The organism is Lederbergia lenta NBRC 16444, from assembly GCF_001591545.1.
GTDB classification, from domain to species: Bacteria; Bacillota; Bacilli; order Bacillales; family Bacillaceae_C; genus Lederbergia; species Lederbergia lenta.
On record NZ_BCVC01000008.1, the window covers coordinates 56656 to 99295 of the forward strand.

General features: G+C 34.1%; 36 protein-coding genes (1 of these 36 cut by a window edge). 28 read left to right on the plus strand and 8 right to left on the minus strand.

What is annotated here, in order from left to right; genetic code table 11:
- Positions 1-263 carry the 5' portion of a hypothetical protein gene (locus BLE01S_RS17485; RefSeq protein WP_066145317.1) on the minus strand. It extends 124 nt beyond the left edge of the window, so only the first 263 of its 387 coding nucleotides appear in the window; its start codon is at positions 261-263; the stop codon falls past the left edge of the window.
- Positions 264-485: 222 nt separating this feature from the next.
- Here BLE01S_RS17485 and BLE01S_RS17490 point away from each other — a divergent pair, with 222 nt between their 5' ends.
- The 9 genes from BLE01S_RS17490 to BLE01S_RS17530 all read left to right on the plus strand — a co-directional run bounded on the left by BLE01S_RS17490 (position 486) and on the right by BLE01S_RS17530 (position 13347).
- The gene (locus BLE01S_RS17490; RefSeq protein WP_066145319.1) at positions 486-1499 is read left to right on the plus strand and encodes a helix-turn-helix domain-containing protein; all 1014 of its coding nucleotides are present in this window, start codon (positions 486-488) and stop codon (positions 1497-1499) included.
- A gap of 443 nt (positions 1500-1942) precedes the next feature.
- Positions 1943-2386, plus strand: coding sequence for a JAB domain-containing protein (locus tag BLE01S_RS17495; protein ID WP_174521745.1), 444 nt, complete (start codon positions 1943-1945; stop codon positions 2384-2386).
- Between the two features lie 177 nt (positions 2387-2563).
- Complete coding sequence (locus tag BLE01S_RS17500) at positions 2564-4252, plus strand: class I SAM-dependent DNA methyltransferase (RefSeq protein ID WP_066145321.1); 1689 nt, start codon at positions 2564-2566, stop codon at positions 4250-4252.
- A complete protein-coding gene (locus BLE01S_RS17505; protein WP_066145324.1) occupies positions 4245-5432 on the plus strand; it encodes a restriction endonuclease subunit S in 1188 nt (395 codons plus the stop codon). The genes BLE01S_RS17500 and BLE01S_RS17505 overlap by 8 nt, the downstream gene beginning before the upstream one ends.
- 14 nt (positions 5433-5446) lie before the next feature.
- The gene (locus BLE01S_RS17510) at positions 5447-8665 is read left to right on the plus strand and encodes a type I restriction endonuclease subunit R (protein WP_111703362.1); all 3219 of its coding nucleotides are present in this window, start codon (positions 5447-5449) and stop codon (positions 8663-8665) included.
- A 228-nt stretch (positions 8666-8893) separates the two neighbouring features.
- The gene (locus tag BLE01S_RS17515; protein ID WP_066145327.1) at positions 8894-9898 is read left to right on the plus strand and encodes an SIR2 family protein; all 1005 of its coding nucleotides are present in this window, start codon (positions 8894-8896) and stop codon (positions 9896-9898) included.
- The gene (locus BLE01S_RS17520) at positions 9885-11780 is read left to right on the plus strand and encodes an ATP-binding protein (protein ID WP_066145329.1); all 1896 of its coding nucleotides are present in this window, start codon (positions 9885-9887) and stop codon (positions 11778-11780) included. Before BLE01S_RS17515 ends, BLE01S_RS17520 begins: the two co-directional genes overlap by 14 nt.
- 40 nt (positions 11781-11820) lie before the next feature.
- Positions 11821-12279: a hypothetical protein gene (locus BLE01S_RS17525; RefSeq protein ID WP_066145332.1), complete on the plus strand. Its 459-nt coding sequence runs from the start codon at positions 11821-11823 to the stop codon at positions 12277-12279.
- 69 nt (positions 12280-12348) lie between these two features.
- Positions 12349-13347: a DUF3800 domain-containing protein gene (locus BLE01S_RS17530; protein WP_476703235.1), complete on the plus strand. Its 999-nt coding sequence runs from the start codon at positions 12349-12351 to the stop codon at positions 13345-13347.
- Positions 13348-13921: 574 nt separating this feature from the next.
- On the opposite strand, the gene BLE01S_RS17535 is transcribed toward BLE01S_RS17530, so the two are convergent.
- The 3 genes from BLE01S_RS17535 to BLE01S_RS17545 form a co-directional block, all read right to left on the minus strand.
- Entirely contained in the window at positions 13922-14227 is a 306-nt protein-coding gene (locus tag BLE01S_RS17535) for a monooxygenase (protein ID WP_066145338.1), read from the minus strand.
- Between the two features lie 16 nt (positions 14228-14243).
- Positions 14244-15155 (minus strand): DsbA family protein, encoded by a 912-nt coding sequence (locus tag BLE01S_RS17540; RefSeq protein WP_066145426.1) that lies wholly within the window; start codon positions 15153-15155, stop codon positions 14244-14246.
- Positions 15156-15253: 98 nt separating this feature from the next.
- On the minus strand, positions 15254-15811 hold the full coding sequence (locus tag BLE01S_RS17545) for an NADPH-dependent FMN reductase (RefSeq protein WP_066145341.1): 558 nt from the start codon (positions 15809-15811) through the stop codon (positions 15254-15256).
- 181 nt (positions 15812-15992) lie between these two features.
- On the opposite strand from BLE01S_RS17545, the gene BLE01S_RS17550 reads away from it, so the two are divergent.
- A complete protein-coding gene (locus tag BLE01S_RS17550) occupies positions 15993-16574 on the plus strand; it encodes a TetR/AcrR family transcriptional regulator (RefSeq protein ID WP_066145344.1) in 582 nt (193 codons plus the stop codon).
- Between the two features lie 557 nt (positions 16575-17131).
- Here BLE01S_RS17550 and BLE01S_RS17555 read toward each other — a convergent pair.
- Positions 17132-17410 carry a hypothetical protein gene (locus BLE01S_RS17555; protein WP_066145346.1) on the minus strand — a complete coding sequence of 93 codons (279 nt, stop codon included), beginning with the start codon at positions 17408-17410 and terminating at the stop codon, positions 17132-17134.
- A 300-nt stretch (positions 17411-17710) separates the two neighbouring features.
- Between BLE01S_RS17555 and BLE01S_RS17560 the strand changes: the two genes are divergently transcribed.
- From BLE01S_RS17560 to BLE01S_RS17620, 13 genes are all read left to right on the plus strand, one after another.
- A complete protein-coding gene (locus BLE01S_RS17560; RefSeq protein ID WP_066145349.1) occupies positions 17711-19159 on the plus strand; it encodes a vWA domain-containing protein in 1449 nt (482 codons plus the stop codon).
- A 139-nt stretch (positions 19160-19298) separates the two neighbouring features.
- Complete coding sequence (locus tag BLE01S_RS17565; protein WP_066145351.1) at positions 19299-20738, plus strand: vWA domain-containing protein; 1440 nt, start codon at positions 19299-19301, stop codon at positions 20736-20738.
- Positions 20739-21114: 376 nt separating this feature from the next.
- Positions 21115-21834 carry an ABC transporter ATP-binding protein gene (locus BLE01S_RS17570; RefSeq protein ID WP_066145353.1) on the plus strand — a complete coding sequence of 240 codons (720 nt, stop codon included), beginning with the start codon at positions 21115-21117 and terminating at the stop codon, positions 21832-21834.
- Positions 21835-21846: 12 nt separating this feature from the next.
- Positions 21847-22590 carry an ABC transporter permease gene (locus tag BLE01S_RS17575; protein ID WP_066145356.1) on the plus strand — a complete coding sequence of 248 codons (744 nt, stop codon included), beginning with the start codon at positions 21847-21849 and terminating at the stop codon, positions 22588-22590.
- Between the two features lie 51 nt (positions 22591-22641).
- Entirely contained in the window at positions 22642-23100 is a 459-nt protein-coding gene (locus BLE01S_RS17580) for a LytTR family DNA-binding domain-containing protein (protein WP_066145360.1), read from the plus strand.
- The gene (locus tag BLE01S_RS17585; RefSeq protein ID WP_066145363.1) at positions 23097-23507 is read left to right on the plus strand and encodes a DUF3021 domain-containing protein; all 411 of its coding nucleotides are present in this window, start codon (positions 23097-23099) and stop codon (positions 23505-23507) included. Before BLE01S_RS17580 ends, BLE01S_RS17585 begins: the two co-directional genes overlap by 4 nt.
- A gap of 652 nt (positions 23508-24159) precedes the next feature.
- Positions 24160-25251, plus strand: coding sequence for an N-acetylmuramoyl-L-alanine amidase family protein (locus BLE01S_RS17590; RefSeq protein WP_066145366.1), 1092 nt, complete (start codon positions 24160-24162; stop codon positions 25249-25251).
- Positions 25252-25476: 225 nt separating this feature from the next.
- Entirely contained in the window at positions 25477-27309 is a 1833-nt protein-coding gene (locus BLE01S_RS17595) for a methyl-accepting chemotaxis protein (protein WP_066145369.1), read from the plus strand.
- Positions 27310-27413: 104 nt separating this feature from the next.
- Positions 27414-28700, plus strand: coding sequence for an ABC transporter substrate-binding protein (locus tag BLE01S_RS17600; protein ID WP_066145372.1), 1287 nt, complete (start codon positions 27414-27416; stop codon positions 28698-28700).
- 100 nt (positions 28701-28800) lie between these two features.
- Complete coding sequence (locus tag BLE01S_RS17605; protein ID WP_066145375.1) at positions 28801-29664, plus strand: carbohydrate ABC transporter permease; 864 nt, start codon at positions 28801-28803, stop codon at positions 29662-29664.
- Between the two features lie 40 nt (positions 29665-29704).
- Positions 29705-30586: a carbohydrate ABC transporter permease gene (locus BLE01S_RS17610; RefSeq protein WP_082788805.1), complete on the plus strand. Its 882-nt coding sequence runs from the start codon at positions 29705-29707 to the stop codon at positions 30584-30586.
- 41 nt (positions 30587-30627) lie between these two features.
- Positions 30628-32535, plus strand: a complete 1908-nt coding sequence (locus tag BLE01S_RS17615) for a beta-N-acetylhexosaminidase (protein ID WP_066145380.1) — start codon at positions 30628-30630, stop codon at positions 32533-32535.
- A 38-nt stretch (positions 32536-32573) separates the two neighbouring features.
- Positions 32574-33626 (plus strand): lactonase family protein, encoded by a 1053-nt coding sequence (locus BLE01S_RS17620; RefSeq protein WP_066145385.1) that lies wholly within the window; start codon positions 32574-32576, stop codon positions 33624-33626.
- A 149-nt stretch (positions 33627-33775) separates the two neighbouring features.
- On the opposite strand, the gene BLE01S_RS17625 is transcribed toward BLE01S_RS17620, so the two are convergent.
- The gene (locus BLE01S_RS17625; RefSeq protein WP_066145389.1) at positions 33776-34768 is read right to left on the minus strand and encodes a hypothetical protein; all 993 of its coding nucleotides are present in this window, start codon (positions 34766-34768) and stop codon (positions 33776-33778) included.
- Between the two features lie 145 nt (positions 34769-34913).
- A complete protein-coding gene (locus tag BLE01S_RS17630; RefSeq protein ID WP_066145393.1) occupies positions 34914-35888 on the minus strand; it encodes a lytic polysaccharide monooxygenase in 975 nt (324 codons plus the stop codon).
- Positions 35889-36305: 417 nt separating this feature from the next.
- On the opposite strand from BLE01S_RS17630, the gene BLE01S_RS17635 reads away from it, so the two are divergent.
- From BLE01S_RS17635 to murQ, 5 genes are all read left to right on the plus strand, one after another.
- Complete coding sequence (locus BLE01S_RS17635) at positions 36306-37268, plus strand: ABC transporter permease (protein WP_066145396.1); 963 nt, start codon at positions 36306-36308, stop codon at positions 37266-37268.
- Between the two features lie 28 nt (positions 37269-37296).
- The gene (locus BLE01S_RS17640; protein ID WP_066145399.1) at positions 37297-38193 is read left to right on the plus strand and encodes a carbohydrate ABC transporter permease; all 897 of its coding nucleotides are present in this window, start codon (positions 37297-37299) and stop codon (positions 38191-38193) included.
- Between the two features lie 103 nt (positions 38194-38296).
- The gene (locus tag BLE01S_RS17645; protein ID WP_066145433.1) at positions 38297-39913 is read left to right on the plus strand and encodes an extracellular solute-binding protein; all 1617 of its coding nucleotides are present in this window, start codon (positions 38297-38299) and stop codon (positions 39911-39913) included.
- Between the two features lie 609 nt (positions 39914-40522).
- Positions 40523-41248 carry a GntR family transcriptional regulator gene (locus BLE01S_RS17650; RefSeq protein ID WP_066145402.1) on the plus strand — a complete coding sequence of 242 codons (726 nt, stop codon included), beginning with the start codon at positions 40523-40525 and terminating at the stop codon, positions 41246-41248.
- A gap of 17 nt (positions 41249-41265) precedes the next feature.
- Positions 41266-42168 (plus strand): N-acetylmuramic acid 6-phosphate etherase, encoded by a 903-nt coding sequence (gene murQ, locus BLE01S_RS17655; protein ID WP_066145404.1) that lies wholly within the window; start codon positions 41266-41268, stop codon positions 42166-42168.
- Positions 42169-42448: 280 nt separating this feature from the next.
- Here the strand turns inward: murQ and BLE01S_RS17660 are convergent.
- A partial coding sequence (locus tag BLE01S_RS17660; RefSeq protein ID WP_157419509.1) for an LPxTATN C-terminal sorting signal domain occupies positions 42449-42640 on the minus strand: 192 nt, incomplete at its 5' end.

The following is a 42640-nucleotide window of genomic DNA, read 5'->3' on the forward strand; positions in this document are numbered from 1 at the left end:
ATTGACGTTTTATTATTTAGAACTGTTACATCAAATGTGTTTAAAGTGTTATTGTCTCTTTTCAAACCGCTTTTTTTATCGATTCCATATTCAGTATCATCTTTTGTAATTAACAATGTTAAAGTTACTCCACTTTCATTAAGATCTTTCTTACTTGTAAACGGTCGTTGTGATACTAATCGATAAAGATTATGTGTGTTTGTTAAAAATTCATCTGCTTTGAATTTGGTTTCTGTAAAAACCCAAGTGTTAGCGATTGGCATTCTGATTCCTCCTATTAAATGAGCTTGTAACAACAATTAGTGAGAACATAGCTTTTTGTCTTAACACCTCCAGGACTAAATGATAATAATAGATCATGCGTTTTTTATCGCCCTCTTTCTTTACGTTATGACTCTATTTTATTTGTTTTTTTATTATTAGAGGTGGTACATTTGAGGTGGCAACTAAGCTGAGTTTGCTACCACAAAAAAGGGGTGCGAGTATTGTTAAATTTTGAAACCTTTTTATATAAAAATATAGGAGCAAAAATAAAAAAGTATAGGGATAGCTTAGATATGACCCAAGATCAATTTGCTGCTAAATTAAATTCAGATTATTATATAAGTCTTGACAGATATAGATTGTCTTCTATTGAGAATGGAAGAGCTAATAAAAAGAAAAACCCTTACTTACTAACAGCTGAACTAATAAAAGTATTTTCAAACTGTATGAAATGTGAAACGAAAGAATTAATATTTGGAAATTATATTGAAAGGGAAGAAAACGTAAGACTATTTTTATTAGCAATAATAATGAATAGTGAAAAAGATGAGGAAGAAGAATATATTATCCCTTTTATGGACTTTTTATTTAGGAACAAAAATAGAACGATAACTTTAAAAGAAAATGAAGAAAGGTATATAAGTGCTTCGGGGATTATGAAGGGATTAAATAAAGTTGAAGAAAAATATCCATTTTTTACCAGTGGAAAAATATATAAAAAGTATCAAAATCTTTTAGGAGTGCCTAGTTTAAGAATAGAGTTAATATCTAATTTATTAATTAAATTGTTGATGGGTGATTTTGAATTTGCAAATTATTATATTTTGAGGATGAGTAGTCTATGTAAAATAAATGGATCTAATGAAATCGTATATTCTTTCATTGAAAATAAAGGGATGATTGGTGGGGCGTTAATAGAAAATAAACACAACTTTTATGTCTTTGCAAATGCGTTTGAAAAAATGTGGAAACGGCATAAAGGATTATTTATGGAATATTTTGAAGGGTATTTATTCAACAAAAGAATAAAGCCCGAACTTAAATATAAAGAGATAAATAACAAATTATTTTATGATATAATCATAGATCCTGAATTTTCAAGACTTATATTTTCAGTTATAGAAAAAGATAGATTTTCTATAAAGACAATGGATGGACATTATCTATTTTATCAACATTTGCTTAATAGGTATGTGGATAAGGAAATTGAGAATTCTATTGAACATCCTTATTGAATATAAACTAATTATTCATTGGTATGTACAATCTATAAATGATTAAAATCGTTTTATATATGAAATGAAAAATGGAGATTTTTCTGAGTTTACACATTAAAGCATTAACAGTATTTGTATCATGTCATAATTATTCTTGGCTATTTTTATAATTCCTTTCAGCTCCCCTAATTGTAATCTCCTAATGTGTCCATAAAGCAAGGACTCATTATCGATTATATAAAGGGTCTTTGTTCTTCGGATGTTATGAGTCAGCCAAGTAGGATAAGTGTGCGTAAGAAAGCATTTAGCGCTTTTAACGCACACTAATTCATTGGGCTTCCCCAAAACATATACGAATCACTCGATAGCTTTGCTACTTACGCCACTTGACATTAATCGATGCAAAGATTCTCTCTATGGTGACCAAAAAGTCATAAAAAATTATAGAGAGGTTGATCTAAATGGAAATCATTTTAGAAGTAGTTCGCATTGAACAAATTATTCGAGAGGCAGAACCAGGTGTTTATTATATCATTCGTAGTCCGGAAGACGGAGCGAAGATAGCGTCTCGCTTTATTAGTCGTGATGATCGTGAAGTGTTTTTTGTTATGTGTTTAAATACGAAAAATAATGTTATCGCGGTACATCGTTGTCATGTTGGTTCATTGAATGCCTCACTCGTTCATCCACGCGAGGTGTTTAAATCAGCAATACTTAATAACGCAGCAAGTGTAATTGTTGCGCATCAGCATCCAAGTGGTGACATAACATCATCGATGGAAGACATTAACGTTACAAAGAGATTAGTCGATGCTGGAAAGCTACTAGGCATCGAACTACTCGATCACCTAGTAGTAAATAGTGACAACAGTTTTACTAGCCTTAAAGAAAGAGGCTATATTTAAAAGGGAGAAATAGCTTTCTTTTTTTCTTCAAGATGCTACATGTAATAGCTAATGAATGAAAATGATGAGCTGTTTTATGGTAGAATATAGGGAGAAAGTATGAGAATAAAGGATCTAAACTATAAATAATTCAAAAGATAAATGAGATATTAGAATAAACTGTAGGGAGAGTTTTCATTGAATCAGGAATTGAATGACTTAAAGAAAAATTTATGGGAAGTAGCCGATGAATTACGTGCAAATTCAGGTTTAAAAGCATCTGCATATTCGACTCCTATATTGGGGTTAATATTTTTAAAGTTCGCGGATGCTAAATACGGACAATTCAAAGATGAGATTGTAAAAGAATATGAAGCATTAAAAGGTGGAAGACGTGAAAAGAAAATAGAAGAAATTGCAATTGAAAAATGTGGGTTTTATTTACCAGAACAGTCGCGTTACTCCTATTTACTAAATTTAAGTGAAGAAGAGGATATTGCTAATAAAATAAAAGAAGCAATGGAAGGTATAGAAAAGTTTTCGCCCGAATTTGCTGGCGTATTACCAAAGGATAATTACCATGATTTAGGTGCCGATGTTAATAATAAAATTTTAAATAGACTATTGAGAAACTTTAACGATATTCCGACAGATTTAAAAAACGATATTTTTGGTGAAGTATATGAATACTTTTTAGGGAATTTCGCATTAGCCGAAGGTCAAGGTGGAGGAGAGTTCTACACACCAAGAACGGTTGTACGCTATATGGTTGAAGTATTGCAACCATCAGAAGGTAAAGTTTTAGATCCTGCTTGCGGATCTGGAGGAATGTTCGTTCAAACAGCACATTATGCACAAGCACATAAAGAGAAAAATGGTGGACAACCTTTAAATTTAAGAGCTTACGGTGTCGAAAGAACTGGTGAGACTGTTAAATTAGCAAAAATGAACTTATTTTTAAACAATATACGTGGTGAAATAACAGAGGCAAACTCATATTATACTGACCCGTATGATTCCTATGGAAATTTTGATTATGTGTTAGCAAACCCACCTTTTAATGTAGATAATGTGGAATTAGATTTGGTGAAGGATCAGAAGAGGTTTAATAAATACGGTGTACCACAAACAAAAGGAAAAAAGTCCAAAGTACCAAATGCAAACTATTTATGGATTAACCAATTTGCGACTGCTTTAAATAAAACAGGAAAAGCAGCACTTGTTATGGCAAACTCGGCTTCAGACGCAGGGCATAGCGAAAAAGAAATCCGTAAAGCATTAATAGAAGATGGTATTGTTTCGCAAATGGTTGCACTTCCTTCAAATATGTTCAGTACAGTTACATTACCGGCAACACTATGGTTCTTTGATAAGCAAAAGAAAAAGGAAGATGAAATACTATTTATAGATGCACGAACTATATTTACGCAAGTAGATCGCACTTTAAGAAAGTTTTCTGATGAACAAATAAAAAACTTAGCAATTATTAATCGCTTATATGAAGAAGATAGCGAAAGTTTCTATGCACTTATTAAAGATTATGAGGGAAATAGAGATATTGCAACTTCAGAAAAGGATAAAAAGTACTTCCAAAAACAAATTGATTGGTTATTGGAACGTTTTCCAGATGGTAAATATCAAGATGTAATTGGCTTGTGTAAGGTAGCTACACTTGATGGTGAAGCTGGCATTATTGAACAAGATTATTCATTAAACCCTGGAAGGTATGTTGGAGTTGTTATAGAAGATGATGGCATGACAGCAGAGCAATTTAAACAAAATTTATCTAGTTTAAATGATGAGTTTAAACAATTAAATGAAGAAGTAAAAGAACTGGAAGTGCAAATCCAAAAGAATTTATCTAGTTTGGTGATTGAGTATGAATAAATGGGAAACTATCAAATTCAAAGACTTTGTCGCCTTGAAAAGGGGATATGATTTACCACACCATAAAAGTAAAGATGGAAATTATCCAGTTATTGCCTCGACTAATATACGAGGGTATCATGACGAATATAAAGTGGAACCGCCTGTAGTAACGGTTGGGCGCTCAGGTTCCATAGGACAAGTACAAATCATCTACGATAAAGCATGGCCATTAAACACTACTTTATATGTAACTGATTCTAAAGGGAATAATATTAATTTTATATATTATTTTTTGCAGACAATGGGATTGGAACAGTTTAATTCAGGGGCGGGAGTCCCGACATTAAACAGAAATCATATTAACTTATTGAAAATAAAAATTCCCGATATAAAAACACAGGAAAAAATAGCAAACGTTCTTTCAACATACGATAAATTAATCGAAAACAATAATCGTAGGATTGAAATCTTAGAACAAACAGCAGAAGAAATCTATAAAGAATGGTTTGTACGAATGAGATTTCCAGGGTATGAAAATGCGGAGTTTGATAAAGGAATACCAAAGGAATGGGATGTAAAAAAGGTTGGTGAAATAATATCATTTGATATTGGTGGTGGTTGGGGTACAGAATCACCAGAAGAAGATTCTACGAAAGAGGCCTATGTTATAAGAGGTACAGATATACCTAACATGAAGTATGGTGAAATTAATTATGAACTATTAAGATTTCATAAAGATAGCCAACTAACAAACAGAAGATTACGATCTTCAGATATAATATTCGAGGCTTCAGGGGGAAGTAAAGATCAAAGGCTAGGAAGAACATACTATATTACTAATGAAACATTATCAATGTATGATGAAGATGTAATTTGTGCAAGTTTTTGTAAGGTAATTAGAATAGATGAAAAATACCTATCATGGTATTTTAATCATTATTTAAATTATGCATATAAAACTGAAACCTTGTCAATCTTCGAGGTACAGTCAACTGGAATATCTAACTTTGGTTTTACTAACTTTAAAAAACATCATCAAGTTTTATTACCAACAGTAGACATAATGAAGCAATTTTTTGAATTAACATATAATATGTACATTGAAAAACAAAAATTAGGAAGGAAAAACGAAAACCTAAAAAAACAGCGTGATCTTCTTTTACCACGTTTGATGAATGGTACGATTGAGGTGAAGTAAAGGAGGGGAATAGTGTGAGGAAGATAATCACTGAATTTATGATAGAACAAGCTTGTATAAAAGTATTATCTGAAAATAATTACTATGAATTTATTAATGCAAATATTAGTGCGGATAAAGTGTTTGCTTCATTAAATGTTTTAGAACATGAAAATGATGGAACAGGTCGTTCCAACATACAAGAAGTAGTATTATCACAAGTGCTCTATGAAAGTTTGCAAAGATTAAATCCACATATACCTGACCGCTTTTTTAAACAAATTGTAGAGGATTTTAAACTTCCTTTTACAGATAAAGAACTAGAAGTTGTTAACTATGAAAGATATAAACAATTAAAAAATGGTATTAAAGTAGAGTTCGAAAAAGACGGTAAGAAGCAATATGAAACAGTTCGTATTATTGACTTTAATAATGCATCAAAAAATACGTTTACAATTGTTTCTCAAATGTGGATTAAAGGGGAAACCCAACATCGTAGACCAGATTTACTTTTATTCGTAAATGGATTACCACTTGTGTTTAATGAGCTGAAAAATTCAGATGTTAAATTAAAAACGGCATACGATAAAAATTTACAAGATTATATTCGTGATATCCCTCAATTATTTCACTTTAACCAATTATGTGTGCTATCAAACGCATCTGAAACAAGAGTAGGAAGTTTTACAGCGAACTACAGTCACTTTTTTGAATGGCTACGTTCAACAGAGGACGATAAATTAAATCGATCACAAATACGTTCAGAAGGCACAAGTATTCAGTATTTGTTAGATAATCTCTTGAAGCGTGAAACTTTACTAGACTATGTTGAAAATTTTATTCTTTTTGAAAATAAACGAATAAAAATTTTAGCTAAAAACCATCAGTTCCTGGGTGTTAATAATGGTATTGAATCATTTAAAAATCGTAAAAAGTTAAATGGTAAACTAGGTGTGTTTTGGCATACACAAGGTAGCGGCAAGTCTTATTCAATGGCAATGTTTATTAATAAGATTAATAGAAAAATGACAGGAAATTTCACGTTTTTAATAGTTACAGACAGGCAAGACTTGGACGATCAGCTTTACAAAAACTTCTTAAGAACAGAAACAGTAACAGAAGAAGAGTCGGCTAACCCTAAAAATGGTGCAGCTTTAAGAAAAGATTTACAAACGAATAAAGCCTTCCTATTTACTCTGATACAAAAGTTTCGCTATGACAAGGGAAAAAAATATCCAGTGTTATCCGATCGAGATGACATTGTTGTTATTGTAGACGAAGCACATCGTACACAATATAAATCATTAGCGGAAAATATGAGAACAGCTCTACCGAATGCTCAATATATGGCTTTTACAGGAACGCCATTACTAGGATCTAAAAGGTTCACAAATCAATGGTTTGGTGATTATGTTAGTGAATATAACTTTGCACAATCCATTGAAGATGGTTCAACTGTTCCTTTATATTACTCAAGAAGAGTCCCTGAAGTATGGCTAACAAATAATTTTTTAGAAGATGATTATCTAGAAATAATCGAAAATGAAAACTTGTCACCAGAGGAAGAAAAAAGGTTATCAGATTATTATTCTAAAACAAATGAAGTACTGAAGCGTGATGATCGTTTAAATATAGTTGCACAAGATATTGTTGAACACTTCCCTAACAGGGGATATTTAGGAAAAGCAATGGTAGTATCAGTAGATAAATTTACTACTGTCAGAATGTATAACAAAGTACAATATTATTGGAATGAGAAGTTAAAAGAGTTATATCAAGAACGTTCTAACGCTCGTTCAAAAGAAGATAGAGAACGAATTAATCGCCAAATTAAATACATGCAACAAATAGAGATGGCTGTTGTTGTTAGTGAAGATGGTGATGAAGATCAAAGGTTTAAAAATGAAGGATTAGAGATTAAAAAACATCGTGAACGGATGAATCATATCGATGAAAATGGCCATGACATTGAGGATAACTTCAAAGATCCGAACAATCCATTATCTTTAGTCTTTGTTTGTGCGATGTGGTTAACAGGCTTTGATGCGCCAAGTGTGTCAACAATTTATTTAGATAAACCTATGAAAAGTCATACGTTGATGCAGACTATTGCACGAATTAATAGAGTATTTCCTGGCAAGAATTCAGGGTTAATAGTTGATTATTTGAACTTATTTAAATATATGCAACAAGCGCTTGGTGATTATGCAAACCCAGATAATGCTGACGAGATGCCTGTGAAAAATATTCAAGCACAAATTGAATTGCTAGATAATGTCATTGAAGAAACAAGAGTTTTTTGTAGGGAATTAAACATCCATTTAGATAGAATCCTGCATAGAAATGAAACCTTTGATCAAATTGAACTTTTTCAGCAATATACAGATATATTACTAGAAAAGGATGAATACTTTGAAGAGTTTAATATCTATGTAAATCTATGTAAAAATATCTATGAAGCTTGTAAGCCAGAAATATTTGAGTTTGATTGGGAAAATAAATATTTATCTGTCATATTGTATCTGGGTGACATGATTAAAGCATCCGCTAGAGAAGAAAGTATCGAAAGTGCAAAAGTAGCATTGAGTAGAACATTAGATTTGAGTGTTAAATCAACATATGTTCATGAAGATGCAGGAGACAACAAATATGAAGTTACAAAAATGAAGACATTAAATTTATCTGAGATAAATACAGAAGATGTTAGAAAAACAATAAAAGAATCTCAATACAAAAATATTGAAATTCAGGAATTAAGAATATTTATTGAAGATAAATTAGACAAGCTCTTACAAGATAATAAAACACGAATTAACTTTGTAGAAAGATACCAAGAGTTGATAAATCGGTATAATGCTGGGAATTCAACAAATGAAGATTATTACGAGGACTTAGTTGATTTTGTAGATAATTTGAAACAAGAAGATGAACGTCATGTAAGAGAAGGTTTGATTGAAGAAGAGCTAGAAATCTATGATCTTTTAAAAAAGGATAAATTAACGAAGAAAGAAGAAGAAAAAGTTAAATTATCTGCGAAAAAGTTATATGAATCAATTAGAAATGAACAAAGCAAAACTAACGTTATTGATTGGTACAAAGATGAACAACCGAGGAAGGCTGTTAAATTTGAAATTGAAAAAATATTAGATGAAACATTACCAGATAGTTATGATAAGGATATGTTTAATTTAAAAACAGAAGTTATTATGACTCATTTAATGGAAGAAGCTATGATGGAAAGTGCCTTCTCTTAGTGAGTAATTAAAGTGAATCTATATATATAGAGAATATTATTTTATTATTTTAAATGTATTCAACTAACATCTTTCATTTTGATTTACCTCAGTTAAATTATCAAAAATTAATGAAATTCAAGCATCGGCAGAAATGTTGATGCCTTTTTTATAGTTTCAATTTGGGATATTAAAAAATCTGTGAAGCAATTCTAAATACAGACAAAATAATTAGATGGGAGTATGAGGATGAGCAAGGATATTGTAAAACAATTAAGAAACCTAGCAATCACAAAACAACTTAATTTTCTTTTAGGGTCTGGAGTATCAGTACCTGCTATTCCGTTAATGGGATCGTTTCATGATATATTCGGAAAGTCGGCTAATGAGCAGTTATTTGAACGAGTTCAGGAAGTTAGTAAAAAGTTATTAACAAAAAATAACTGTGAATTAGCTGATGAAAATATTAATACTGTTTTGTGTAGTTATCAAAAATTTATAGAGAGCGTTGTTTCAATATTAAATTTATCTAACTCGCGACAGGTGCCGAAAAATGTAAATATTTTTACAACTAATTATGATTTGTATATTGAAAAAGCAACTGATCAGATTTTAAAAAAGTATAAGTTGGTATTTAATGATGGGGCTAGTGGATATTTTGATCGCTATTTAGACAGCTCAAATTATAATCGAACAGTTTCCTATAAGGGATTAAATGATAATTATATTAATGAAATCCCATCGATAACATTGATAAAGCCACATGGATCAATGAATTGGGAAAAACATAATGAAAACATTTTAATAAAAAATGAAGTAGTTGATGAACCCGTTATTGTTATACCTGATGGATATGAAGCATCAACCACTTTTGAAAGTAATCATTTTCATGAAATGTTGCGTATTTTTCAAATGGAGTTAGATAAACCGCAATCAGTTTTATTTGTTATAGGATTCTCTTTTCAAGATAAACATATTGCAAAAATGGTTAAACGCGCAGTACAGAATCCTGAACTAATGGTGTATGTATTTGGATTCACCGATAGTGACAGTGAAATTTTCTTAAATAATTTAAATTTTGAAAGCGAAAGATCGAATTTTATAATTTTGACACCTGAAAATTTCGATGAAGCTTATGTTAATAAAAATATTGACAATGAACACGATATAGAATGGCTTAGTTTTACTTTATCTAACCTAACAAATATATTAAATGGTATGAAATTGGAGGAATCCAAGGATGATAAAGCATAGTAAAAGATTAGGTGTGATTGTAGGAGTTGAAGGGGATGTATCACAGGTCGGTATGTACCATATGTCTAATGACGCTGATTTCATATGGTATGGAGATGTTTTGACAGGCCCTAAAATAGGTGCATTTCTAACTATTAATCAAAATGAAGTTAAAATTATTGCAACAGTTTCGACTGAAAAGATTATAGATCAACAAAATACGATTAGAAGTACTGAATTCGATAATCGATATACTAAGAATTCTATTAATCGTATAATAACCCTAAAAGTTAAAGGAGTAATATGCGGAGATAAATTTGAAGTTACTAGTCAGTATGTTCCGATGATTGGTAATGAAGTAACTTTAACTACGAAGGAAGAACTTAGAATTATTTATGCAATTGATAGTACCGAATCAACGCTCACTATTGGAGAATCAATCCTAGAAAGGCAACCAATAAAACTATCTATCAATAATTTTTTCGCATCACATATAGGGATTTTTGGTAATACTGGTAGTGGGAAATCAAATACGTTACATAAATTATATTTAGAACTTTTTAGATCTGAATATTTTCAGCAAATTACTCAAAAGTCACAATTTTTTATTATAGACTTTAACGGGGAATATACAGGTTCAGATATGTTTGGTGTGAAAAATGAACATAAAGAAATTTTTGAAATTAATACTAGAAATGAGGGGCAAGGTCGGAAATTGCCAGTGAAAAAAGATTATTTATTTGATGCTGACATTTTAGCAATATTATTTGATGCTCGACCAGCAACTCAGGTACCATTTTTACGAACAGCGCTAAAGACTTATAAAGAGAAAGTACAGGATGTAGATAGCTTTGCAAAACTAGAGATTGGGTTATTAATATCAATCATTAGGGGTACTAAAAGTGTGGCTGGTGACGCACTTGATAATTGGATATCAGCAGCTGAAAGTCTAGGTGTTGAAAAAAGTTACTTTCAAGGGCTTGAAGATAATCTTATAAAAAATCATTTTGGTAATTTGGAGATAAAGTCAGCAACGGGAGTAATGATTCTTGAAAATGGGCAAATTACTCAACAAGGAAAAGAAGAACTTAAACTTGATGATTTGAATAGAGAACTCACTGCTTTATTTAATAGTGCTACTCCAATTCAAAGGCTTAACTACTTTCTTCAGTTTCAAAAAGTTTATGTTTCTGCATGGAAGTCTGCAAATATTGAACATATAAATCCATTATTTAATCGGATAAGAACATCATTTGATAGTCTAGAAAAGGTTATTGAAGTTTATGATGATATTTCAGGGAAATACAAGACAATGAATATAATCTCACTTGTGCATGCAAATCAAGAAATCACTCGTTTAATACCTATGCTGATATCAAAAATGATTTATGATGAACATAGATTTAAGGTTGCGGGTCAAAGTATCAATCAAACAAGACATTTGATTATCGATGAAGCTCATAATATTTTAAATGCTGAGTATAGAAACAATGGTGATGATTGGCAAGATTATCGTTTATCAGTGTTTGAAGAGATTATTAAAGAAGGTAGAAAGTTTGGCTGTTTTTTGACGCTTGCAAGTCAACGTCCTGCGGATATTTCACCAACTATTTTATCACAAACACATAATTATCTTATACATCGTCTTGTAAATGAGAAAGATTTGCGTATGCTAGAGAATACTATGCCAACGCTTGATAAAAGTTCTTATCAAATGATTCCTAGTTTAGGTAAAGGTGAAGTAATTATAACGGGCAATGCCATGCAAGTTCCAGTCTTTGTCAAAATACCAAAAGAGGAAAATATACGTCCTAACAGTGACGATGTATTGCTTACAAATTTATGGGGGGATTTATCTGACTTTACAGAAACTATTGAGGAATCCGTTAAGATTTCAATCTAGTACCGTCTTTATCAGTGACAGATTTGAAGGGGAGGAGTGAATGAACATTACTGGAAATGAAAATCAGAAAGGTTACACATTTTACTATGATGAATCTGAGCATAGTAGGAAAATTAATCAAAAAACGATCCAAGCTGGTAACTACTCTAATAATTTTATAGCTGTAATTATTGGTTACGCGAATGGGCGAAAAAGCGATATTGAGCAAGAGTTTAATAAATTCAAGGATAAATACCAATCAAGGTTAATTAATAATGAATTTAAAAGTACATCTATAAAATTGAAAAATGGCTTTGCTTCTATTAACAAGCATAATATTTCGTTTTTAAATGATTTCTTAGATTTGATAAATGAAGATATTTTACTTTATTTTTCTGTGCTTAATAAGATTGAATACGTAACTAATCAAATTTTTAAAGATTATAAGAATAGTTTATTGATAGATATGGATAAATTGAGATATTCGATTTCTAAATCGGTTTCCCTTTACAATCCGTAAAACGTAATTGAAGCAATTTATAATGATGGAGATATTATAGGAGAGCTAAAAAAATTTTTTCAGGAGCGAATAAAAGTAAATAACTCCAATATTATTCTCAAAGAAAAAGAAAATAGCATGTTCAATGATTTGGTAGTTATTTTAGATGATTGCAATAAAGATTTTAAGATTGATTGGGAATATACAATTTCTTTTGATGGTTTTAAGAAATATATAGATGAGAACGGAATCAAAAAATATCAACTTATTTTAGATAAAGAAGGAAATAAAAATGAAGATAGCAAAACTTTAGTTGCCGCAAGGAAAATGAACATTAAGAATGTCATTGAAGATGATTCACAAAATCACATTGGTATACAAATAGCTGATATGCTAGCTGGTATTATCTCCAAGTTTATTAAAATGCTAGAAGAAGACTTAGCTTATAAAAATATAAAAGAAGCTACATCTAAGAAGTTATTGTCAAAAGAGTGGTTTAGTATAAATAGCAATCAATTTGTACTGTATAAAAAAATGTATAAAATAATAACACAAATGAATAATTCTTGGTTTAAGTCTTACTCAGGGATATATGCAGACAACCTCGTACAATTTTTATCCTTGTTAAACTATTTTAACAGATATGAGAGCTTTCAAGATTATAGAGAAACTAGTTTAGAAAGGCATCCTGAGTTTTATAATACATTAGTAATTACTACCTTAGAAGATTACTTTTCTACTATGAGTTTTAAACTGCCAATAAATCCGATAACTGAAAATGATGGAATCTTTTATAATCAAAGAGGCGCAAAATGCTATATAGATTGGACTAAACATGATTTTTTGGAAATACCTAGTACGGAATCTGGAAGAATATATAATGTTCTATCGGTGGGTTTTTTTGGCAAAATGGAACAACCTAATATAACAGTAGAAGATAATAATCAAGTAGAATGTTATCTGTTGCCCTTAGAATTATTAAATTGGACTATTGATTGTGTAGGTTTTTCAAGTATAGGTAGTAATGTATTTCCTTCACAAGTAAAGTTTGGTGTCATAAATAATCAATATTATGCTGAAATAATATAAAGTATAGTTTATTAATACACTATTTTATACAAGGAAGTATATCGAAGTTATTTGATTTACAGAAAATATACTACCATTCCATGTGTGAAAAAAGTGGAAAATAAAATATAGTGTAAGTTAAAAAGAATATTTAGTAAATATTTTATAGGAGTAACTAAATAAAATGTGAATGTTTTAAACTAGAAATAAGGATAAATTTTTATTAGTAAAGTGTATTCAACTAACATCCATTATTTTTGGTTCAAATTGGTTCTAGTAACATCAAATCGAATCCTTTTTCATACATTTTCATGCATATAACAAATCCCGAAATGTTGATATAAAAGGATTTTAACGGATTAGGTACGCTTAGACTTCACCTGTATATTTCTCAAAACGTTAATCTTAATAAAAATATTGATATATCAACAAAAACAGGCTATTTTAAAATAGCCTGTTTTTGTGTGTAGGAAAGTTAGTGAAGGTAAATTGATTGTAATTATTTTCTGAGAATGACTAATTGTGATCATCTGCAATAATACATTGTTGTAAAAATACTATAAAGAAGTGTGGTAAGTAATTTCATTTTTTTTATTTAATTTATCGGTCCCTTATTGATCGCAGTAAGTTTAGAATTGATAGCAAAGATTTTTGCGTTTAAGTCTGTAACTCCAAAGCCAGATAATCTTTTAGAGTGCATATTTAAATATTTTTCAGCTGTTTCTTTTGTTTCGAACATGTAAATTCCACCGGCTTCATTTGTTTCGGGATTTTCCGTCCAAACTTTCCACATAAATCCATCTTCTTCATTAATACTCTTTGCTAAATCAGTAAAGGCCTCCGCCATTTCATCGCCGAATGGTCCATTCATTTTAAAATCTACCTGTAATAGGTATGTCATGGTCTTCCTCCCTTGTTTATTTAGTAGTTGTAAAGTAAAATTCCCCTAGGATTTCCTTCGCCTGATAACGATCTTGTGAAAGTTCCTTTTCAATAAAAGAGTGAACATCTGTTTGTTCAACATCGTACATTACTTCAATTTCTTTGGAAAATAGAAGTTTTTCTTTTTCAAGCAAGGTAGTAAGAGATGGTTGTTGTTTTGGTTGTAGTTCTTCCAAATTTAAAACTTGTTTTAATCCGTCAACATAGTATTCAAACGGACGGCCACCAACAATTTTCACACCTTTATTTTCCGCATTAATCATAATAATGGTAGGAAAACCTCTGGCACCTAAGCTTCTAGTAAGATTAAAATCTTCATTCAATAATTGTTGTCCGATTGGTTTTTCAGCTTCATTAACAATGGTTTCTCCATCAAGACCAAGTTTATTTACGATTTCAATCATAACGGATTTATCTGCAATATTTTGATTAAATGCGAAAAGGGCTTCCCTTGCACGGCGCAAATATTCAAATGCTGTAGCATCATTATGATTTTTTTGAATTACTTTAAACACACGGGAGGGTGGATAGGACGATTGAACTGGATTATCAATCATTAAAGTACCGTCAATTGGCATCCTTGAATATTCTCCAACTTCTCTCCAGTGGCCAGCGACATCAGCTGGTTTATAAATGCCATTTGCAGGGTCGATTGGTCCGTCATGCCATTTCTCTAACAAACCACCCATAACCGTATGAAAATTAAAATAATCACCATACTGCTCTACAAAACGACGGAGCACAGGTTCAATTGCCCAGCAATGAGAACAAATCGGATCAGTCACATAATAAAGATTAATCGTTTTTTTTGGTTGATTAAAATCAATCACCTCTATTTCCTCTTCTCCAGCTACTCCACAGACACCTGTTTCTAAATCACAAATCATATTATTATTGTTATTCAATTCAATGTTCCTCCTCTATAAAATAAGCGAAGAAAAAGAAGAAAGCCTCTATATCTCGCTTAGATTATTTTTTAAGATAGTTATCTGATTGTTTTCAATGCTGTAGACCAATCTATGACCTCATTCAACATTGTTTGAACAGTTTCTTCATGAAACGGTGCTGGTTTAAAGGTTCTCATTTCTTCAAAATCAGTAAAAAGACTGAGTGCAGGTTGAGTGGCTACTGTCGCAACCTTTGGTACAGTTAGAATTAATCGCAAATTGTTAGCTGCTGTAACACCAAGTGTAGAACCATAACTTACAATTCCTGCGGCTTTATTATTCCACTCAACATATAAATAATCGATAGCATCTTTTAGCCCCGACGTGATGGCTTTGTTGTATTCTGGGGTTACAAAAATAAAACCATCTAGTTCACTAATTTTTTTAGACCAAACTTTCGCTTCTGGTACTTGATAGTCCTGGGACATAATTGCAGGAATGGGTTCATTAAATTTTGGTAGGCTGTAATCTTTAATATCTACCAACTCAAATTCAGCATCCGTTCTTTGATCTGCAATTGATTTTACCCATTCTGCCACTTGTATATTTACCCTTGAATCTCTTATACTTCCAGTGATGATACCAATTTTAACCATGTCTTTTCCTCCTAAGATTGTTTCGTCTTATTTTTGCTTTATTTTTCAAAGAGACAATACAATATTTGCTTTATAATTGAATTTTAAGCCATAATGAACTTAATCAACACCAATAGTTCTGTGGATTTGTCGTTTATACAACACATTTAAGAAATTGTTTAAAAAGTAGGAGTGGTAACAAATGACTCAATCAAAGATCGACCCCCGAGTTCAACGTACTCGCAAATTAATCATGGATTCTTTTATGGAACTTTCAAGTAAAAAAGAATTTAAGGATATTACCGTTAAGGATATTACAGCTGAGGCTATAATTAATCGTGCCACATTCTATTATCATTTTGAGGATATATATGACTTATTGGAAAAGGTGTTATCAGAAGTATTATTAGTTAATTTAGATTCTGATTACTACCAAAGTAACGAATTAAATGAAGAAGCGTTGGTTAACATTTTCAAAGCGATCACAAATTTTCAAAAGTCATTATCCAATCGTTGTCACAGAGGCTACGAAGATACCATTGCGCGTATTATTAGAGAACAGCTTGAAATCATTTTTTATAAAAGGTTGTTAAAACAATATCCAACTGAAGATGAGCAAGCTCTAAAAGTTACTGCTGTCATGTTAAGTTGGGCAATTTACGGGGCTTCTGTCGAATGGAGAAGAAATAGTAAGGAGATATCACCAGAAGAATTTATTAAATCAGTAATTCCTTATATCATTTCTGGGATTGATTTTGGGTCTACTAACTCACATAATATATGATTGAATTTTACAACCCCATCTTGTGTTGTGAAACCAAGACTGAATCATCTACTTGAAATTGTCGATAAAGCCTTATCATAGAAAGGCTTTGAAAGTGAAGGTGATCAGACTTTAATAATTAAAAAAATTATAGAACTTAGTATAAAAGGAATTCTGAAAAAACAATCAGGTCATGGACTAATTCTCTTATATATCAATCTATAGAAACCTAGATTAATGAGAACAAAAAGGTAAGGTCATAAAGGCGTTCGTCGTGCTCAACAGTTCTCCAAACGTTCATATTTTTGTTATATTAACGTTTCCAGCTTCTTTCTAAGTTGATCAGGAAGGGGTATTTTATTGCGAAAAATTGAATTGAATATTGCATTAGGTTTGAATTATAAAGCGCAGTACATTCCTGTATTCACTCGTTTTGAGAAGGGGAAGATACATGAGAAATTGTAAGATTGGATTTTTGAGAAGTTAGATGATTAAGAGAAAATTATTGTATAAACAGGGGGATATCTTCAACATCGAATAGACGAAGGAGGAAATGAATCCCTTCGTCTTTTGAGTCATTATTCTTCTTTATTTTTGGATGTTTGTTCACTATTGAGTCCTTTTCTAAAAGGCTCTGTTCCTTCCATAGCTTCGCGCCCAAATGGTCCTCCGTTCATCATACCATTCGGAATTCCTTCTGTAGCACCATCTTCGTTCAGGTAAGTTATGACAGTGGATAATGGAAATTCAACTAATAATGGACCTTTTTCATAACTTGCATTTTGATATAGGCCATTCTCATGCTCGCCAGTTAAGACTCCACCCGAATGGAAGGTATAGGTTTGATTTAATTTCAACTTAGGTGTACTAATGATGATTGATTGGAATTATTTTTCTGGAGCGATGGCTATGACTTCTTCCCCTTTTTCGTCCGTTACATATGTATTTGCTTCTTTCAAGACCGTCACCATTGGCATTGATGAGCAAGTAGCCACCTTTTATTAATAATAAACCCTCGCCTTTTAACTACTATTACACTTTAAATTTGTACTATCCCCATACCTTTTTCCTATTTATACATGAAAAGCTTTAAGCGAATTCAAATAGTGCTACAATATTCAATAATACATTCTAAATTGCTGAAATAAGGAGATATTATGAAATTAAAACCCTTTTTATTATGGACTGTTTTCGTTTTCATTCTTACTGCTTGTGGTGAAAAAGCAGATGATGAAAAAAAATTAGTCCCAAATGAGCCCATTGCCCTAGATGATGTAAAGGTATCTGAGAAAGAAAAGGAATCGGAAGGAGAAGCTGAGAGTGGAAATGGAGTCGAGGAAGAGACTGAAAAACACACGATACCTCAAGACATTGAGCCTGCCCCACTTCCGCAAACGTTAGCTGAATTAGCTGCTTTACCACCCGGTTATACAGGTCCGCAGCTCTTTGGAATTCATGAGGATGACCATCCGAAGTTGGATGAATTGACAGCGCACCTGCCTGATATTTCGGGTGAACCAACAGAGGCACAGCTTAATCATTATTATAATGAAATACTGGCAGTTTTTCAGCATGATTTTAACGGTCCAGAGGAGCTGCTTGCCAAAATGCGCTTTCAAGCAATTGGAAACCCTGATATTGAAGATCCTCGGATGCAGTTTAAAGAAAATTTAAATGTCCTTGTTTTACTTGATGCTTCAGGAAGTATGAGAAAGGATCTTGGTGGAGAAACGCAAATGGGAGCAGCGAAAAAGGCAATTACTAATTTCGTGGAAGGCTTGCCTGCCGAAGCCAATGTTGGGCTTCGAATATACGGTCATAAAGGTACAGGCAGTGATGCTGATAAAGCCCGTTCATGTGCAAGCAGTGACCTTATCTACCCAATAGGAAAATACAATAAAGCTGGCTTTCAAACTTCTTTAGAAAAGGCTCAGCCAGCGGGATGGACGCCGATTCAACTGGCGATCAACGAGGCTCAAAAAGATTTATTAGAATTCAAAGGAGACCAAAACACGAATATTATTTACTTGGTTAGTGACGGGGTTTCCACCTGTGATGATGATCCTGTTACAGCCGCAAAACAGCTGTACGAATCCGATATTACTCCTATTGTCAACGTCATCGGATTTAATGTGGACAATGAAGGACAAAAACAATTAAAAGAAGTAGCAAAAGTAACAGAAGGTACTTACGAAGACGTACAAAATGCGGAAAGTCTGCAAAACGAGTTAGATCAAATGAAGGAAATAGCGAAAAACTGGGAGAAGTGGAAGACACAGAAAGAAACGAGCTTAGAACATGACAAATTAAGTAATTCACTCGATATTTTCGGATATGGAACAGATGAGTACAGAAAAAGGTTAGATGAGGGTGGGCAAGTTGGCACGGCCTTACAATATTTATATCAACAACGAAAGTTGATGTCGGGTGCAAGCCACGACTATTTAAGGAAAAGAAATAATGAATACCACAACTGGATTGAAGAAGAATATAATAAATTAAAGAAAGAGTTAAGAAAGCTTAATGAAAAGAAAATTGATGAAGCATTACAATTACTCGAAGAAAAGTTTAAACAAAATGTACCGGAAGATCGTAATAAAAGCTAACGAACATAAAAGAGGATAATGCCCTAATTTGAAGGGGATTTTCCTTTTTTCCTATTTATGTTTGAAAAACCTTTAATCAAATTCCAATAGTGCTACAATCTTTTATAATACTTTCTATTTTATGAGATAAGGAGATATTATGAAACTAAAACCCTTTTTATTATGGACTGTTTTCATTTTCATCCTTACTGCCTGTAGTGAAAAAACAGATGATGAAAAAAAACTAGTCTCAAATGAGCCCATCACCCTGGATGACGTAAAGAAGTCTGAAAAAGAAAAGGAATCCGAAGGAGAAGATGAGAGTGAAAATGGAGTCGAGGAAGAGACTGAAAAACACACGATACCTCAAGACATTGAGCCTGCTCCACTTCCGCAAACATTAGCTGAATTAGCTGCTTTACCTCCTGGTTATACAGGTCGCCAGTTATTTGGCATTCAAAAGGAAGACCATCAAAAGCTGGATGAATTGACAGCGAATCTGCCTGATATTTCGGGTGAGCCTACAGAGGCACAGCTTACTCACTATTATAATGAAATATTGGCGGTTTTTCAGCATGATTTTATTGGTCCTGAGGAACTGCTCGCCAAAATGCGCTTTCAAGCGATAGGTAATCCTGATATTGAAGATCCGCGTATGCAATTTAAAGAAAACTTAAATGTACTTGTTCTGCTAGATGCTTCTGGAAGTATGAGAAAGGATCTTGGTGGAGAAACACAAATGGCAGCAGCGAAAAAGGCAATTACTAATTTCGTGGAAGGCCTGCCTGCCGAAGCCAATGTTGGGCTTCGAATATACGGTCATGAAGGTACAGGCAGTGATGCTGATAAAGCCCGTTCATGCGCAAGCAGTGACCTTATCTATTCAATAGGAAAATATAATAAAGCTGGCTTTCAAACTTCTTTAGAAAAGGCTCAGCCAGCGGGATGGACGCCGATTCAATTGGCGATCAACGAGGCTCAAAAAGATTTAGCAGAATTCAAAGGAGACCAAAACACGAATATTATTTATTTGGTCAGTGATGGGGTTTCTACTTGTGATGATGATCCAGTAGCCGCTGCCAAACAGCTTTACAAGTCTGATATTACGCCTATTGTCAACGTCATCGGATTTAATGTCGATAACGAAGGACAAAAACAATTAAAAGAAGTAGCGAAAGTAACAGAGGGTACTTACGAAGACGTACAAAATGCGGAAAGTCTGCAAAACGAGTTAGATCAAATGAAGGAAATTGCAAAAGGCTGGGAAGAATGGAAAAAGCAAAAAGAAACAGATGTAAAACATAATTTGGTTAGAAACGATCTTGATATCTTTGTCTATGAATCAAAGGAATACAGAAAAAGAGTGGATGAAGGCAGTCAAATTGGAACAGCATTACAATATTTATATCAGGATAGAAAACTAATGACTAGTGAAAGCTATAACTATTTAAGAGAAAAAAATTCTGAATACCATAAATGGATGGATGAAGAATATAAAATATTGAAAAAGGAATTAGAAGATCTTAACGAAATGAAGATAGGAGAAGCTCTTCAATTAATCGAAGAAAAGTTTAATCAAAATGTGCAGGGAGATTCCTAATATAGGAATCTCTTTTTTACATTGGAATGGAAGGACCCTATCTTAGATGATATATAACGAGCTCTCCAGAGGCATCTGCCACAGGGGTGCTCGTTATCCGTCACTAATGTTAGTTACGGTTGAAGCCTCGCTTTAATTTGTTACCTGGCATGAAGGTGTCCACTTCGGCATTATTCAATCATTGCACTAAAGGAAAAGTAGATTTACTTAAGGTTTTCGTTAAAGCAAATCAATGCCGGTTAATTTGTATGATGCAACTAACAGGTACTTTTATGCAACTAACCTTCAAAATATGACGGGTCATCGATAAACAGCAGACCTGCTTGGGTTTTACGAATATAGTAAGTGTACAAAGCAAAACACGGAGGGAAGACAAATGGAAATTGTACACGTCAAAAATTTACAAAAGGCATATGGAGCGAATCAAGTATTGCGGGGCATTAATTTTAAAGCAGAGGGCGGTGAAATCATCGGTGTCATCGGCAAAAATGGGGCAGGCAAATCAACGTTTTTAGAAATACTGATGACGTTAAAGCCTTATAACGATGGAAATGTTTTATTATTCGATAAAGAGCTTCGATCCTTATCCCCCAACGATCTCGAATCCGTACGAAAAGATATCTCAGCCGTTCTGCAGCCAACACAGTTTTACAAAACGCTGAAGGTCATCGAGTTGCTAAAGCTGTTCAAAGCCTATTATAAATCGTCTATCGATATTGAACAGATCATCAACGACTTTAAATTGCAACCGCATCGAAAAAAGTATTTTGATAAATTGTCGGGTGGATGGAAACAAATTGTCAGTCTGGCAATCGCCTTTTTATCCGAGCCGAAAATGCTCATTTTAGATGAGCCGACGACAGGCCTAGATCCTCATATGCGGAATATGCTTTGGACTTATATCACCGATTATAATAAGCGAACGGGAGGAACGGTCATTTTGACGACACATAATATGGACGAAGTTGAACTGTATTGCGATAAGGTGATGCTCTTGAATGAAGGGGTAAGCGAAGTATTTGATACAACTAATGGCATATTAGCTTCAGGCTATCAATCGATCCATGAATTTTATCTTACGAAAGTATCAGTATAAGGGGGAATTTTTATGTTAGCGACTCAATTAAAGTACGACCTACTCATGTTTTCACGAGAATTGTTTTACCTGGTATTTACAATTATAGTTCCGCCAGTCACGTATCTGTTTATGGGAGAGTTATTCGGCGGGGCCACCTATGCGGGTAACTTAAGTTATGCGGAAACATACACACCATCTTTCATCTTATTGATCACTTTCGGCGTCGTCTTTTTTGCCTTCGGGTTTGACCAAGTGATGAACCGTACGATTGGCGTGGAAAAGCGCATCAGCTTATCACCCGTTCCTAAGAGAACATTATTGCTCTCAAACATTTTAAAATCAATCATCATTACGAGCTTCGGTTATTTTTTAGTGTTTTTCATCGGTATGATCGCCTATGACCTTTCATTTCAACTATTTAATTTTGTGCTGTCTTTTGCGACTTTCATGTTGCTGAATGCTACATTGCTCATCTTGTCATCAGCTATCTATTCCATGTTCACGAGCATGAATGGTGCATTGGTATTTTCCATCATTATCTTCCAGGTCGGTATGATTACAGGCGGTTTTACAATGCCAATTGATCGAATGCCGAAGTTTGTGCAACTAATAGCTAACGTCAATCCGCTCTATCATATGAATCAATTATTCATCACCGTATGGAATGGCAAGTTGCAAATGGATAATAGTTCACTTCTTTCAATCGGTTATATTATTGGCTGTGTAATGATTTCACTATTGGTCACTCGTTTCGTGAATAAAGTGAGAAAATAAGCTCTCAAATGGTACTATATAGAAAGTACCGATTCAGGGGGAATGTACAAAATGAAAGTTTCATTAGACATTGATAGCGATTATGAAGAAACGAAAGTGACTATCCATTGCTGTGAAATGGATGATTCGATAAAAGAAATTCTTGATTTTCTAAAGGGGAAGAAGATCGAATTCCTCGTCGGAAAAAATGGGGAGATGCAACATATTTTAAAGCCAGATGGAATTCATTATTTCCACACGGAGAATGAAGGCGTTGTTGCAGTCACTGCAGAAGGTTCCTTTATGTTGAAAGAGAAATTGTATGAGCTTGAGAAAATGCTCCCTTCCACGAAATTCATCAGGCTATCAAAGTCAGTCATCGCTAATCTCCATGAGTTAAGCCGTTTCGAAGCCTCTTTTAACGGCACGCTTTGTGTACACTTCAAATCTGGAGCGAAGGAATATGTCTCACGAACTTACGTAAGTGGCATTAAGGAAGTACTGAAAATGAATAGGAGGAAAAATGGATGAAAACATTTTTGGTGAGAAGCATATTGGGCATATTTTTCGGTGCGTTCCTAGCACTTGTTACAATTTTCGCGGTTATTTATTTAGGAGAAAAAGATATGCTAGACTCGGCTGTCCTTGTGAAAAATGCTCTTGGAACTGTTTTTTGCGGCTGGTTCTTTACAGTGACACCTTTGCTATTTGAAAATGAAAAGTTGACTCTGCCGATACAAACAGCTTTGCATTTCCTATGTGTAGCGGCGCTCTATTTCATTGCCGCTTTCGTAATTGGCTGGATTCCATTTACGGTAAAGGGCTTTATCGGCATGCTCGGCATATTTATCGTAATCTATGCCATCATTTGGTTCGCCTTCTTTACTTATTTTAGACAACAAGCGGCTAAATTGAATGAGGGGTTGAATGATTTATAATAAATTAACTGCCATTCGCACAATGATGAAATCACAAGGTGGCAGTTTGCTAATGAATACTAAGGGAAAAGAAATATAGGTTGATAGGTATATATAAGGGAATTAATTTAAAATATAATGTGTTAATTTTGTGTTTATAATGAAGGATTCTTCTTGTAAGAGAGGATATCAACAAATTTTTACATCGGATGGTTATTCATATTATTTGTGATTCTGGCGATATGGGATTTAGATTTTGCAATCATTGAGATACGATGTTACTTGGAGCATTTCTAGTACTAGAAGCTCTCTCTATACGCCAAATGGTGTGGAACTTAGTAGAGGAGAAAGAATTGTAATTGGATTCTATCTTGTCTACTTTTTATGATACTCATTTTAAGACCATGTATAAGGCTGACTTTTCTTCCATAAATAAGAATAATTATTTAACTTAGAGAATATAGTGCGCATAAATTTACAAAAATTGTATATAAAGATGTATTGTCTATTTTTAAATAGAAGATAATCCCATATAAGTAATGCAAAAGTTTCCTTTTGATAACCCAGGAACGGGAAAGTTTATTCTAGATTAATATAAATAGGAATTTTGTCGAATGGTAAATTTGGCTAAATAGATTGATAATAATCATAGACATATATAAGGGAGGATTGTATGAACAAAATTACCATTAATACGACTTTATTTTTGGCAGTTATTCTAATTTGCTTCTCTTATTCTTCTCAAAAAACTTTTGCAAATCAAGCATCTTATAAGGTAGGTGCCAGCTCACTTAATGTGAGGATAAAACCGGCTATAGACGCGGAGGTCATTGGTTCATTATCCAATGGAACACTTGTAAAAGTATTAGATGTCGAATATGATTGGGCAAAAATTGAGTATAATGGACAAACTGGCTGGATTGCATCTCACTTTTTATTTCAATCTTCCTCATTTGAAGGAACAACCATTCAAGACAGTTCATCTACATCTGTGACAGTAGCGGCTGATGGGGTTCGCTTAAGAAGTGGTCCAGGAACAGGATTTTCAATAATTGGCTATACTACATACGGAGATAAATTCAAATTAATAGAATCAAATGGCGAATGGCAACGAGTTCGTTTAGATAATGGAAAATCGGCGTGGATTGCAGGATGGCTCGTTACTACATCGGCCCAGGCTACTTCACAGGAAAGTACTCCACAACAAGTAGCAGCTAAAATAAATGAGGCCCTTACCGGACAGACTATCATTATTGATGCAGGTCATGGGGGACAGGATCCTGGTGCAATTGGAATAGGGGGAGTGTTTGAGAAAGAGTATACACTTCGCACAGCCCAATTAGTTGTAGAAAAGCTTAAAAACGCTGGGGCGCATGTAATTATGACGAGGTCCAGTGATGAATACATAAATGTAAATAAAAGGGTGGATATCAGTCGATCATACCCCTCGAGTGTTTTTATTAGTATCCATTATAATGCTCATGAAAACGCAACTGCTAAAGGTATCGGTACCTATTATTATCATCACTCTGATAAGGAGATTTCATCGGCAATACAGAATCAATTAATTTCACAAACTTTATTACAAGATGATGGTGTCCAATTTGGAGACTTCTATGTATTGCGAAATAACCATCAGCATTCTCTGTTATTAGAACTTGGCTTTATTACAAATCAACACGACTTATCAGCAATTAAAACACAGAACTATCAACATCAAGTGGCTAATGCAATTACTGAAGGCCTTATAAACTATTTCAATTAATTATACAAAGATAATAACGAAAGAAGCTAACGCCGTATTACACCAAGGCCGTTAGCTTCTTTTAATATTGTGATATATAAAATACTTTCATATAAATAGGAAAAGGATTCAAGATTGATCTATACATCTATTCAACTAGTGTGCTACAATAGGCACTAATAACCACATCCAAGGTACTGGATTATGTGTATATAATCTAGTATGTCCTTGAAGAGGGGGGAGAAGATGAGTGTAAAGAAAAGATTGAATAATTTAATAATCATTATAAGAGAGAGAAGAAAACTAAGAAAAAGGGGTTCTAAAAATACGAGTAAAGAAACATCCTCAATCGTAACTAGTATGAAGAAAAGTAAGATAGTGAAAAGAGTAAATAATATTGGTATTGCTTATAAAATAGGCTTGGCTTTTTTAATAACAATTGCTATTTTCGCTAGTTCTTTAATCCTTGCCTTTAGTCAGGCTTCAGATGTAAGAAATGATTTAGGAAACTTAACAATGGAAAGAAAAAAAGCAGATTCGATTGCTGATCTAACCAATTTATTTCGTGCGAAAAATATTGAGATTGCCAACTTTATTTTACAAGATCAAAAGATTCCACTAAAGGAATATAATTATCTTGTCGAGCAGTTTGAAGAAAGAACAAATGAAGTGAAAGCGCTCGTTGACAGTGAAACAATGGAAACGCTATATAAAAACCTCGTATACTATAACGAGCGTATGGACCTTATCTTTTTTTCAGAGATTGTTCCGTTAATTGAAGCAGGGGAACATCAAGAAGCCAATAAAAGCCTAGCAAAGACGAATAATATTACTTCGAATGCCGTAGTGTCTACAGAACAAATGAATAGGATCATGGAACAAGAGAATAGCAAAATCATGGATAGTGCAATCAGCAGCCTCAAACAAAGTATTCATTTGATTACTATATTTTTAGTATTATCTATGGTCATAAGTGTGCTTGTGACGATTATACTTAGTAAAAATATTAAATGGAGTTTGTTGAATGTAACAAACACGGCAAACGCTATTGCTGATGGTCAGTTACGAGGTGAATCAAACGTTGTATATGGCAATGATGAGATTGGAAAAGTTCAAACTGCAATCGCATACATGAGAGAAGAGATTCGTACGGCCATTAAAGCAATTGCTTCTGTATCTCATATTGTCCAAATAAATAGTAACACTCTTACGGAAGCTACAGAAAATGTTCAAAACGATACGATGTACTTATCCACTACACTAAATCAGTTGGCATTAGGATCAGAATCTCAAGTTTCATCCACAGATAATCTGAGGAAATTTGTGAATCAATTAAATGAGAAGGTAGAAGTGTCTAATACCGAGGGACAGATGATTAAAGAAATTTCTAGAGATGCCGTGACTTTGACAGATAAGGGTTATGAATATATGAAAGAGTCAGTAGGACAGATGGGGCAAATTCATGATTCTGTACATAATGCTGTATTCAAAGTGGAAAATTTGAATACCCAGACAAAACAAATTACAAGTTTAATTACAATTATTCAAGAAATAGCGAGCCAGACAAATTTATTATCTTTAAATGCATCTATTGAGGCGGCTAGAGCGGGTGAATATGGAAAGGGTTTTGCAGTTGTTGCTACGGAAGTTGGAAAGTTGGCGAAAAGGGTAACGGAATCCCTTGATGATATTAAGGAAGTTGTAGATACCATTCAAATCGACTCAGCAGATGCGACAAGGACTTTAAAGTTAAGTTATGATCAAGTCCAAATGGGTACAGAACAAATCAAGGTAACTGGTAACACTTTTAATGATATTAGACAAACGTTCAACGAAATGGAAAGCCGAATTCAAAGGATAATTTCTTCTGTTGGTGAGGTCAATGAAGAATCGAAGACAATGGAACGTGCAATAGAAAGTATTTCTACAATATCGCTCCAATCTGCCGCTGGAGTAGAAAACTCTTCTTATGCTATCCAACAAACCCAATCAACGATGGAAAGTTTGACTGAAGCTGCAAAGGAATTAAAACAATTTGCAAATAAATTAGAAGGAATTATTGATAGATTTAAAATTTAATAAAAAAGGGACAAAAACAATTGACCTTTGTTATAAATTGGTATACTATCTGTATAGACAACTGTACATAATTGTCGAGTTTTAAAAAATAAGGGGGATTTATAATGAAAGAGAAAAAGTTTGGTTTTTTAGTGCTTATCATGTCACTGATGCTTGTGCTCCTAGCTGCTTGTGGTGGAGATAAAACAGGTGGAGACAAAAATAATTCAAATGGAAGCGGTGACACATCCTCGAAAAAGGATGAGATTAATATCCGCGTTGTTACAACGATGGCTGGAACAGATCCAGCTGGCGAAGTATTTGAAGAGGTATTAAAAGAGTTCCAAAATGAGAATAAGCATATAAAAATTACGAATGAGTCCCAATCAGCTGATGGTGGAACGATTCGTACAAAAGTTAATACCGACTTTTCTTCCGATAATGAACCAGAGCTTATGTTTTATTTCAACACAGTTGATGCAGAAGGAATAATTAAAGAGGGCAAGGTTATTGATCTTGAAAACTCTGAAGGTATAAATCTTGATGGCTATAATTCGATGTTAGAACAACAAAGAAATGAAGATGGTAAGCTTTATGCAGCTCCACAAACAGGTTTCTATGAAGCATTGTTCGTAAATAAAAAGCTTTTTGAAGAGCATGGTATTGAACTTCCTACTACTTGGGAATTATACGAAAAGGCGATTGAGGAATTTGCAAAAACTGATATTATCCCAGTTGCTGCTTCAACAGAGGATTCTTATTATGTAGTTGAGCATTATGCATTAGCTGCAGGTGGAATGGACAATTATGGCGCTGAATTAGCTGATAAAAATCCTAAATGGGCTGAAGGACTAGATGTGATAGCTAAGCATGAAAAATTAGGTGCCTTCCCTAAAGATGCGGCTACAATCGATCTTACAATGGCACAGAACTTATTCCACCAAGAACAAGCGGCCATGATGTTTGAAGGTTCATGGGCGTGGGGTGGAATTAAGGAAGCAGAAATTGCTGATAATGTAACTGTTTTACCAATGCCGATTTTTGGTGACGGGGAAACTGGTGAATTAGTAGGTGGTGCTTCACAAGGCTGGTTTATCAGCACGAAAGCATTTAACGATGATAAGAAACGCGAAGCTACTGTAGATTTATTTAATTTTTTAACATCGGAGGAAACAATATTGCGTATTGCGGAAGCGACAGGTCAAATTCCGGCTAAAGGTCAATTGACAGATGTTGACCCAAATATTGCTGCTGGCCATGAACTAGTTGCAAAAGCACCAGCTGCAGTTTCTCCAATAAATGACCGTATTAATCCTGAGGCGTTTACTCATATTCGTACAAGTGTACCTGAAATCGTAAGTGGTGCAAAAACAGGTGAACAGGTAATTGAAGAAGCAGCTGCAATGGAATAATCGAGTCTACTAAACTAACACAATGATTATTGTTTTATTGCTTTGCCGCTGTCATAGCGGTGAAGCAATTTCTAATATGAAGTAAGAGAAGGAGTTTCCCATGAAAGGTGACAAACTGTTTATATTTCTTTTTCTAACACCAGCCTTTTTAATTGCAGGGGTATTTCTATACTATCCCTTTTTTGAAAATATTGTACAAAGTTTTTATAAGACCGATGGATTTTTTAACTCTACCTTTACTGGACTAGATAACTATCGTAGGTTGTTGTCAGATGAAATAGCTAGAGGGGCAACTTTAAACTCACTACAATTAATGCTATATGTTGCGATCTTCCAGGTCGGGATCGCTTTAATTCTAGCTGTAATGGTAGATTCAATAAAACATGGTGCACGTTTTTTCAGAACGACATTTTTCTTTCCAGTCGTTATCTCAGGCGCAGCAATCGGCTTGTTGTTCACATTAATTTATAATTACCGGAATGGTTTGTTAAATGAAATTTTAGTAAGTCTTGGATTAGAACGTGTGTTATGGCTAACGGAACAGTCTTCCCTATATATGGTTGCAATTCCCACTATATGGAGCTACGTAGGGTTTTACTTCGTTATTTTTTTAACAGCGATTGGTAAGATCCCAGATGATTTTTATGAAGCTGCTACACTTGAAGGCATTACAGGTTTTCAAAAATTAACTAAGATTACAATTCCGCTCATAGTGGGTGATATAAAAACATGTTTGATTTTGGCGATCACAGGATCACTAAAAATATTTGAGCTTGTATATATCATTACAAGAGGAGGTCCTGCGAGATCTTCGGAAGTGTTAGGTACCTATATGTATCAAAAGGCATTTGTGGATTCAAATGTTGGTTACGGGGCAACGTTAGCAGTTCTTATGGTAGTTATTGGTCTATTGCTAGCGTTTGTTACGAATAAACTATTAAAGTCTGAAGAAGTCACATACTAAGTAAAAAGAGCGGTGAAAAGCTTTGAATGAAAACTTGAACATGAATAAGAAGATGAACCAACTTACTTATTGGGAGAAATTTCAGGAGAAATACTTAATCAAATCTAAATTCGGAAAATTATTTGTTTACATTCTATTATCAATATGGGCAGTATCAACTATTTTCCCTTTACTATGGGTTATTCTTAACTCCTTTAAACAATCTAGGGAGATCATAAATAACACTTTTGGTATACCAGCTGATCCCACATTTCAGAATTATATTAATGCCTTTAATACAGTTAATATAGGTAAGAGTTACTTAAATAGTATTATAATTTCGGGGTCAGTAGTATTTTTAGTACTATTTTTTGGCGGATTAGCATCTTTTGTTATGGCTAGAATGAATTTTAAATTAAGAGCATTTCTCCAAACTATTTTAATAGCTAGTTTACTGATCCCAGCATTTGCTACCATTGTTCCTGTTTACAGAATGATGATTGACTTTGGTTTAGTTAATACATATTTGGGATTAATTATTCCACAGACTGCTGGAAATTTACCATTTGCTATTCTCGTGATTAGTGGATACATGGCTACCATACCTAGAGAATTGGAAGAAGCATCTGTAATAGATGGATGTAATCGCTGGCAGATGTTTTTCAAGGTGTTTTTGCCAATATCGTTACCGGCATTCGGTACAGTAGCAACATTTGTATTTCTATGGTCATATAATGATTTGTTCTCATCGCTAGTATTTGTAGAGCATGAAAGTGTGCGTCCAATAGTAGTATTACTATCCTATGTAAGCTCACAGTACGGTACAGATTATGGCTTAATGACGGCTGCGATTACAATGACAGTAATCCCTGTTGTTATATTTTATTTATTTGCTCAAAACACATTTGAAAAAGGGGCAACTGCTGGATCTGTTAAAGGGTGAATTAATTAGTAAAAATTCATGTTTAAAGGGGACAGGTTAAATTGAATATTACATTTACAGGTGAATTTTCTCCATTAATTAAAAGTGTAGAAGAGTATCAAAAGGAATTAGGGTTTACTATTTCAAAAGATGGTATTCCGATAACAGTAGAACAGCAGGATGAGATAGGTTTAGATGTTTCATTAGAAGCAGGAGAAGGTAAAATTATCTATAGTGAAAAGGTTCACTTTTTTAGAGCATTTGGTTTGCTATTAGAGCATTTGCAGAAAAAGAAGGCTTCATTTCACTTGAAAGAAGAGCCGCAATTTTCATCAGTTGGTCCTATGTTTGACCTATCAAGAAATGCGGTAATGAACATTGATAGTTTTAAAGGGATTATACGAAAGCTTGCCCTTATGGGTTTCAACTCTACCATGCTTTATATGGAAGATACGTTTGAAATGAAGAGTGAACCATATTTTGGTTATATGCGTGGAAGATACTCTCAAGAGGAACTAAAGGATCTTGATGATTATGCTGATCAGTATGGGATAGAACTAATTCCGTGTATTCAAACTTTAGCCCATTTAGAGGAATTTTTGAAATGGAGTGCTGTGTCCCATTACAAAGATACAAGAGGGGCCTTGCTATTAGAAAGCGAAAAAACATATACATTTATTGAAAATATGATTGCTTCTGCATCCGCTCCGTTTCGAAGTAATAGAATACATATTGGTATGGATGAAGCAGAAGAGGTTGGCCGAGGGATTTATTTAAATAAAAATGGATATAAGCCACGTTTTGAGCTAATGTCAGAACACCTAGGGAGAGTTCTGGACATAACCGAAAAGCAAGGATTAGAAGTAATGATGTGGAGCGATATGTTTCTTAAACTAGCATCCACCACAGGTGACCAATATAGCGCCGAAACGGAAATACCGGATTATATTATTGAGAACACACCTAAAAATGTTCAATTAATGTATTGGAGATACAATGAAACAAATAAAGATCATTATACGGAGATTCTCCGTAAGCATAAAGCATTTGGAAGGACTCCTGCTTTTGCTGGTGGTATTTGGGTCTGGAATACATTTGCAACCAATTATGGTTTATCGTTAAATGCAAGTGATGCAGCCTTGGCAGCCTGCAAGGAAGAAGGAGTACAAGATGTTTTTGTGACCCTTTGGGGTGATGATGGATATGAGAATAATTTCTATTCTGCTTTATTAGGACTACAAATGTATGCAGAGCATGCCTATTCGAAGGAATTAAATAAAGATAAGTTGCGGGACAGAGTCAAATTCTGTACAGGTATTGATGAAGAAACATATTTATTGCTTAATGAACTTGATGATACGCCTGGGGTAGAGTCAGGGAATAAGGATCAAACTAATCCCTCCAAATTTCTTCTGTGGCAGGATATTTTGTTAGGCTTATTTGATAAGCATATAGAAGGCTTGGATTTAAAAACGCATTATGAACGATTAGAAGATAAGATAAAAGAAAAAAGAAATCCTGATCATGCATTAGATTATATTTTTGAGGTGCCTGAAAAGCTGTCAGCAGTGTTAGCACTAAAGGCAGGGGTTGGTGTAAAATTAAAACAAGCGTATGATAATCAAGATATCGAAGAATTAAAAAATATAACAGGAGTAGAATTACCTGAGATTGCGAAGAGAGTGGAGGCATTGCGCCACGCACATCGAAATCAATGGTTTAAGATGAATAAACCTTTTGGATGGGAAGTCATCGATATTCGTTATGGAGGCTTATTATCACGTATCGATACTGCCATACATAGAGTGAGTGACTTTATTGAGCAGCGCGTTAAAAGTATTGAAGAACTGGAGCAGAAACGTTTATACTTTACTCAAGACACCGCCGAGTCAACCGGTCTAGGATGGTGTAGTTACTATTACCGTATTGCTTCACCAAACGTATTCTTCCATGTGTTACCAATTTATTAATCTACAATTAATAGGTTTTTAGAAAGGGATTAATATATATGACAATGAATCAATATGATGTGTTTGTTGGAAGTTATGGAAAAGCAACAGAGGAATCGATACATTGGCTCCGCTTTAATGCAGCGGACGGGAAACTAAGCAAAGTTGCCTCCATATCAGGTGTAGAGAATCCTTCCTTTGTTACATTGAATCATACGCAAAATCGTCTGTATTCAGTTAGTGAAGTAGAAAATGGTAAAATTGTTAGTTTTGATATAGATTATGTGACTGGGAAATTGACAGAACTAAATAGACAGTCAACAAAGGGAAGCTCACCATGCTTTGTAGAAGTACATGAAAGTGATCAATATATATTCACCGCTAATTATGGTGGGGAGAATATAACCGTTCATCCTTTAGGGCTGAGCGGTCACATTGATCCTGTGAGTGAAATAAAGGTTCATTCCAACAGAGGAGCGGAGGTAAATGCAACTTCGCATCCCCACTGTATTAGAAATGTACCTAATACTAATGTGTACACTGTGGCTGATCTAGGGTTAAATCGTTTGTTTTTATATGAATTTAATGAGGCATCAAGTGAATTAGTGCTAATTAATGAAGTGGAGGTTCCGGTTAATTCTGGCCCTAGACATATATCATTCCACCCACATTTACACCGGCTATATATTGTTAATGAATTGAACTCTACTATTTTGGTATATTCATATGATGGAAAGGTAGAGAATTTAAAATGGTTGCAAACAATAGATACGATTCCTTGGAATTATGAGGGATCAAATTATTGTGCGGATATTCATGTTTCTCCTTCTGGTTCTTATTTATATGCTTCTAATCGAGGACATCATTCGATTACAGCATATAAAATATTGGAAGATGGAAAGTTAGATTGTCTAGAGCAAACTTCAACTCTAGGGGAGTGGCCGCGTAATTTTGCTATTGTTCCAGATGAAAGATATATACTTGTAGCAAATGAACATACAAATTCTATTGTTGTGATGCAGATAAGGGAAAATGGAAGTCTGCAAGAAACAGAACAAATATATTCTGTAAGTAAACCCGTATGTTTACAAATTTTGCGAAGAAAAGAATAGATTGCCCATAACAAAAGGAAGTGGATTAGGAATCAGTCCACTTCCTTTTGTTATGAGCAATAAGAAATAATCAAGCTTTTTTCTTATCAAATTTATCTTTAGCCAAGGCATATGATGCTTTAAGCTATAGTATTAACATACAGCGCCTTTTAAGCAAAGCGATAATAAACTAAGACAAATGTTGAAATAACCAAAAGAAAGTTACAGAAGATAAATATACATTGCTCTGTTACAGTCTGGCATCTTTTAAGAGATGTTTTATAAAGTGGTTTTCCTTCAAGAATAAAAGTAATTAGTATGACATGGATCATAAAATGGCCAATAAATTCTGCATATCCGAAAAGCATGGTTGTTAGGATTAAGATTATTGTAAAAATAATTCCCAATGAGCGGTTTAAAATTCCAGCAATCCATGAATAACCAATAATAAATTCGATGAAAGCAGCCATAACGATGAATATAGTTGGTTCAAAACCGAAGGTAGGAACATTATATGCCTCGATAATGTTGACTGTCATATTGGGGTATACCCACTTTTCTACAGCTACCCAACATAACGATATTCCGGTTATAATATACAAAAGTGGAAAGCCTGCTTTTTCCCATCTTGTTTTGATCAATAAGAAAAATAGAATTAGAGCGAAATAAAAGGAGTAATCCAACATATGGAAAAGTCCATTCTCTATTATATATTGAATGAATAAACATAGTAAGATAAGGGAGCTAGCTTTCGTCGCATAGTGGGATGGTATGAGTAAACAAATAATTGCGATCCAAATTAAAATGATAGAGAATGATTGCTGTAGATGGAATTCAGGGGCGAACAATGTCCCGTTTGTGACTTGAATGATTAAAGCTAATGCTGTTCCATATCTTAATAAGGATTGCGAATGTTTAAAGTTAGAATACTTTTGTTCCCATAATTTAATTCTAGCTGAATCTTCAGTTTTACGTATCAATATCGTTAAAAGTGCTAGGAAAATCGCGGTTAAGAAGGTTAGTATAATAAATAAAGGAGAAAGGATCGTATCAAGCGTTTCTTTTTCCGGATTCACCTTTGTAAACCATTTGACATGTGCATTTGCGAAGAGCGGGGAAGTCAGTAATCCAAACACAAACAGTGAGATAAAAAACCTTTTCATGTCTTGCTCCTTTGCTATTCCGATATATCTTAAATTCATCAAATTTTAGTTCAATTGTTTTTGAAAATGAGATATTAATATAATAGGGCAACCCCTACTAAAATAGTAAGGGCAAGCCACTATTGTGAATTTTATAACTAGTTGACTATACTGCTAACCATGCGCTGTTAGAACCAGGTTGATCACCTTGAGTCCACCACAGTGCTTGATAAAGGATGCCGTTATAAATCACCTTATCACCGCCCAAGTATGCTTTACTAGCGTCCCAAGTATTAACTGGATTGTCATTTTCCTCTCCATTATCGTCATCATTATTAACTAGTTTCCAAACAGACGACTCTCCTGGAACTTCGTTTTGAGTCCACCATTGTGCCTCGTAAGTAGAACCGTTATAGCTCACTTTATTACCCTTTAAGTAAACTGCAGCTGCATCCCATGCAGGAACAGTATTGTCATTATCTTCGCCCTCTCCAGGCTCACTAGGGATTTCTGGTTCTTTGGGTTCTTCCGGCTCAACAAAGTCACCATCGAAATTAGCATCAATTACGTTATAGAAAGCATTGGCCGTATCATACACTTCCCAATATGCTAAAATTACATGATATCCAGTACGCTCTGGAACTACACAATCATGGCTGACTTGAAAAGGAGGGCGCTTCCCACCATCATCAATTGTACAGAATAGTTCAAGATCTGAGCGTTTCAATGGAGAATTTGGATCCCAATTTTCTTTTGTAATATAGTATTGCCATTTATCTGTTGCATGAGCAGCTGTTAAATTCCAGCTAAAAGTATTTGCACCACTTGTCATTGGAACCTTTGCCCAACGATTAGTTGATTGTTCATCTAGTTTAGGAAAAACACCGCCTGCACTAGCTATTTGCCCATCAGCAGGTCCTGCGTTAGGAAAATTACCTGGAGCTTCTAAACTTTGTGGTTCATAAACTACTGCTCCGCAATCCTTGTTTACTCCTTGTTTACAAAGTAAAGCTCTGCTCGCTGGGGAATCTACATATCCGTGGGCAGAAGCTTTACCAACAAATGCCATTGTCAGCGCTAACATAATAAGTGTACCAATTACAATAAATATAGGTTTTATATTTATAGAACGAATCTCCATTTCAACTCTCCCTTTATAAATTTATTTTATAGTGAATAGGTTTGAATATTTATAGAGTACTGGATGTCTATACCTCCCTTCTCGCAGTTTTATTCAATCTCTATTCTCTTCAAGATAAACATACAAGAAAATAATTAGCAACAATATTTCTGAAGATTTAATAAATTGGGTAAAAGGGCTTGGTTATTTTTACTTATTAATTGAGGTGACTATTGGCATGTTTAGTAATAAAGTAATCTCATTAGATGAATAATGAAGAAGAAATCTTGGGTTTAAATCGTCATTAATAAATTATAAATGTAAATTTTAAAAATGTATTGAATATTCTTATGATAATTGGTATAGTTATCTCGACAACGAGAGGAACTTAAGACTGGAAGTGCTGATAGCGATTACAAAGGGAAGGAGGGGGAATATTTGCCACAACTAAAAGCAGAAAAGACATTGAGTCCTATATTAGAGAAAAAGAAGAAAAAACTCTTTACACGTATTTTTAAACAGTGGGAACTTCAGATGATGGTTATCCCGGGATTGTTATTTATTTTAGTTTTTAACTACTTTCCTATGTATGGTGTATTGATGGCCTTCCAAGACTTTAATATTTTTAAAGGGATGTCAGATAGTGAATGGGTAGGTATTAAGCATTTTGTAATGTTTTTTAATGATTCTCGATTCTTTGAAATTATGAGAAACACAATCGCTATAAGTGGTTTAAAAATATTAATTGGCTTTCCGGCACCTATCATTCTAGCTTTAATGCTGAATGAGGTCAGAAACATGATGTTTAAACGAACAGTACAAACAATTACCTATTTACCACACTTTTTGTCTTGGGTTATTGTTGCAGGGTTTGCAACATCTATATTAGCGACGGAGAGTGGTAGCTTAAATATTCTATTGGAGAAAATAGGATTAATAAATGAGCCTATTAACTTCTTATCAATTCCGGAGTATTTTTGGACTATTCTAATATCCACAAATTTGTGGAAATCAATTGGATTTGCTTCGATTGTTTATATCGCGGCTATTTCTGGGGTAGATCCACAATTGTATGAGGCTGCAGCGTTAGATGGGGCGAGTAAATTAAAACAGATTTTCTTAATTACGATTCCATCTATTATGCCGATTATTGTGATCTTCTTGATTTTGGAGATAGGTAACCTACTGAATGCTGGATTTGAAGATCTTTTATTATTAGGTTCTAACGCAGTGCTAAGACCTGTGTCAGATGTTATTGATACATATGTTTATCGAGTAGGTATTAGTAATTCGTTATATTCATATGCGACAGCAATCGGACTATTTAAGGCAGTGATCAGTGTTGGATTACTTACAATAGCCAACCAGATTGCTCGGAGAAGTGATAACAGCCTATGGTAAGTGCTAAGAGGAATTGGGGTGAGACACGTTGTTAAAGTTAAGTTTTGGCGATAAAGTGATGTCGATAATTATACATGTGCTGCTATTACTTTTGGCCTTTGTAACATTTTATCCATTTTGGAATTCTCTTGTTATATCCTTTAACAGTGGACAAGACACAATGCTAGGAGGTATCACCTTTTGGCCACGGGAATTTACGCTTGCAAACTATGAGCTTGTTTTTAAGGATAAAAGACTTGTTAATGCCTTCGTTATTTCAATATTAAGAACTGGAATTGGTACCGTTCTATCAGTTCTAGCTACAGCTCTTTTAGCTTATGGGTTATCAAAAAAGGAACTGATTGGCCGTAAATATTATATGATATTTTGTTTAATTACAATGTTTTTTAGTGGAGGTTTAATACCGACATTCTTATTAGTACGTGGGCTTGGTTTAATGGATTCATTTTGGGTAATGATTATTCCTACACTCATAATGGTTTGGAATATGATTATTTTTAGAACATTTTTTCAACAATTACCTGCAGGTCTAGAAGAGTCTGCAAAAATGGATGGTTGTGGTTATTGGTCTACCTTCTTTAGAATTGTACTTCCGCTTTCTGGACCTGTTATTGCAACTTTATCTTTATTTACTGCTGTTTATCATTGGAACGACTGGTTTTTTCCAAGTATTTATATAACTTCTGAAAATTTAATACCAATTCAAACCTTGTTACAAAAAGTATTAAAGGCCAATACGGTAAGCCAATCAATGAGCCAAATTGATGCGGGAGCTGCTGCTCATATGGCGAAACTTACAACGGTAACCGGAAAATCACTATCGATGGCTATTATGGTAGTTGCTACACTACCTATTATTATGGTTTATCCATTTGTACAGAAGTATTTTGTAAAAGGTGTATTAATTGGATCATTGAAAGAGTAGGCCTAACTATGATTTAAAGTGAAAGCTTTAAATATATAACTCTATATAAGAGGGGGAAGGGAAATTGAAAAAGACAAGCAAATATTGGTTATTGCTTACGTCAATGCTTTTGGTACTCGCTGTAATGGTTGGTTGTACGAAAGGGGCATCCAATGAAGAAGACGGGGATGGGAAAAGCTCAGAAACAGAAAAGTCCAGTGAAAATAATGATAAGCCATTTGTGTTAGGAGAAGAACAATTAGATATTACGATGTTTGGAAATTATGACTGGTATACAATGCCACCCTGGGGCGAAGATATATCATCAGAATGGATTAAAGAGAACAAAAAAGTAAACATTACCGCTATTGATGGCGGTGGGGAAGCCGCTCAAAGATTAAGTACTTTGATAGCAGGCCAAGATTTACCTGATTTCATCTGGACCGATAAAGGGGCAGATGTAGAGAGATTACGTCAAGGCGATGTGTTAGTTCCTTTAGATGATTATTTAGATAAGTATACGAATTTAAGAGACTGGTTTGGTGAAGCGGGTATTAATATGCTTCGTTCTGATGACGGAAAACTATACCAATTCCCAAACTGGTATAATTCACAACCATTTGGTAACGCTGGCTATGTCGTCCATAAAGGTATTTATGAAGAATTGGGTTCACCTAAACTTGAAACAACAGATGATTTATACGAGTATCTAAAAACTGTGAAAGAAAAATTTCCAGATGTAACACCATTTGAAACTCATATAGACGGACAAGGTGTTAGTGTCTTATATTCTGCATTTACAGAAGACAGCTCTCCAGGGGATATCCGAAGACATGCAGTAACGGATGGGGAGAAGCTATCATCAATTTTCACCAGTCCAGAATATATTGAGTCACAGCAATATGCAAGTAAATTATTCCGAGAGAAATTAATTACACAAGATGCCTTGTCCCAAGATATAGACATGGTTACAGCAAAAGTAACGGGTGGTAAAGTTGCTGTTTATGCTGCAGCAAGTCCAACCGAATTTGCAAGTGTCGGTCACTATAATATGTTGAAGGAAGATCCCGACAGTGGCTATTTTTATATTTGGCCTATCGCCAAAGAAGGATTGGACAAGAATAAAATCTATCCAGGTGATTACAGCATGATGGGTTGGAATGTTAGTGTTATTACTAAAGATGCAAAAGATCCTGAAAAAGTTTTTGCTTTTCTAGATTGGTTAACAGGTCCTGAGGGGCAAACTTCCTTGATCTTTGGACCAGAAGGTAAGTATTGGGATGGTTTTGATGAGGAAGGTCTTCCACAATTTACGGATGAATATGTAAATGACCCAGAAGGTCTTGCAAAAATTGATGTTGATACAGGTAACTTTCAGTGGAACGGAAACTCGAATTTCCTAGATACTGCCAAGGCAAAGTTCACAGCTTCGCTACCTGAGGAAGAACGTAGATGGGATACGCATTGGCAATCGGAAGTAACATGGAAAACACAATTAAATGGAACAGAATTTGAAAACATAAATCCACTTCCAGATTCGGAAGAAGGTAGAATCTTACAAAGTATTGATGAAATTGCCGAAGAAGCAAGAGCACAAGCGTTATTTGCAAAAAGTGATGAAGAAGTAGCTGAAATCTTTGCAAAGGCTGCCGAAAATGCCAATAATCTTGGTCATGATCAGCTACTTGAATATCAAACAGAAAAATGGCAAGAGAATTTGAAGAAGTTAGGAAAAAAATAATAACAAATTAAAATAAAAGGGTGACCTAGAAAAAAATTATGGTCACTCTTTTTATACGGCAGGCATATAATGCTTTTTTAAGATATTTTTTTGGGAAAGCTTCATTATATTTTATTTAGCCGCTTAGAATGATTGAATTTCTCTTTTTATGAAAAGGAACATTAATTAGATTGCACTCTATCAAAAGTAAAGCAGATAATATTTCTTCCTGTCTTTTCATGACAACGATAGACTCCCAATCGTACTATGCTAGAGAGCATGTTTTGAATTGAGCTCTGAATGTTCCCTTACATCTTTTTCATGAAATGTAATTAAAATATTTATAACTTAGTTTAGCCTACATCTATAAATAAGTATCTCTTTATTTAGATCATCTATCGAGCCAAGTCTCTGCATAAGTAATGGATAGAATAAGGTTATAATTATATCGGGAAAGTAATGGGTGCGGGGATTTCTGGGGCAATAAAAAGTAAGAGGAAGCATACAATTACATATATAGACAACTATACTATTGAATGATAAGATAAGTATGTAAGCTCATCTTTCTTTTATGTTATAATATTCTTAAAAGTGTGTATAGAGCAAGATTCGTTTGAGAGGAGAAATTATATGATTGACAAGTCTTCCCCGATCCCTATTTATTATCAATTGGAAGAGCATATTAAAAAGCTAATTGAAAAGGGGGATTTAAATCCTGGGGATTCTCTTCCCTCTGAAAGAGAATATGGAGAGATATATGGTATTAGTAGAATGACAGTCCGACAAGCGATAACAAACCTTGTGAATGAACGCATTCTATATAGAGTTAAAGGTAAGGGTACATTTGTAATGGAGCAAAAGCTGGAGCAAAAATTACAAGGTTTAACTAGCTTTTCCGAAGATATGAAGGTTAGGGGAATGAAAGCGGGAGTAAAGTTACTTAGTTTTGATATCATTCCTGCTGATAATGATATAGCAGAACAGCTTGGTATAAATGAACAAGATCTTATATATGAAATAAAGCGGATACGTTTAGCAGAAGGAATTCCGATGGCATTGGAGCGAACATATATCTCTGCAGACAGGGTTCAAGGATTAAATGAGGAAATTGTAAAACATTCTCTATATGAATTTATTGAAAATACCTTAAAGCTAAAGATTTCGGGTGGAGTCCAAATTATTGAAGCTGCGATTGCTAATGAAGAAGAAGTTGAACATCTTCAAATACCAAAAAACTCACCAATTCTATTAATGCAACGGACTACTACTTTGGAAAACAAAGTGAGTTTTGAAGTGGTAAAATCCTCCTATCGCGCTGATAGATATAAATTTATGATTGACCTGAAACGATTTTGATTATCGAGGTGAAGGCGATGAGTAATAACGTAACAGAGCTAGTTAATAAAAATAGCATGAACATTGACGAGTTGTCATCAGCAGATATTGTTTCTTTAATGGTGGAAGAAGATAGGGTAATATATCAAGGAGTAAAGCAGGCAATGCCTGATATTGCTAGGTCGATAGATCTTATTGTTGAGCAATGGAAGAAAGGCGGAAGGGTATTTGTAGTTGGGGCCGGTACAAGTGGTAGATTAGGGGTACTTGATGCAGCAGAATTAGGTCCGACCTATTCCATTGATGAATCTCGATGGATTGGAATAATTGCTGGTGGTTACGAAGCAATGTGGAAGCCTTTAGAAGAACATGAAGATGATGAAAATCTAATTGATTTACTAGGGGCATATAACTTTTGCGAGTTAGACGTAGTAATTGGTGTAACTGCTAGCGGATCAACACCATATGTATTATCTGCTATTAAATTTGCTAACGACATAGGTGGAACTACTATTTCAATTAGTTGTAACGAGGGCACCATTTCATCAGAACTAAGTGATTGTGGAATTGAAGTCGTTGTAGGACCAGAAGTAATTCGAGGTTCCACGAGATTAAAGGCGGGTACAGCACAAAAAACGGCCTTAAATATTATTTCTACGGGCACGATGGTTCGTTTAGGAAAAGTATATAAAAATCAGATGGTAGATATGCAATTAATCAATAAAAAGTTGCATAAACGCGCTGAAAGAACTTTGATCGAATTGGCCGGAGTAACAGAAGTTGAAGCAAAGACATTACTTCAAAAGGCTAACTATGATTTAAAGACCGCGATTTTTATAGGAATGACAAAGTCGGATGTCGCTGAGGCGCATACATATATAGCGAATGAAAGTGGGCATTTAAAGTCTGCTATTTATAAATACATGGAACAATATAAATGAAAAGACCTTGCTAGCATCACTTTGCTAGCAAGGTCTTTTCGTCATGATATTTTCATAAATAATGAATTCTTCCTCCTTCATCTTAAGCTCCATGATTGCAGAAAGGAAGAATCCTGCTATCCCTATAATGTCTTTATAGAAAAAAGCTCTAGAGTAACGGCTCTTATAGATCTTGTGTGCAAATAAGGGAGGCTTATAACTAAACTTGCTACCTCATCAATATCAGGAGATCTCCTTGGTTCTCACTCTCGTATTGTTTAACACCCTGCTTGTGCTCTTTTTAATTTAAGTCTTTTCTTCTATGAAAAATAAATAAACCAATTCCTAGTAATAGAAGGAGGCCCCCTATTAAAAATAGATTATATGTGTTTGTTGCTGTATTAGGGAGTTTCTTTCCGTCTTCCAATTTACCTGGCTTAGGATCTTTTATTTCATTTGGTTTTTTAGTTTCATTCGGTTTTATGGATTGACC

Excerpts from the sequence above, each read along its gene's own strand:
- BLE01S_RS17525 (WP_066145332.1), top strand. The coding sequence starts at position 11,821 with ATGAACATTACTGGAAATGAAAATCAGAAAGGTTACACATTTTACTAT.
- BLE01S_RS17495 (WP_174521745.1), top strand. The coding sequence starts at position 1,943 with ATGGAAATCATTTTAGAAGTAGTTCGCATTGAACAAATTATTCGAGAG.
- BLE01S_RS17620 (WP_066145385.1), top strand. The coding sequence starts at position 32,574 with ATGACAATGAATCAATATGATGTGTTTGTTGGAAGTTATGGAAAAGCA.
- BLE01S_RS17590 (WP_066145366.1), top strand. The coding sequence starts at position 24,160 with ATGAACAAAATTACCATTAATACGACTTTATTTTTGGCAGTTATTCTA.
- BLE01S_RS17545 (WP_066145341.1), bottom strand. The coding sequence starts at position 15,811 with ATGGTTAAAATTGGTATCATCACTGGAAGTATAAGAGATTCAAGGGTA.
- BLE01S_RS17610 (WP_082788805.1), top strand. The coding sequence starts at position 29,705 with ATGAATAAGAAGATGAACCAACTTACTTATTGGGAGAAATTTCAGGAG.
- BLE01S_RS17535 (WP_066145338.1), bottom strand. The coding sequence starts at position 14,227 with ATGACATACCTATTACAGGTAGATTTTAAAATGAATGGACCATTCGGC.
- BLE01S_RS17580 (WP_066145360.1), top strand. The coding sequence starts at position 22,642 with ATGAAAGTTTCATTAGACATTGATAGCGATTATGAAGAAACGAAAGTG.
- BLE01S_RS17565 (WP_066145351.1), top strand. The coding sequence starts at position 19,299 with ATGAAACTAAAACCCTTTTTATTATGGACTGTTTTCATTTTCATCCTT.
- BLE01S_RS17520 (WP_066145329.1), top strand. The coding sequence starts at position 9,885 with ATGATAAAGCATAGTAAAAGATTAGGTGTGATTGTAGGAGTTGAAGGG.
- BLE01S_RS17645 (WP_066145433.1), top strand. The coding sequence starts at position 38,297 with ATGCTTTTGGTACTCGCTGTAATGGTTGGTTGTACGAAAGGGGCATCC.
- BLE01S_RS17585 (WP_066145363.1), top strand. The coding sequence starts at position 23,097 with ATGAAAACATTTTTGGTGAGAAGCATATTGGGCATATTTTTCGGTGCG.
- BLE01S_RS17595 (WP_066145369.1), top strand. The coding sequence starts at position 25,477 with ATGAGTGTAAAGAAAAGATTGAATAATTTAATAATCATTATAAGAGAG.
- BLE01S_RS17515 (WP_066145327.1), top strand. The coding sequence starts at position 8,894 with ATGAGCAAGGATATTGTAAAACAATTAAGAAACCTAGCAATCACAAAA.
- BLE01S_RS17600 (WP_066145372.1), top strand. The coding sequence starts at position 27,414 with ATGAAAGAGAAAAAGTTTGGTTTTTTAGTGCTTATCATGTCACTGATG.
- BLE01S_RS17550 (WP_066145344.1), top strand. The coding sequence starts at position 15,993 with ATGACTCAATCAAAGATCGACCCCCGAGTTCAACGTACTCGCAAATTA.
- BLE01S_RS17560 (WP_066145349.1), top strand. The coding sequence starts at position 17,711 with ATGAAATTAAAACCCTTTTTATTATGGACTGTTTTCGTTTTCATTCTT.
- BLE01S_RS17540 (WP_066145426.1), bottom strand. The coding sequence starts at position 15,155 with ATGATTTGTGATTTAGAAACAGGTGTCTGTGGAGTAGCTGGAGAAGAG.
- BLE01S_RS17575 (WP_066145356.1), top strand. The coding sequence starts at position 21,847 with ATGTTAGCGACTCAATTAAAGTACGACCTACTCATGTTTTCACGAGAA.
- BLE01S_RS17505 (WP_066145324.1), top strand. The coding sequence starts at position 4,245 with ATGAATAAATGGGAAACTATCAAATTCAAAGACTTTGTCGCCTTGAAA.
- BLE01S_RS17650 (WP_066145402.1), top strand. The coding sequence starts at position 40,523 with ATGATTGACAAGTCTTCCCCGATCCCTATTTATTATCAATTGGAAGAG.
- BLE01S_RS17570 (WP_066145353.1), top strand. The coding sequence starts at position 21,115 with ATGGAAATTGTACACGTCAAAAATTTACAAAAGGCATATGGAGCGAAT.
- BLE01S_RS17625 (WP_066145389.1), bottom strand. The coding sequence starts at position 34,768 with ATGAAAAGGTTTTTTATCTCACTGTTTGTGTTTGGATTACTGACTTCC.
- BLE01S_RS17605 (WP_066145375.1), top strand. The coding sequence starts at position 28,801 with ATGAAAGGTGACAAACTGTTTATATTTCTTTTTCTAACACCAGCCTTT.
- BLE01S_RS17630 (WP_066145393.1), bottom strand. The coding sequence starts at position 35,888 with ATGGAGATTCGTTCTATAAATATAAAACCTATATTTATTGTAATTGGT.
- murQ (WP_066145404.1), top strand. The coding sequence starts at position 41,266 with ATGAGTAATAACGTAACAGAGCTAGTTAATAAAAATAGCATGAACATT.